Here is a 57,671-nt window from a genome sequence, read left to right as displayed (position 1 = left end):
GAAGAGGAAGTGTTGAGCGAAACCGTGACCGTTTCACCGGTTGCGGCGCATGTGCTGGTAGGCGATCCGGATGCACCGGTTTCTCAGCTGATTCCAAGTGAGGAAATCGTGCTTGATGCAAACGGCAACCCGGTTTCCTACAAATACAAAGTGACCGGTAAAGCAACGGCGTATTCCGCACTCGGACGGCCGACCAAATTAAAACCGGGCAACGTGGCAATGAATTTAAGCCAGTTCCCGCGCGGCACAAAGCTTTATATCAAAACACCGGACGGTTCGTTCGTATACGGATATTCGGTGGTTGCAGACACAGGTCCCGCCGTGACAAACGGTGTGTGTCTGGTTGACTTGTTCTTCTCGACGTATACCGAAAGCTGTTTGTTCGGTGCAAAAACCGTTGAGATCTACGTCTTATCATAACCAAAGGAAAATGAAAAAATACCGACTGAAGTGTGTTGATTCAGTCGGTATTTTTTGCATATGAATTGATGACGGGCAAAAAACATGGTACAATCAAGATATACCATAGTCAGATCAAACGTAAGGAGGCAAAGCGATGGAGCAGATCACATTGACAAAGCGTGTGCTTGTTTGGTGGGAATGTGCGGCGTTTTTGGAGATGCTTCTTTTAGCCGGCATCATTGTGCTTGTGTTTGTAGAGGGCACATGGCTTTGGTATCTGCTTTTTTGGCTGCTCGGCGCTTCATATGTGCTTGTTTCGTTTTTATATCTGCCGCTTTTATGGCTGTCGATGGTGTATGAATTGGATGAAGCACGTTTGATCTGCCACGGTGGTGTGCTGTTTCCGAAAACACGTGTGATGCGGCGTGAACGAATTGCGTTTGTCACGCGGGTGCAAGGCCCTGTCAGCACACTTTTGCACACGGTGACCATTGTTGTTCATGCGGCAGGCGGCACATCGGTCATTCACATGGTGGATGAGCGGCATGCACAGCGGCTGTATGATGCACTGTCCGGAGGTGCTTCATGAGATCGTATCATCATGCACATCCGGTGGATATTGTATTGTCTGTGTCACGTTTCTTAGGCCTTTTGATTTTTCCTGCACTGCGCGCGCTCTATTCGCTGTTGTTTACGATGGATCATTTGATTGATTGGCTGCGCGGTGCATGGTTTGACCTCATTGTCATTTTTCTCATTGTGGGACTTGGTTTTATTCGCTGGTATGGGCGCGGATATCACTTGGAGAAAACGGGAATCCGGTATCGTCAGGGAGTCTTTTTTGTCAAAACCCAGCTTGTACCGTTTGAAAAGCTGAGCGTGGTGACAAAGGAGTCGCTTTTTTATTTGATGCCGCTGCGTGCAGTCTATGTGTGCGCCGATACGGACGGCGGCAGTCCGCGCGCTTATGATTTTTCGATGCTTTTGAAAAAAGACGAGGCGCAGACGCTTGTGGAACGATGCCGTGTCCGGCAGAAACGAAGCATGGAACGCGTCTATCTTCCCAAAAACAGAAACATTGCGATTCTTTCGCTGATTGCGTCCAATTCATTGGGCGGCGTGCTGTTTTTGTCGACGCTGTTTTCCGGTGCCGGCAAGGTGTTTGGACGCAGCATTGAACGTGAAGTGTTCGATCAGATCACCACTGTAACCCAAGTGCTTGTGCAGGGGATTCCGCCGGTTGCCGCAATCATCGGACTCACGATTTTAGGCGGATGGAGCGTATCGTTTTTAAAAAATCTTGTACGCAATCTCCGATTTTCGGCGGCGCGCCGCGGTGCATATCTGCGGATTGAAAGCGGGCTGTTTTCCAGGCGGCTGTATGATCTGACGGTGGCGCGGATCAATCTGATTGAGATTCAGCAAAATCTTTTTACGAAGGCGCTCGGGCTCTATACGGTCTTTCTGCATGCCAACGGCTACGGAAAGAAAAAAGATGAACTGTCGGTGCTGATGCCGTCGTGTGACCGTGCATCGTTTCGGGATAACCTTAGGCTTTTGCTGCCGGAGTTTTCCGGGTGCAAACCGACTGTGCGGCCGCGTGTGCGCTATTTGACACGCTTTTTATTTCCGCCTGTTGCTTGGATTGTCGCAGTGACATGTGCTTGGGTGGTCGTTTGGCGATGGATTCCCGATCTGCGCAGTACGGTGCTGTTTTTGTGGATTATGTCATCCATACCATGTGTGTGGTATCTGATTGTCAAGCTTGTGTCGTTTTTTCACAACGGAATCGGTGTACAACAGGGTGTTTATACGCTGCAGTACACGTTTTTGTATCGGTTTAAGACGGTGATTGTTCCGGCACAGCGCATTGTGAGCGTTCAGATCAAACGCAGCTTTACACAGTTTTTCTCCGGCTGCTGTGATGTGGTGATCGACACCTTTTCCGAAGGGAAAAAACGGCATGTGATTCCGAATCTTCCGCTTTGTAAGGCGCAGGAAATTTTGCACTGCACGAATCTGCCCGAACCGATTTTACTGAGAAAAGAAAAAACACCATCCGTTTAAAACGGATGGTGTTTTTTGATGGTGAACTCAGAATACCGGCGAAAAATCGATTTTTCCGGTGCTGACATCGGCTTTGTCGCAGCGAATGCGAATCGGATCGCCAATGCGGTAAATATCGCCTGTCGTGAGGTTTTTAAGCGAGATCAATTCGTTTTGATCATATTCACCCTCCGGCAGTGCGTCCATGCGGATAAGACCTTCAACGGTGTTTGCAAGCTCGACATAGATGCCGTGCGGTGCGAGCGAGGAGATATAGCCGTCAAATTCTTCACCGACGCGTGGTTTCATATATTCGGCTTTGTAGCAGTCGTCGCACTGACGTTCAAGCGTCATCGCCTGGATTTCCGTTTCGGTCGACTGTTTTGCCGAGCGTTTGACGAAGTCGCCGTATTTTTCCCACAGCAGATTTGCCGGAATGCCTGCGAGGAAATCGCTTAAAACGCGGTGAATCGAAAGATCCGGATAGCGGCGGATCGGCGAGGTGAACTGCGCGTAGTTTTGAAGCACCAGTCCGTAGTGGCCGAGCGGCTCTTCATAATATTTCGCTTTGGACATCGAGCGAAGCACCAGCACGTTTACAAGCGGCTCGCAGGAGAGGCCTTTCGCCTGGCGGAGTGCTTCTGCAAGTGCGGCGGCAGGAAGTCCCGGCTTGATATCAGCGCAGGGCTGGCCGAGTGCTTTTAGTGTGGTATACAGATTGGAGAGCTTTTCCTCGGCAGGCGGCTCGTGCACACGGAAGATAAACGGCAGTTTGTTTTCTTTTGCAAACGATGCCGCCGCCTCGTTTGCCATGAGCATGAATTCCTCGATCATCACTTCCGAAGCGCCGCGGCTGCGTTCGGTGATGTCGATTGCCACGTGGTTTTCGTCTAAGATGATATAGCTTTCGCGGGTTTCGATGTCAGGTGCACCGCGGCGGCGTTTGTTTTCCGTGAGAATATCGGCGAGCTCTTTCATCAATGCGATGTCATCGGTCAGTCCGTCGTATTTTGCTAAGAGTTCTTCGGAAGCAGAGCCGTCCAAGATGGCGTTTAATTCTTTGTAAACGCCTTTGACACGCGAGCGGATGATCGATTTTTTAAATTCCCAGCCGCAAAGCTGTCCGTCAGCAGAAATATCCATGAAGCACGAAAATGCCAGACGATCCTCGTTCGGATTTAACGAGCAGATGCCGTTAGAAAGCGACGGCGGCAGCATCGGAATGACGCGGTCTGCAAAATAGATACTCGTGCCGCGGCGGAATGCCTCTGTGTCAAGCGGCGTGTTCGGCTGCACGTAATGCGAAACGTCTGCGATGTGCACGCCTAAGCGGTATCCGGATTCGGTGCGTTCGATGGAAACGGCGTCGTCCAAGTCTTTCGATTCGGCGGAGTCGATCGTAAAGATCGGCAGATGTCTAAGATCAGTTCGGCCCTCTTCGTCGAGCGGTGTGATACCGCGTGCGCACAGCTTGTCTGCGGCTTCTGTGACGAGATGCGGGAACGAAAGCTTGATTTCATTTGCATCGAGGATTGCGTCGGCACAGTGCGAAGCCTTCTGGCTGTCGCCGTATGTCTGCAAAACGCGTGCGATGTGTTCAGAATGGGATTTTCCACGTTTGATGACGATACACAGGATTTTGTCGCCCTCTTTGGCGCCGTTTGTGTCGTGCGGCGCGATTTTTAACGGGAATTTGATCATTGTGTCCGGCTGTACCATTGGCATGCCGTCCTCGATCAGAAATGTTCCGGTAAACGAGGCGTGTGCTGTTTCCAAAATGCGGACGACCTCACCTTCGGGCGATGTGCCGCGGGAAGGCAGCGGTGCGACCATGACACGGTCGCCGAGCATTGCACCCATGAAAAACTTGCCCGGGACAAACATTTCCTCTTCGGTGTCGCACAGGCGGACAAATCCGAATGTACGGTTTAAGCGGGTGACGACTGCTTCACGAATGCCGGCAGCCTCGTTGTGGTAAAGCATATAGCGGGTGTCGGTGATTTTCTTTTCCTGTTCAAGCACGCGCAGACAGGCGCGAAACTGTGTTTCAAGCTGTCTTGAAATAAAACACCGGCGGGAAAGCTCCGAAAAACGCATGCCGCGTCGTCCGGCGCCTTGCAAAGCGGAGAGAATCCGCTTTTTTAATTGATCATTCATACAATTCTCCTATCAAAAATAGACGTTATCAGCCAAAATCAGGACATAAAAAACGCCCTGTCGTAAAACCACAGGGCGTTTTTTGCAATCATTATTTCAAATGTGCAACAAACAGGTTCAGCGCAATCGTTAAAACAAAGAAGACAATGACGAAAATTCTTGTGAGCGAAACGATTTTTGCACTGAGCGTTCTGCTTTTGTTTTTGCTGAAGTAGGAATCAGCGGAAGCGTTTAAAGCAGAAAGACCAGACTGTTTGCTGTTCTGCATCAGAACCAGCACAATGATCATGATGCTTGCGATGAGCAAGAGCACGCTTGCAACGATTTTCAATGCGTCCAAAGTGGCAACCTCCGTTTTATAATTAAAGTATTGCGCGAACACATGAAAACATGCAAAGTCCGCGATTTTCCTTATTATCATAGCATACCTTTTTACAATAATCAACCTCTTTTTTCGGTCGGAAAGCAGTTTCAGGCGTTTTTTTCGCTTTTTTATTGAAAGAAACACTTGCAATACGGCTTTGTTTGTGCTATCATAGTTAGGCATTAATCTGCTCATGGCATAAATGCGCCCGTTTACGGGTGGTATCCTTCGAGCAATGGACAGCTGTCTGTGCATTTGTTTTGACCGGGCTGTCGGCCGTTTTTTTAAAAAAGCGGCTTCCGCGAGTATTCGTGGGGATTAATGAGAAAAGTTTTTCAATATTTAAGCGGGCGGTCCTCTGCACATTGGGGCACGAACGTCTGAATCGTTATTTTTTAGGAGGAACACACATGGACGCATTGAAATTGATTGCCGGCACCAGCATGAAAGAGAACAAACCGGCTATGGAAATCGGCGACACTGTTAAAGTGCACTGCAGAATCAAAGAGGGCGACAAAGAAAGAATCCAGATCTTCGAAGGCACCGTTATCGCAATGAAACACGGCGGCATCCAGGAGACTTTCACTGTTCGTCGTCTGGCTCACGGCTGCGGCATCGAGAGAGTTTTCCCGGTTCATTCTCCGAACGTTGAGAAAGTCGAAATTGTCAGAAACGGTCATGTTCGCCGTGCAAAACTTTACTATCTGCGTGACCGCGTTGGTAAAGCTGCAAAAGTCAAAAACAAAATCAAAAACTAAACACAGCATCCGGTACCGTTCGGTACTCGAGTTTTGTGAGAAAGGGGCGGTTTTTTCCGTCCCTTTTTGTTATTTTCTCTATTGTAAGGAGGCGCGTCCATGAAAATGGCGACGAAACAAAAAATTGATCGAAGCAGTCAATCGAGTCAAAAGCAATCGACAAACGTCAAAAAGGAAGTCATCAGCTGGATTTTGACACTTGCGATTTCGATTGGAATTGTAGTGCTTTTGAATACATTCGTGGTGCGTGTGATGGTGGTAGACGGAGATTCGATGGTGGATACACTGCATCATAACGATCGGATTCTTACAACACCGCTTTATACGGAGCTTTCACGCGGTGACATTGTTGTGATTCATCGCGAGAATGATCAGCCGCTTGTCAAGCGCGTGATTGCAGTGGCGGGCGATACAATAGATGTTGATTACGATACCGGAAAAGTGCTGTTAAACGGTGAGGCGATTGACGAGCCGTATTTGGACGTGAAAATGCAGGAGCCGAATTATATAGGCGGAAACACCCCGCTGCCGCTGACCGTTTCGGAAGGATATGTCTTTGTGATGGGTGACAACCGAAACAACTCGCTTGACTCCCGTGCACAGGAAGTCGGAGAAGTTCCGGTGGAAAATGTGTTCGGAAAGGTGTTTTTCCGCATTTGGCCGCTTGATGCACTGGGTACAATCGGATAACGGAAAACGGAGGAAACAGACATGGAAGAAATGATGGAATCCCGCGGAATCGAGATCCCTTCGATTCAATGGTTCCCCGGCCATATGGCAAAAACAAGACGCTTGATCGGCGCAAACTTAAAGCTTGTCGATCTGGTGCTTGAAATCACGGATGCGCGCATTCCGCAGAGCAGCCGCAACCCGGAGCTTGACCGCTGGATTGAGACAAAACCGCGCATGATCGTTTTAAATAAATGTGATAACGCCGACCCTGCGGCAACAAAACGCTGGCTTTCGTATTATAAGAAAATCGGTGTGCCGGCGCTTGCGTGCGACTGCAAAACGGGCGCAGGTATTTCGGCATTTCTGCCGCTCGTCAAACAGACATTAGCACCGCTTATTCAAAAACGTGAAGCGCAGGGCATGGCAGGCCGTATGATCCGGATTATGGTCGTGGGCGTGCCGAATGTCGGCAAATCGTCGTTTATCAACCGCGTGGCAGGTGCAAAGCGTGCAAAAGCGGAGGATCGTCCCGGCGTCACCCGCGGAAAACAGTGGGTAAGCCTTGACAAAGACGTGGAACTTCTCGATATGCCGGGCGTACTCTGGCCGAAATTCGAAGACCCGCTGGTCGGCGAAAAACTGGCGTTCACCGGTGCGGTCAAAGACGGTGTTGTTGACATTGAACTGCTTGCGATGCGGCTGTTATCTTACCTTGCTGACCACTATCCGCAGCGCCTTGCCGAGCGGTTTAAAATGACGGAAATTGACGGTCTTGACGGCTATGAGCTCTTGGAGCTGGCAGGCAGAAAGCGCGGCATGCTCATTTCGGGCGGTGAAGTGAATACCGAGCGCGCAGCAATTACCGTCATGGATGAATACCGCGGCGGCAAGCTCGGCAAGCTTACATTCGAAGAGCCGCCGGAGGAATAATCATGGATTTATTTTCATATGACAAAACGTTTGACACACCGTTTTTATGCGGTGTCGATGAGGCGGGACGCGGTCCGCTGGCAGGCGATGTGTATGCGGCGGCGGTCATTTTAAAGCCGGACGCCGTGATCGAGGGATTAAACGACTCGAAAAAGCTCACGGAGAAAAAACGGGAAGCGTTGTTTGATGTGATCTGTGAACAGTCGGTTGCCTATTGTATCGCGACCGCTTCTGTCGAAGAAATTGACACATATAATATTTTAAACGCGACATTTTTAGCGATGAAACGTGCTGTCGAGGGATTATCTGTTTCACCGTCGTATGTGCTGGTGGATGGGAACCGAATGCCGCCATTGCTTGTTCCGGCGGAATGTGTCGTCAAGGGCGATGCGACTTCTGCATCGATTGCGGCGGCTTCGATTCTTGCGAAAGTGGCGCGTGACCGTTATATGAAGCAGCTGGCGGCGGATTATCCGCAGTATCAGTTTGAAAAGCACAAGGGCTACGGAACAGCGCTTCATTATGAGTGCCTCGATACATTCGGTGTTTCGCCGGTGCATCGGAAGTCGTTTTTGAAAAAATATACGCCGGGCGAAAAAAGTCCCGCCGCACAGCGCGGTGAAGCAGGCGAGCAGGCGGTCTGCGAATTTCTTAAGAAAAAAGGCTATACGATTTTAGAAACCAATTTTCATGCTGCACCGTACGGTGAGATCGACATTGTCGCACAAAACGGCAATGTCACCGCATTTGTCGAGGTGAAATCGCGCAAATGGAGCACGAAGATCACACCGGAGGCATCCATCACGCCGTCGAAGCAGAAAAAACTCATCAAGGCGGCGGCAGTTTATGTGCAGTCGCATCCGGATTGTACATTTCTGCGGTTTGATGCGGCATCTGTCTATTTTTCGGCGGGTGAATTAAAAACACCATCAAAGATTGTCTATTTGGAGCAGGCGTTTGACGGGAGTGGTTCCGATACGTATTTTTGATTTGCATTGCGACACATTGGCGCGCTGCATTGACTGCGGCGAGCCGGTCATAAAAAACAGCGGCCATTTTGACCTTGCACGGGTGAATGCGCTCCAGATTCCGTGGGTGCAGACGTTTGCCTGCTTTATCGAAAGCGATGTGGTGGGCGAGGCGGCATGGGAGTGGTTTTGTAAAATGGAAGCGCTTTTTCGCGCGACACTGCATCAGTTTCCCGAAAAAATCACGCTGTATGACCCAAACGGTGCGGAGACACCCGGCGTATGTCAGGCGATGCTTTCTGTTGAGGGCGGAACGGTGCTCGGCGGCGATGTGTCGCGGGTGGCGGAACTTGCAAGACGCGGTGTGCGGATGCTCACACTTGTCTGGAACGGTGAAAACGACCTGGCAGGCGGTGTCGGCTCACAAAAACGGCTTACCGCATTCGGAAAAGCGTGCCTTTTAAAGATGCGGGAAGAAAACATCCTCCCCGATCTTTCCCATATGAATGACCAGAGTGTCGAGGATGTATTTTCGTTTGACGACGGTCCGCTTTTGTGCACGCATTCGAATCTGCGTGCGGTATGCGGTCATCCGCGCAATCTCACGGATGCACAGTTTTTGGAGATTGTGCGGCGGAAAGGGATTTGCGGGATTAACTTATATCCGCTGTTTTTAAACGGTGAAACGGACTGCACCGAGGAAGATGTGCACCGTCATCTTGACCGAATGCTCTCATTGGGCGGGGTTAAAACGGTGGCTATCGGCACCGATTTTGACGGTGCAGTGATGCCTTCGTTTGCAAACTCTGCGCAAATGCTTGCCACCTTGTATGAAAGTGTGGTAAAATGGTACGACCAAACGGTTGCTGACCGATTGTTTTATGAAAACGCAGCGTCATTTTTTAAACGGACGCTTGGCCGGAGGGGGATTTTGTATGATGTTTAAAAGTACACGCGACAGCGCGGTGCGTGTGAGCGCATCCGAAGCGATTTTGAAAGGTCTTTCCGCAGACGGCGGACTGTTTGTGCCGGAGTCGTTTCCGACACTCACACTCGATGATATCGAGGGACTTTCCGAAAAATCGTACAAAGAGCGTGCCATCGAGGTGTTGTCGCTGTTTTTGAGCGATTTTTCCGATGAACAGCTCGTTTCGTGCGTGGAGCGTGCATATTCGGCGAAAAAATTTGGTTCCGATTCGATTATTCGGATTGAGGAGTTAAACGATACTGCACAGATGCTCGAACTCTGGCATGGTCCGACGTGTGCGTTTAAAGATATGGCGCTTCAGATTCTGCCGCATCTGCTCACCACCTCCGCACAGATTCAGCACTGCGAAAACGAAATTGTCATTCTGGTGGCAACGTCCGGCGATACCGGAAAAGCGGCGCTCGAAGGCTTCTGCGATGTGCCGGGCACCCGCATGATCGTGTTCTATCCGGAAGACGGCGTAAGCCCGATGCAGAAACGCCAGATGACCACGCAGGAGGGCGAAAATGTCGCTGTCTGCGCCATCAAAGGCAACTTTGACGACGCACAGACCGCCGTCAAAACGATTTTTGTGGACGAAGAACTGCGTGCATCCATGACGGAAAACGGCAAGCAGTTTTCCTCGGCAAACTCCATCAACTGGGGACGTCTCGTGCCGCAGGTGGTCTACTATGTCGCTGCATATGCACAGCTTGTCCAGGATGAAACGATCAAACTGGGCGATACTGTGAATGTCTGCGTGCCGACCGGCAACTTCGGCAATATCCTGGCGGCATATTATGCAAAGAAAATGGGCGTGCCGTTTGGCAAACTTATCTGCGCATCGAACGAAAACAACGTGCTGACCGATTTCATCCGTACCGGCACCTATGATAAAAACCGTGCGTTCCATGCAACGATCTCCCCGTCGATGGATATTCTGATTTCGTCGAACCTGGAGCGTTTGCTGTACGATCTGTGCGGCGAGGACGACGCGCAGGTGCGTGCATGGTATGAGTCGCTCGCAAAAACGGGCACATTCACAATCAGCGACGAAGTCAAAGAGAAGCTGTCTGAACACTTCTATGGCGGATGCTGTGACGACACTCGCACAAAAGAGACGATCCGTGAAGCATTTGAAGAAGAATCGTATCTGTGCGATACGCATACAGCGGTGGCAGTTTCGGTTTACGAGGATTACAAAACCCAGACAGACGACGATACGCTCACGCTGATTGCGTCGACTGCAAACCCGTATAAATTCGCACAGAGTGTGCTGAGCGCTGTGTATGACGAACTGCCGGCAGACGAATATGACCAGATCGACACACTTTGCAGACTGTCGGGTCTTTCGGTGCCGAAAGCGCTCAGCGAATTAAAAGAAAAACCGGTGCGCTTCACCGGTTCGATTCCGCGCGAAACAATCAAAGAAACGGTTGCAGAGATGTTAGGTCTGTAATCTATTCGATATCAATAGTCAGAAAGGGGGAAAACCGGTGCGGCTTTATACCATCAGCGATCCGCATTTGTCATTCGGGTGCGATAAACCGATGGATATTTTCAAAGGCTGGCATGACCATGTTGCACGGCTTGAGGAAAACTGGAACCGTGTTGTGTCCGACGAGGATGTGGTGGTCGTCGGCGGCGATATTTCGTGGGGAATGTCGCTGGCAGAGGCAAAGGCTGACTTCGCGTTTTTAAACGGATTAAACGGCAAAAAGATCATTCTCCGCGGCAATCACGATTACTGGTTTTCCACCTATGCAAAAACGACCGCGTTTTTTGAACAAAACGGCTTTGACACACTGTCGTTTCTCTTTAACAATGCGTTCAAGGCGGGGGAAAACCACGTCATCTGCGGCACACGCGGCTGGGTGAGCGAACACGGCGAGCAGGTGGACAAGAAGGTCTTAAACCGCGAGGCCGGCAGACTGCGGCTTTCGCTGGAGGCTGGAAAAAAACTGGGCGGCGAGCCGATTGTGTTCATGCACTATCCGCCGGCGTACTATATCTATGAATGCACGGAGATCCTCGATGTGCTCAAGGAGTACGGCGTCAAGCGCTGTTATTACGGACACATCCACGGCAATGGTCATCGCTATGCGATTGACGGCGAGTATCAGGGGATCGATCTGCGCCTCGTGTCGTGTGATTATATTGATTTTACACCGGTTGAGGTGGAGTTTTGAGAGGTTTTTACGCTCGCTTTTTGAAAAAGTCGCGCAAAGCCGCAGAATTTCGCGGATTCCGCTTGCTTTTCTGAAAACGGGTATGGTATAATAAAACGTAAACTGCGGCAGTATAGAAAAGATCAAAAACTGCCGTATGACAACGTTTCATATGGAGGACGAATATGAGTTTAACAGCAACGAAAGAGCTCGAAAAAAACAAACATGAGCTGACGATTCACATCGACGCAGAAGCGTTTGAAAAAGCAATCGAAAAAGCATACAAAAAGAACATCAAAAAAATCAATGTTCCGGGCTTCCGTCAGGGCAAAGCACCGCGCAAAATGGTTGAGAAACTGTATGGCGAGGGCGTTTTCTTTGAGGATGCAATCAACGATCTGTACCCGGCTGCACTGGCAGAAGCAATCGAAGAGTCTAAACTTGAGGTTGTTGCTCGTCCGGAAGTCGAGATGAAAGAAGCAGACACCAAAAACGGCGTGACCTTTACTGCTGTATGCGTTGTAAAACCGGAAGTTACCGTGAAAGATTACAAAGGCATCGAAGTAGAGAAAACTGTCAAAGAAGTCACCGACGAAGACGTTGACAACCGTTTAAAAGCAATGCAGGACAGAAACGCTCGTCAGATCGACGTGGATGACCGTGCTTCTCAGAACGGCGACACTGTTGTGTTCGACTTTGAAGGCTTTGTAGACGGCGTTCCGTTTGAGGGCGGCAAAGCAGAAAAATACAGCCTGACTTTGGGTTCCGGCCAGTTCATCCCGGGATTTGAGCCGCAGCTTGAAAACCACAACATCGGCGATGAGTTCGACGTAAACGTCACCTTCCCGGAGGAGTATCACGCAGAAGAGTTAAAAGGTAAAGAAGCAGTGTTCAAATGCAAACTGCATGAGATCAAAGCAAAAGAAGTACCGGCACTCGACGATGAGTTTGCAAAAGACGTCAGCGAGTTTGATACCCTCGACGAGCTGAAAGCGGATATCCGAAAAAAAATGGAAGAGCAGAACGAAAAAGCTGCTGACACCGACGTCGAAAACAAGCTGATCGACAAAGTGATCGAGAACATGGAAGCAGACATCCCGAACGAGATGTACGAAGCAGCAATCGACGACATGGTCCGCGACTTTGACTATCGTTTGCAGGGTCAGGGCATGAACCTCGAGACCTATTTAAAATACACCGGCATGGAGATCGCTTCGTTCCGTCAGACCTTTGAAGAGCAGGCGAAAAAACGTGTGCAGATCCGTCTGGCACTTGAGAAAATCGTAGAGGTTGAAAACATCACCGTTTCCGACGAGGACTTAGAAGCTGAGTACAACAAACTGGCTGAGATGTATCAGATGGAAGCAGACCAGGTGAAAAAATACATTGCAGCGGCTGAGCTTACAAAAGACGTTGCAGTCAACAAAGCAGTTGATCTTGTCAAAGAGACCGCTGTTGTAAAATAATCAATAACGTTCAGGAAGGGGAATGTTTAACATACGGGCGGCGTTCGCGGTTCATGTGTTAAACATTTCTTCGTTGAATGGAAAAATCGACATACTTTGCGCTTTTTTGAAAGGAGAGTTTCAGAGAATGAGTTTAGTCCCAATGGTTGTGGAACGTTCCGGCAACAGCGAGCGTTCGTATGACATTTTTTCGCGGTTGTTAAACGACCGTATCATCATGCTGTGTGAGGAAGTCAACGATGCATCCGCATCGCTCGTTGTGGCGCAGCTTTTGTATCTTGAGGGTCAGGATCCGGACAAAGACATCAGCCTTTATATCAACAGCCCGGGCGGCTCGATCACAGCCGGTATGGCAATCTATGACACAATGCAGTACATCAAATGCGATGTGTCCACAATCTGCATCGGCATGGCGGCTTCGATGGGTGCATTCCTGCTCTCGAGCGGTGCAAAAGGCAAACGTTTCGCACTTCCAAACAGCGAAGTGATGATTCACCAGCCGTCCGGCGGCAGCCAGGGTCAGGCAACCGATATCGAGATCCAGGCAAACTGGATCATCAAAATGAAAAAGCATTTGAATGAAATCCTTGCAGAGAACACCGGTAAATCGGTGGAGGAGATCACCCGCGACTGCGAGCGCGATTACTTCATGTCTGCGGACGAAGCATGCGCATACGGACTCATCGACAAGGTTATTTCCAAACGATAAGCAAAAAGGGGTGTGGCTATGCCCAACAATCACGATGAAAGAAAAATGCCCTGCTGCAGCTTCTGCGGCAAGAGCGAAAAAGAAGTAGACCGCCTGCTTTACTCGAACGGCGCGTTTATCTGTGACGAGTGCGTCTATCTGTGCTATCAGATGTTAAACGACGAAAATCCGTTTCCGTCTGCCAGCCACAAAAAAGGACACGGCGACGATATGATCGTGTTAAAACCGGCAGAGATCAAAGCGGTGTTTGATGAATATGTCATCGGCCAGGACGAGGCAAAACGGCGTTTGGCGGTTGCGGTGTATAACCACTATAAACGAATTGCAGGCGGCGCGGATGACGATGTCGAGATTCAAAAAAGCAATATTTTGCTGTTAGGTCCGACCGGTGTCGGTAAAACGATGCTTGCACAGACACTCGCGAAGCTGTTGGATGTGCCGTTTGCGATTGCGGACGCTACAACACTGACCGAGGCAGGCTATGTCGGCGACGACGTCGAAAACGTGCTCGTACGGCTTCTGCAGGCGGCGGATTTTGACGTCCAGGCAGCAGAACGCGGCATCATCTATATCGATGAGATCGACAAAATTGCCCGCAAGTCGGAGAATACGTCGATTACACGCGACGTGTCCGGCGAAGGTGTGCAGCAGGCACTGCTTAAAATCATCGAAGGTACGGTTTCCAATGTGCCGCCGCAGGGTGGACGGAAGCATCCGCATCAGGAATATATCCAAGTGAACACGAAAAACATTCTGTTCATCTGCGGCGGTGCGTTTGACGGCATCGAAAAGATCATCGCAAACCGTTCGAAAAAAGGTTCGCTCGGTTTCGGCGGCGAGGTTTTTTCCAAGGACGAAAAAACCGGCGACAATATCATGAAGCAGGTCATTCCGCACGATCTGGTCAAATACGGCTTGATTCCGGAATTGGTCGGCCGTATTCCGGTGATTGCAGTGCTTGAAGAGCTCGACGAAGAGATGCTCAAACGCATTCTCACCGAGCCGAAAAATGCGTTTGTCAAACAGTATCAATCCTTGTTTGCGATGGACGGTGTGGAGCTCTCCTTTACCGACGATGCGTTTGCGGAAATTGCAAAGCTTGCAATCGAGCGTAAAACAGGCGCGCGCGGACTGCGCGGCATTCTTGAAGGGATTCTGGGCGATTTGATGTTCACGATTCCGTCGAGTCCGGACGTCAAAAAAGTGACGATTACCGGAGAAGTGGTACGCGGTGAAGCAAAACCGAAGCTGTTAAAACGGCGCAGCAGCAAAGAACTGCCGGAATCGGTGTCATAAACAGGTATGAAAACATGCGTTTTGGTTCTTCCAAAACGCATGTTTTGTGATATCACCCTTTCTTGACAAAGCGGGAACCATAATTATATAATAAAGACAACCAAACAGTGGAAGGGGTTTTGTTTTATGGCAGTGACCATCCGCATGATTGCCGAAAAAGCGGGCGTATCCCGCGGAACGGTGGACCGTGCGCTCAATAACCGCCCAGGCGTGAATGCAGAGGTGGCGGCACATGTCCGCCGCATCGCAAAAGAATTAAACTATGAGCCGAACGCGGTTGCGAAAGCGCTTGCGATCTCCAAACGAAAACTGCGGATTGATATTTTGTTAAACTCCGGACAAAACCCGTTTTTTGAAAAAGTGCGGCGCGGAATCCAAAACGGAATGCGTGAGATCCGCTCTTACGGCATTACAGTCGAAACGTTTGAGCTGACCGGCTTTTCGGTGGAAGAACAGCTCCAAAAAATCGATGAACTGATGCAGAATCCGCCGAATGCACTCGTCATTACCCCGATCAACGATCATCGCGTCATTGACCGGCTCAATCAGATTGCCGCAGAGGATATTGCGGTTGTCACGCTCAATATGGACGTGACCGGTCTCGCAAAGCTGTGCTTTATCGGCTGTGACTATGTTCGAAGCGGTCAGACCGCAGCGGAACTTCTCGGACAAATCACGCTCGGTGATATTTCCGTCGGTATTCTGACCGGTTCTGCACATATTCTCGGCCACCAGCAGCGTGTGAACGGATTTTCGCAGGTCTGCGAACAGGATTATCCGCGCATTCATGTGCGCGCTGTTGCCGAAACAGAGGACGACAACGAGATCGGCTATCGTGTGACAAAGGAAATGCTTGAAAACCATTCGCTGGATGCACTTTATTTTTGTGCAGGCGGTATTGACGGCGGTATCCGTGCGGTCAAGGAATGCGGACTCGAGAAAAAACTCAAAATCATTACCGTGGATGATACCGACAATATCAAAGCGTATATTGAATCGGGAATTGTGAATGCGACGGTGTGTCAGCAGCCAATGAAGCAAGGACACGACGCTGTGACCATCACAACCGATTGGCTTTTGCATGAAAAGCGCCCCTCAAGAAAACATCTGTATACACAAAATGAAGTCAAGCTTCGTTATAATTTGGACTGAAAAAACGATCCGGAAATTTTCCGGATCGTTTTTTTGTTTTCCTATTGACAAGGCATACTCTTGGTGATATAGTTAGTTACATAAGTAATGAACCATGGAGGTGAATCGATTGCAGCTTTCCGATGAAAAATCCATTTATCTGCAGATTGAGGAAATGATCGAAGATCAGATCCTGCGCGGGATACTTTTGGAGGAAGAGCGCGTTCCGTCGACAAACGAGCTCTCGCGGATGTATGCAATCAATCCCGCGACTGCGGCAAAGGGATTAAATTTGCTTGTAGAGCGCGGCATTTTGTATAAAAAGCGAGGGATTGGCATGTTTGTTTCGGCAGGCGCCGTGAAACAAATTGTGGCACAGAGAAAATCGAATTTTTACAAGCAGTATGTGGTGGGACTTGCCGCAGAGGCAAACGTTTTAAACATCACAAAAGACGAACTTTTAAAAATGGTATCCTCCGCAATGGAGGGGAAATCCACACTGTAACAGGCAGGGAGGCGTATGACAATGAGCGAGAATTGTCTTGTATGCACACAAGTGACCAAATCATATGGGAAAAAAGAGGTATTAAAAGGCGTTGATTTAACGATCGAGCCGGGACACATTTATGGGCTGATTGGCCGAAACGGTGTCGGCAAAACGACGCTTTTGAGCATTCTGACCGGTCAAAACCGTGCGGGTGCGGGCGAGATTACTTATAACGGTCAGCCGGTATGGGAAAATGAAACGGCGCTTTCTGCACTTTGCTTTTCACGGGAATTAAGTCCGACAATTCTGTTCGGTCAGAATACACTGAAGGCAAAGGAGTACTTAAAATCGGCGGCATGCTTTTATCCGAATTGGGACGCGGCCTATGCGGATTTTCTCATTAAGGAATTCGGCATCGACAAAAACAAAAAAATCTGCAAAATGAACAAGGGCATGATGAGTCTTGTGACAATCACAATCGCACTTGCATCGGGCGCGCCGATCACGATCCTTGACGAGCCGGTCGCAGGTCTTGACGTGTATATGCGCGATCGGTTCTATGCGCTCCTTTTGGAGGAATATGCCCGCAGCAACCGGACATTTATCCTCTCGACGCATATCATCGAGGAAGCGGCGAATGTGCTTGAAGAAATCATCATTTTGAATGACGGTGTTGTGCGATTAAAAGAAAACACACAGGATCTGATTGATTCGTGTCTGTATGTGAATGGTCTTGACGAAGTGGTCGACCGTGCAGTCAGCGGATATGAGCGGCTGAATACCGAGCAGATGGGCCGCCATAAAATGGTGTGCATCCGGTTAAAACCGGGTCAGTCGTTCCCGACGGAGCAATACCGCGGCGAACTCACGGTGAGCGCTGTTCCGCTTCAGAAAATCTTTGTATATCTGACACGGCAGGCAGGAGAGGAGAATGGCTATGCTTCTTTCAATGATCGGACGTAATATAAAAAATGATCTGCGGATTGCGGTGAAAACGGTTGGCGCAACCGCGCTTGTGATGGTGTTTTTTATCGTGTACGGACAGCTTTCCGGCAATCCCGGCTTCTTCTCCATTGCGTGGACACTGTTTTCATATCTGGTGCCGTTTGTGATTTTGTTTCAGTTTCCGGGCATTTATTTTGGCATTGCACTGTCCATGGGAACGACGCGGCGTGCAGCATTTATCGGATTGCAGATATTAAAGGTTATTATTGCGTTTTCATGCAGTCTGATGGTGGCGCTCGGGATTGTGTGCAACAATCTGCTTTCCGGCATTCCGGCAGCATTTTCGGCAGAAGGGCTGTTTACGATGTTCGGATATGGATTGCTTGCAGCATCCGTTGGTGATTTTATGGGATTTTTCAGCCACCATGTCGGCGGAAAACTCGGTATGGTGTTTTTGGTGGCCGTGTGTGCAATCTGCGGCGGTGTGTTCGGCGGAACAATCGGCATGCTGGGAACAGACGGCATGCTTCCGATTTTCCAAATGTTCACTATGCCGCTGTGGGTATTTCTGCTGGCAGTCGTTGTATCGTGCGTGCTGAGCGGGTTGGCTTACTGGCTGTTTGTACGGCGGTATGCGGTACGATAAAGGAGGGAGTTTTATGTGGAAACGGGCATTTTCGGCTTCGTTTGGCGTGTATACGTCCTCTTATCAATGGATGTCACTGTTTGCTGTCGGTGCGTTTTTGATCGGAGTGATCGGAGGAATTGTTTTTTCATCGCTTGCCGATGAAATCATTCCGCTCGGCAGTATTCTGGGTGTTGTGGTACTGTTTATCTGTGCGGTTATGTCTACGCTTTCGCTGTTCGGATTCGGTACATCGTTTTTGGTGCAGCTTGGTACATCGCGGCGGGTGGCAATCAGTGTGCTCTATGTGCGTGCGCTGATTGAATGGAGCGCTGTTGCGGTCGGTTTTGTGGTGATGAGCGGGCTTGAAGTGCTGGCACTGCGGCTGTTTTTACCGCAGATGGAGAGTGTTTGGCTGGTGCAGTTTATTCCGATTTGGGTATATCCGTTGGTGGTCGGCGCAATGGTGATTTTCTTCGGGTTCTTCGGTGCACTCATGATGCGGTACGGGCGGGGCGCATATGTCATTTTGTATGCGATCTTTGTTTTGCCGGGATTGCTGTCAGGTCCGGTGACAAGTATTATTTCAAATCGTACAGACACGAACTTTTTTACTCATGTTGTACTGACTGCCGCTGATTTTTGTGCGAGAATGCCGGCGGTGGCATGGTCGGTGCTCGGTGTTGTTGTCGTGATTGCATTGTTAGGCTGGTCGATTGCATTATTAAAACGCACCGGTGTGTAAAGAAAACGGTCAAACGCAAGCGCGTTTGACCGTTTCATTATTTTCGGAGGGATTCATTTAATCGTTTGATATTTCGGCGCATCGAGAGATATTGGATGAGCCAGATTGCACAGTAGATGAAGGCAAAAATCGAAAAGTAGCAGATAATGCCCATGAACGAATGCTCCATCCAGTGCAGAAAATAGGCAACCGGGAAAGTCGCGGACGTGCAGATGATAAAGTGCAGCAGTGTCTGTTTTAACAGATTCAGACGCTCGCATTCCCAAATAACAGAAATGGCGCCCCACATCGCACTATACAGGATGACAACAAGCGTTTGCACATATACGGCGTTTAGTTCCGAGCCATATGCGTCAACAAGGTTTGGTACAACGGCATAAAACGTTCCGTCATCAATCAAAGAAGAGGCGTTTAGCCCCAAGAGAAAACAGATGGTAATTCCGATCGGAACCCCTACGAGTGCGCGCAGCAGGATTTTTTTCTTCATAACAGTCACCTCATATGCCTACTATTTGTTTGATTTTTGAAACATATCGTCTGGAAACATACGTTGCCGTGCCATTTGACAGCGATACGCGGATCGTTCCGGTCAAGCTTAAATCAAAGCTTTTTACTTGTTTGAGATTGATGATTTCGGAATGAGAAATCCGTGCAAACATCCGTTTATCCAGACGCTGTTCGAGCTCATAAAGCCGCAGACGAATTTGATATTCTTCTCGTTCGGTTTGAGCGAACACCTTGCCGTTTGCGGTGTAAATCCGGAACAGATCAGGCTGTGCAAGGAGTGTCACATTCTGGCCGCTGAATCCTGCAATCACTTCCGGCGTTTCTTCCGACAGTTTCTTTAAGAGCAGTGTGATTTCATCGGTCAGCTTGTCGGTGCAGAGAATGAGCTTTGGTTCACGGCACGACGGATCAATCTTGACTTCAATTTGCATCGGATCACCTCTTGTTGTGACTACAGTATACAAAGAACCGCAGGAAAAATCCATAGCATTTCGCTAAGCGGTCGTTTTTGCGTGTTACATGGCTTGAAAAACACAAAAAAGGAGCGTGCATGACGCTCCTTTTTTGTGTTTTAGGGGTTTTATATTTTGTTATGAAAAAAGAAAGGAGATAAGAGAAGGCTTTAATTGATCGCCGCATTTGGTAAGCTCGCTCATGACAAGATTGACGCCTTCAGGCGTTTCACACCAGTTATCACGGCTTATATTGCGGGTGACGGCAGGACACACGAAAAATTCGGTATCCGGGAATAACATCTGATAGTACGAGAGGCATCGTCTGGCATGAAATGCCTGACAGCAGAGAATTGCTTTTTTTACCTGAATCCCGGCACGATCGGTTGCTTCGCGGGAAAAAATCGCGTTTTGATACGTGTACGTTGCTTGATCTTCTTTCAAAATCGCCGTTTGATCGACACCGTTTTGCTTTAATACATCGGATAAAAATTCCCATTCCGTGCGGTAAGGACCCGGATATTTTGAAGCGAGCGGACCGCGTGCACCGAGAAAACTGCCGTTTGTGATGCTGTGTTTCCCGGATGGAAGAAGTACCGGTGCAAACGATTGATGAAACAGCTCAGCGGCATGCTCAGCGATTTCGGCATATGCACCACCCGGAATAAAAATGATATCTGCTTTTTGCGGTTCATCCTCACGGAAAATAAACGATGTGATTTCACGAATAACAGCCGGTGGCTTCATGGTTTGTTCCTCCCTTGTGCTTTATTATACACGAAACAAGTCGAAAAAAGATGACTGTTTCATGTCGGGACTCTAAAAAAGATGCGAAGAATTCGGAGGTTTTCTTTTAAGGCTCCGGCGGAAGATTCTTTTGGGATGCGCAGTAGCGCGTATATGCTTCTTTTGCGGGAAGTGTTGGAGCAAACTGCGGCTGACAGCGGTGAATGGAACGATGACTGTTTTCCATTTTGCCGCGTTTTCTGAGGAAGGAAACCAACCACAAATAGCCGGCAAAGAGAAAGAGTCCGACAATGGTGATGAGAACGCCTGCAAGCAATCCCGGCGTTTGATAGGTGAACACGATTTCACTTTCCCCTGCCGGTACACGGACAGCCATGAATCCGACATCTGCTTTTAAAATCTGAGCTTCTTCTCCGTTTACCGTTGCATGCCAGCCTTCGTCATACGGGACGCTGAAAAAGACGACGCGGTCTGTTTCGTAAGATGTTTGCGCAGTAAATCCCTTTGAGGAGTACGAGAATGTGTCGACTGCGGATGCGGCGCGGTTTTCACAGTCTTCGTAATAGGCATCAGAGGAAAAGTCGCCGTTTAAGACTTCGTCATCCGAAAGCAGCGGCAGAATATCGGACACGGACTGATAATCTTCTTCTGACAATAAAAGTGCACGCACGAGCAACCGATCTTTATTCGGACAAGACGTCTTTTCTACCTGTTCTTCTGTGACGGCAGTATCATAGGAGAATCCCATGGGGATAAAGTAGTCGTTTTCGTATACTGTATAGCCGTTTTGAATGCCGATTTGCGAAAAACCGTCCATCGGGGTGTAATCCGTGGCATCCGAGAAAGCGTAGCGCACACTTGTGATGGCACGAACACCTAACAGTGACGGCTCCGGCCGTGAAGCGACACCGCGCTCGCCGCCGATCCATTCGTAGTATTCCATAATCGACGACGGAACGACCGAATGGAATGCGTTGATCGTCGGAATCCGCCAGAACATGCCTAAGTTATCGAGTTCGCCGTATGTGTCAATGCGGAAAAATCCCTGTGATTCATCGAGTGAAAGCTTGTCTGCGCCGAACAGTGCACGATTCGCAACGTCGTTATACCGGTCACTGATTCCGCGGCCGAACGAGAGTGTCATGACACCGCACAGCACGATCATCACTGAAAGCGAAACACATCCGGCACGGAAGAGATGTTTTCGGCTGAGTTTTAGCGAATAAAGCAGGATACAGACAAGCAATCCGATTGCGGCAAAGATCACATACACCCAAAAGCGTGCAGGATCTTCAGGAAGGGAGAAAAAGACGTACTCACCATCCACCTTTTTCGGCAGGATTCCGATGAGTGTAACAAGCGCCATACATGCGCCAGTCAGCGCAAACGCCTTTTTGAAATGCGGGCGGCATTCTTCGAGCGCAATGCAGGTAGCGAGTGCCATCATCAAAAGCGGCATGAAGAACCAGCGTGCATAGTAGCTGTAGTTAAACATGGAAAACGCGGCGTTTAATCCCGGAATAAAGCAGATGACCGCGCACACGATCAGGATTTTTGAAAGCCAGTGTTTTTTCTTTCCAAGCAGAAATGCAAAGACGCCGCAGGTGGAAATCATCGGCAGATACAGCGAAACGGACGACCATTTTGCATTTGCATCGGGGAAAAAGTTCGGGCGCGCAGGGACATCCGGCGGGAAAAACAGGCTCGAGAAAATGAGTCCGTAGCGCTGGGAGTCGCCGTAGACAAACAGATTATATCCGGACAAAAACGAGGAAACCCGCTCATTTGAGAGTACGGCAAGCGCACTCGGCACAAGCAGTGCGGCGCTCAAGAGAAGGCCGATGACGGCTTCGAGCAGGACGCGCAGAAATGTGAAAAACGTAACGCGGAAGCCGTCCGCTTTATTTTGCCGCAGAAAGAAATACAGAATGCAAAACAGCACTTCGCCGAAGAAAAAGTAGTAGTTGACAAATGCGCACACACCGACCGTCAGTGCGAATACACCGCGGCGGTTGTTGATGACAAGCTCGTCCATGGCGAGCAGAAGAAGCGGGAAAAACATCACGACTTCATTGAAGTGGTTAAAGAAGATGTTGTAGAGATTAAATCCTGAGAATGCATAGAGCAGTGCGCAGAATGTGGCGGTTTCGCTAAAACGGCAGAATCGGCGCAGAAATGCATAGCCGGTCACAGCGGTAAATGCAAACTTAAGCATCAAAAGCGGCGCCATCAGATACGGCACTGCCGCCGACGGAAACAGAAGCGTCAGCCAGAAAAACGGACTGCCGAGCAGGTAAAACGAATAACTGCCGATGAAATTTACGCCTAAGTCCGTGTTCCAGTTCCAGAAAATTTCGCCGGACTGTACCGCATCGTGCGAAAGGGAATAAAACGGAATCTGCTGAACATTGAAGTCTCCGTAATATAAAAATAGTCCCCGGTCAATCAGCAGAAATGGCAGGAAAATCAGCAGGCTTAATAAAAGCGAAAGAAAAAAGACAAACCGATAGCTGCCGACAGGCAGAGAAAACCGCCGGCGCGAAGAATGCAGCGTCATAAAAGACTCCTTTCAAACAAAAAGATCACTGTCTGCATTATAACAAGAAGGAATGGCGATTGCAAGAAAGCAGGAATTTTGATACAATAAGCAAAAAGAAAACGAGGTGGATTCAATGGATTCCGCATTTTTTTCGATGATCTTCCGCATGAAATATATCACGCGCTGGGGACTGATGCGCTCCTCTTATCCGGAAACGCTTTCGGAGCACTCGATGGACACGGCTGTTTTGGCGCATGCACTGGCATGCATCGGTGCATCGCGGCTTGATAAGCCGGTTGATCCGATGAAAGCGGCGGTGTTTGCACTGTTTCACGATGCAGGTGAAATCATCACCGGCGATATGCCGACGCCGATCAAGTATCATGACCCGCAGATTACCGAGGCGTATAAACGGATTGAAGCCGAGGCAAACCGCACGCTGTTTTCGATGCTGCCTGACGATTTAAAACCGTATTATGAACCGGTGTTTCATCCCGCCAAAGAGGACGAGGCGTATTGGCAGTATGTGAAAGCGGCGGATAAGCTGTCGGCGCTCATTAAATGTATTGAGGAAGAAAAATCAGGAAACAGCGAGTTTAAAGATGCAAAGGCACAGCTTCTTTCCATGCTTTCATCGTTTGATCTTCCCGAAGTTCAGGTGTTTATGCAGGAATTTCTGCCGGCATTTTCAAAAACGCTGGACGAACAGTCGAGAGAGTAGTATAATAAAAGGAATCTACTATCGTGAAAAAACAAAAAAAGAGGGGTTTTTGATATGAATGCTTCGTTTGCAAGCCGTATGAACGGATTACAGGCTTCTGCAATTCGTGAAATCTTAAAATTCACCGCCGATCCGGAGGTGATTTCATTCGCAGCCGGTAATCCGGCGCCGGAGGCATTTCCGGTTGATGCAGTCAGCGAACTGACCGCAAAAATTCTTAAGGATCAGCCGATTACTGCGCTTCAGTACGGTGTGACCGAGGGATATGCGCCGCTGCGCGAGCTGTTAAAAAGCGATTTGAAAACGCGTCACGGACTGGGCGAATCGTTTGACGATCTGATCATCACATCCGGTGCACAGCAGGCAATTGAGCTTTCGTGCAAGGTGTTCTGTAACCCGGGTGACACATTGCTTTGCGAAAATCCGAGCTTTATCGGAAGTCTTAACTCGTTTCGGTCATATGAAGTGAATCTGTGCGGCGTTCCGGTGGAATCGGACGGCATCAATATCGATGCGCTCGAAGAAGCAATGAGGCAGAATCCGAACGCAAAGCTTTTGTATGTGATTCCGAATTTCCAGAATCCGTCTGGTGTTACCATGAGTCTTGAAAAACGGAAAGCCGTTTATGCACTGTGTGTCAAATACGGCGTGATGATTCTCGAGGATAACCCGTACGGTGAACTGCGGTTTGCAGGTGAAGAGGTGCCGTCGATTAAATCGCTCGATACCGAGGGCATCGTGCTGTATGTCGGTAGCTTTTCGAAAGTGCTGTCGCCGGGACTGCGCGTGGGCTATCTGCTCGCACCGTCCGAGGTGATTCAGAAAGTTGTCGTCTGCAAGCAGGGCAGTGACGTGCACTCCGCAATGCTCAGCCAGATGATCTGTCATTCGTTTATGAACGATACCGACTTTATCGGACATCTTGCATCCCTGCGGGCAATTTACCGTCATAAGAGCAGCCTGATGATCGACGGACTGCGCCAGTACTTAAATCCGGCCATCACATTTGACGAGCCGGAGGGCGGATTGTTTTTGTGGTGCAAGCTTCCGGACGGCGTCGATATGTCGGCGTTTTGCTTGAATGCCGTCAAAAACAAGGTGGCGGTTGTGCCGGGAAGTGCGTTTATGCCGCGGGATACCGACAAGACACAGTGCTTCCGCTTAAACTATTCGACGCCGACAGACGAACAGTTAAAAAAAGGTGTTAAAATCCTGGGCGAACTGAGTCATTCACTCCTTTAAAAATAGATAGTGGGAAAGGCAGGAACATTTCCATGGAACAGCAAACAGAACGCAAACAGATGATTTTCAGCGGCATTCAGCCGACCGGTGTGCCGACACTCGGCAACTATATCGGTGCACTGCGCAACTGGACGACGCTGCAGGATGAGTACGACTGCATTTACTGCATCGTCGACGAACATTCGCTGACGGTGCGTCAGGACCCGGCTGCACTGCGCAAACAGATATTGAGCAGCTATGCGCTCATTCTGGCATGCGGCATCGATCCGAAAAAATCGATCGCCTATATCCAGAGCCATGTCCCGGCACATGCACAGCTTTCATGGATTCTTTCGTGCTATACCCAGTTCGGTGAGCTTTCGCGCATGACGCAGTTTAAAGACAAAAGTGCAAAACATCCGGACAATATCAATGCGGGACTGTTTACTTACCCGGTGCTGATGGCGGCGGATATTTTGCTGTATCAGACGGATCTCGTTCCGGTCGGAAGCGATCAGAAACAGCATCTTGAGATTGCGCGCGATATCGCGGTGCGGTTTAACAATTTGTACGGCAATGTGTTCGTTGTACCGGAGCCGTATATTCCGAAAACGGGCGCGCGCATCATGTCGCTTGCCGATCCGACGAAGAAGATGTCCAAATCGGACGAAAACGTAAACGGCTTTATCTCGATTCTCGATAAACCGGAAGTCATCGTCAAAAAATTCAAACGCGCTGTCACCGACAGCGATACCGTCGTGCGGTATGCGGAGGGCAAAGAGGGCATCAACAACCTGATGACGATCTATTCCGCAGTGACCGGTACGTCGATGGACGCAATCGAGCGCGAATTTGAGGGCAAGGGCTACGGCTATTTCAAAGAGCAGGTGGGCAACGCCGTTGCGGAAACACTTGCACCGATTCAGAAGGAATATGACCGTCTGCTTGCAGATAAAGCATATCTGGAAGCGTGCTATCAGGAGGGTGCTGCACAGGCAAACCGCCTTGCAATGCGCACACTCCGCAAGGTGTATAAAAAAGTGGGCTTCTTGCCGCTTGAGGGAAAATAAGTGTAAAAAAACCGTTCCGGTCTTTCCGGAACGGTTTTTTGTCATTCATGCGGGGTGTGCTGTTTTAATTCGCGTACCAATTCCCGCAGTTCTTCATAGGTCGAAAGCGAGCCGCAGCGGAATCGGAAATGTGCCGCGCCCGGCAGTCCTTTCATGTAAAAAGCGGCCTGACGGCGGGCTTCCATCATGGCAACGTGTTCGCCTTTGTCCTCGATCATCAGCGAAATATGCTCAAGCATGATATCAAGCCGCTCGCTTACCGGCGGATCGGCAAGCAGTGTGCCGTCGGTCAGATACGCTTCGATCTGTTTAAAGATCCACGGCTTTCCGTAAGAACCCTGCGCCACAAATACAAGATCACAGCCCGTTTCGTCGTACATCTGCTTTGCTGAAACGGCGTCTAGGATACCACCGTTGCCGATCACCGGAACCGACACCGATTCTTTGACCCGGCGGATGATTTCGCGGTCGACCGGCGGACGGTACATCTGCATTTTGGTGCGGCCGTGTACCGCGACAGCATCTGCACCGGCTTCTTCCATCAGTTTTGCAAATTCCGGCGCGTTTACGGAGTTATCGTCCCAGCCTTTGCGGAATTTGACCGTCACGGGCAGATCGGTTTCGGCTTTCATTGTCCGCACAATTGCCGCGGCTGTTTCTGGCGTTTTCATCAGTGCACTGCCGCATCCGTTTCCTGCCACTTTCGGTACGGGACAGCCCATGTTCACGTCGATCATGCACGGGTGGTATTCGTTGACGATCTGTACCGCGCGTGCCATGGTTTCCGGCTCGCTGCCAAACAGTTGAATTGCCATCGGCTCTTCTGCGGCTGTCACGGTGAGCAGCTGCTTTGACTTTTTGTCGCCGTAGCAAAGCGCCTTTGCGCTCACCATTTCGCTCACGACATAAGCCGCACCGTACCGCCGGCACATGATGCGGTATGCCCGGTCAGCGACGGATGCCATCGGTGCAAGCGCCGCCGTTTTTGGAAACGAAACGTTTCCGATTTTTATCTGTTTCACCAAGAGAATCCTGCCTTTTTTCGTTGATATTATGTAGGGTTCGTGCTACAATAAAAGAATATAGACTGCCGGCAATTCCGGCAGAATACTTCTATTTTACAGGAAAGAACCGGATTATTCAACCGGAAAAGAGGGATTTGCGTTTTGAAACTGTTGGCGATTGACGGAAACAGTATGTTAAACCGTGCGTTTTACGGCGTAAAGCTGTTGAGTAACCGCGAGGGAATCTACACAAACGCCATTTTTGGCTTTTTTAATATCTTTTTTAAACTCATAAAAGAACAGAATCCGGACGGCGTTGCAGTCGCGTTTGACGTATCGCGCAAGACGTTTCGAAACGACCGGTACGATGGCTACAAGGCAAACCGCCATGGCATGCCGGACGAATTGCGCATGCAGCTTCCGTATGTCAAACAGATTTTAAGAGATGCAGGTTATGCGATCGTCGAGTGCGAGGGCTTTGAGGGCGACGATGTGCTCGGCACATTGGCGTCGTACTGCGAGCAGTCGGACAACACCTGCGTGGTTGTTTCGGGTGACCGCGACTGCTTGCAGCTTTTGTCCGAGCAGGTATCGGTCTGCCTTGTCCGCACAAAGGAAAATGTGCTCTATACGCCGGCGCTGTTTTTAGAGGAATACGGCTTTTCCGCCGATAAAGTGCCGGATTTAAAAGGACTGATGGGCGACTCGTCCGATAATATTCCGGGCGTGCGCGGCATCGGCGAAAAGACGGCGAAAACGCTCGTATCGTCGTATGGTACGATTGAATCGCTGTATGAACAGTTGGACGAAATCAAGCTGACACCGTCCGTGCGCAAAAAACTGACGGAGGGCAGGGAACAGGCATTTTTATCAAAGGAACTTGCGACAATTGTGAAAAACGCGCCGGTTTCGTGTGCGTTTGAACAGTTTGTGCCGTCATCGGCGGATGAGGCGGCGCTTTCCGATGTATTCAAAACGCTCGAGTTAAACAGCTTTTTCGAAAAATTCGGTATCGGTGCGGCTAAAACCGCACAGCCTGCGGCAGAGGCACCGGCAATCAATCCGCTTGAAGCCGGCGAATTGTCCGCGGTATTGTCAGGCGAAAAATGGGTGGTGCTTGAAACAGCGGACGGAACGTTTGCGGCAAATGAAGCCGTTTATGTACCGGTTTCGTCGAATGAAGCGTTTGCATCACTGTTTACGGCATTTTGCGAGAACAATCCGACGGTCTATACGTTCGGCGCAAAATCGCTTTATAAAAAAGCACGTGACTGCGGTTTTTTGAAAACACCTGTTTTTGTGGATTTAGAGCTCGCGGCGTATCTCATTGACCCCGATGCAAAAGGGTACGCACTTTCTGGCTTGATGAAAACGTATGTGCCGGGTGTTTCGGCGGAACCGACAGTCGGCGAGACGCTTGCGGCATGCTTTTTGCTTGCCGATGCCATGTTAAACGAGATTGCATCGCGCGATATGACATCGCTTTTGTTTGAAATCGAGATGCCGTTCTGCGAAGTGCTCGCCGACATGGAGCGCGAGGGCTTTGCGGTCGATAAAGCGGGCGTCGAACAGTTCGGCGAACAGCTTGCGGTCGATATTGAACGCATTACGAATGAAATCTATGAACTGGCGGGTGCGCCGTTTAATATCAATTCCACACGGGAGCTCGGCACGGTGCTGTTTGAAACACTGGGGCTTCCTGCCGGGAAAAAGACAAAAACCGGCTATTCAACGAGCGCTGAGGTGCTTGAGGAATTAAGCGGCTATCATGAGATCGTGCCGCTTGTGCTCGAATACCGGAAGCTTACAAAGCTTTATTCGACGTATGTCACGGGACTTTTAAAAGTCATCGGCGAAGACGGACGCGTGCATTCGACGTTCAACCAGACGGAAACACGCACCGGGCGCATCAGCTCCTCTGAGCCGAATGTGCAGAACATCCCGGTTCGCACACCGCTTGGCAGTGAAATGCGGCGCTTTTTTGTGGCGCGTCCGGGATTTTCACTGGTGGATGCCGACTATTCGCAGATCGAACTGCGGATTTTGGCGCATATCGCAAACGATCCCGCGATGATCCGCGCATTCAACGAAAATGCCGACATCCACACGGAAACTGCATCGCAGGTGTTCGGCATTCCGAAAGAGATGCTGCCGCCGGAGCTTCGCAGCCGTGCAAAGGCAATCAACTTCGGTATCGTCTATGGCATCGGCGCGTTTTCGCTGTCCAAGCAGATCGGCGTCACCGTTCGGGAAGCGAAAGCATATATTGATGCGTATTTAAAAACGTACCACGGCGTTGCCGATTATCAAAAACGTGTCGTCGAGCAGGCGAAAACCGACGGCTATGTGCAGACAATTTACAAACGGCGGCGTGAACTGCCGGAAATCCATTCGACCAACCATAATCTCCGCGCGTTTGCGGAACGGGTGGCGATGAATATGCCGGTGCAGGGAACGGCGGCGGATCTCATTAAAATTGCGATGATCCGGGTGCATCATCGGATTCGTGAGGAACTGCCGGATGCACGCGTCATTCTGCAGGTACACGACGAACTGATTGTGGAAGCGCCCACCATGATGGCGGATCGTGCCGCACAGATCGTCAAAGAGGAAATGGAACACGCAGCGTCGCTTCGTGTGACGCTTTTGGCGGATGCACATACCGGCCAAAGCTGGTATGAGGCAAAATAACAGCTTCAGGGAAATGAGGGACAGCATCATGAATCACATTTTGGTCATCTGTTCGGGAAATATCTGCCGCAGTCCGATGGCGGAGGGGATCATTAAAAAAATTATTTCCGATTTTTCGATTCCTGACACCATGGTGTCGAGTGCGGGTCTTTCTGCCTATGACGGCGAGCCTGCCAGCGAATATGCGATTGAAGCGCTCGAAGAAATCGGAATTGATATCAAATCGCATCGTTCCCGCCGCGTGATGAAACAGGATCTTGACGAGGCGGACTGCATTTATGTGATGACCGAACAGCATAAAAACGTGATTATTGACGCCGTTCCCGAAACAGAGAATAAAATCGTTGTAATGGAAATTGCCGATCCGTTCGGACAGTCTCTTGCAAAATACCGGCTGTGCTGTGCGCAGATGGTCGATTATTTCAAAAAAGAATTGGCGGTGGACAGTCTTTGATTCGAATTTTTCCAATGACAGCGGCGCATGTGGCGGCGGTCGCTGAACTGAGTGCGGCGTGCTTTTCAGAGCCTTGGTCTGCCGCACTCATTGAAGCGGAGATCGAAAACCCGCGCGGTGAAATTCTTGTCGCAGAAAAAGACGGTGTGTTTTCAGGATTTGTGAGCCTTTCGTTCGTGCTCGATGAGGGAACGATCAACAATATCGCCGTCAAAAAAGAAATGCGGCGGACAGGCATTGCGAAAGCGCTTCTTTTGGAAGCAGACCGGTTTGCCGCCGCACACGGGCTTTCGTTTTTGACGCTCGAGGTGCGGATGTCGAACGAAGCGGCACAGGCGCTGTACACGTCCTGCGGCTATGAATCAGTGGGTGTGCGCCGTGCATTTTATCAAAAACCAACGGAAGACGCGTTGCTGATGACGCGGTTTTATACAGAGGAAAGGGAAACAGTATGAAAATTCTGGCGATTGAATCGTCGTGTGATGAAACGGCGGCAGCCGTTGTCGAGGACGGACGGCGTGTCTGTTCGAATATTGTTGCGTCGCAAGTGGAGGAACACCAGCTGTATGGCGGTGTCGTGCCGGAAATTGCTTCGCGCCGTCATTGTGAAGCAGTTGTCGGCGTGACGAACGAAGCACTCAAAGAGGCGGGCGTTTCGATGGAGGAAATCGACGCAATCGGTGTGACCTATGCGCCGGGACTCATCGGTGCACTGCTCGTCGGCGTGAATTTTGCGAAAGGACTTGCCATGGCAACGAATAAGCCGCTTGTACCGGTGCATCATCTGCGCGGACACATCGCCGCCAACTATCTGGCGCATGCGGATTTAAAGCCGCCGTTTTTGTGTCTGGTGGTGTCGGGCGGTCATACGCATATCATCGAAGTGACCGATTATACTTCGTTTCGCGTCATCGGACGCACGCGTGACGATGCGGCGGGTGAAGCGTATGACAAAGCGGGCCGTGCGATGGGATTTTCGTATCCGGCAGGCGTTGAGATCGACCGGGCAGCACAGCGCGGAACACCGACCTATACACTGCCGCGTCCGCACGTGGAAGGCAGCCGGTATGACATGAGCTTTTCGGGACTCAAAACCGCGGTGCTCAATCTTTTAAACCGTGCGTCGCAGAAAGGCGAGGAGATAAACCGCGACGATCTGTGCGCGAGCTTCCAGCTTGCCGTGTGCGATATTTTAAGCGACCGGTTAATGGCGGCGGCAGAGGAAACGGGTGCCAAAACGATCGTGGTGGCAGGCGGCGTTTCCGCAAACAGCGGGATTCGTGCAAGATTGTCGGCCGAATGCGAGGCACGCGGAATGAAGCTTTACATGCCGCCGCTTTGCTACTGCGGCGACAATGCGGCAATGATCGGCGCGCAGGCGTATTATGAATATCAGTCCGGCGTGCGTGCATCGATGGAGCTCAATGCGGTGGCATCGCTTCCGATTGAGGAAAGCGCATTTTGACCGTTTGGCGCGAAGAAATCGTTTGCTTGTCAAAAAATTAACGGTTTGGTCACAAGTTCTCGCTGCAACGACTTGACGGCGGGCAATCGTGCGTTTATAATGGTATACGAGGAAAGTTGTTTTTTACACTTTCGATCGCTGCTTGCAGCGAAACTTTCAGGATTTTTACGATTTGGAAGGAGAAAAAATCATGCTGACAAACAACAAGAATGTCCTTTCTTGGGTTGACGAGATGGTTGCACTCTGCAAACCGGACAACGTTGTCTGGATTGACGGCTCGGAAGAGCAGCTCAATGCACTCAGAGCAGAAGCAGTCTCGACCGGCGAAATGGAAACCTTGAACGAGGAAAAACTCCCGGGATGCCTTCTGCACAGAACCGTCCCGAACGACGTTGCACGTGTTGAAGCACGTACCTTCATCTGTTCGAGAAAAGAGGAAGATGCAGGCCCGACCAACAACTGGTGTGATCCGAAAGAGATGTACGCAAAACTGACTCCGATGTATGACGGCGTTATGAAAGGCCGCACCATGTATGTCATTCCGTACTCCATGGGTCCGATCGGTTCCCCGCTTGCAAAAGTCGGCGTTGAGCTGACAGACTCCATCTATGTCGTTTTGAACATGGATATCATGACCCGTATGGGCAAACAGGCTTTCGAGAACCTGGGCGAAACATCCAACGACTTCGTTCGCGGCCTGCACTCCAAAGCAGACATCGATCCGGAGAACCGTTACATCGTTCACTTCCCGGAGGACAACACCATCTGGTCCATCAACTCCGGTTACGGCGGAAACGTTCTGCTCGGCAAAAAATGCTTCGCACTCCGTATTGCTTCCTACCAGGGCAAAAACGAAGGCTGGATGGCTGAGCACATGCTGATTTTGGGCATCGAGAACCCGCAGGGTGAAGTGAAATACATCACTGCTGCATTCCCGTCCGCTTGCGGCAAAACAAACCTCGCAATGCTCATCCCGCCGGCTGTCTACAAAGACAAAGGCTACAAAGTTTGGACTGTCGGCGACGACATCGCTTGGATCAAACCGGGCGCAGACGGCAGACTGTATGCAATCAACCCGGAGAACGGCTTCTTTGGCGTTGCACCGGGCACAAACGCAAAATCCAACTTCAACGCACTCGAGTCCACAAAGAAAAACACCATCTTCACAAACGTTGTGCATAACCTCGACGATGACACCGTTTGGTGGGAAGGCCTCGACAAAAATCCGCCGGAGCACGCTGTTGACTGGCTCGGAAATCCGTGGAACGGCAAAGAGTCCACAGAAAAAGGCGCTCATCCGAACAGCCGTTTCACTGCACCGGCAGTAAACTGCCCGTGCATTTCTCCGGAATTCAACAATCCGGCAGGCGTTCCGATCTCCGCAATGGTATTCGGCGGCCGTCGTGCAAAAACTGCTCCGCTGGTATATCAGTCCTTCGACTGGAACCACGGCGTATTCGTTGGCTCGACCATGGCTTCCGAGACAACTGCAGCAGCAACCGGTGCAGTCGGCGTTGTTCGCCGTGACCCGATGGCTATGCTGCCGTTCTGCGGCTACCACATGGGCGACTACTTCGCACACTGGCTCGAAATGGGCGAGAAACTCGGCGACAAAGCACCGAAAATCTTCAACGTCAACTGGTTCAGAACTGACGACGAAGGTCACTTCATTTGGCCGGGCTTCGGCGACAACATGCGTGTCCTGATGTGGATCCTCGACCGCTGCGAAGGCAAAGCTGACGCTGTTGAGACTCCGATCGGTTACGAGCCGAAACCGGAAGACATCAACATCGAAGGTCTCGACATCGATCTCGAAACAGTCAAAGGTCTCCTTAATGTTGACGTTGAGCTGTGGAAAGAAGAAGCAAAAGGCATCGAAGAGTTCTACGCGAAATTCGGCGACAAACTGCCGCAGGAACTCAGAAATCAGCTGAACGCTCTCAAAGAGAGACTGGGCTAATTATAAACAGCCGGCTTCTTTATAAAGCTGAATCAAAAAAAGCAGTACAGAATTTCTGTACTGCTTTTTTATTTGAAAAGTCGAACCAAAATAAAAACCGCACATTCTCAAAACGAGAATGTGCGGTTTTGTTTAATTTATCCTTGCGTTATGATGGTCGGCATCTTGCCTTCTTCCACCCATGTGCTCACACGAAATACTTCGCCGCTTAAGCATTCTTTTTTGGTGACATAAAGACTGTCGAGCGTTTGCGTCGTGCCATCGGTTGTGGTATAAATGAAAATCAGAAAAAAGGCGTTTCCCGAACAGGCCGAAATCGCAGAGCCCGGAATCGTGCTCCGGTAGGACTGGCGTTTTTGCAGGGGAATCGGTGTGTCCTCATCAACGAAAGCACCGGTGGTGAATTTCGCTTCGGCAATTGATGTGGAAAGGTTTTCGGTGTCATAGACACCGACGATGATTTCCACGGTGTTTTCAAGATCGTTATACATTTCAATCGTCAGATCGGGCATCGTTTCGGTTTCGAGCTGTGTGGTTGATGATTCCGGCGCCGTTTCCGCGGAGGATTCACGCGGCTTTATTACCGGCGATTCGGGAAATAAGTCGATATAGGATTGGTCGCATCCTGCAAGAAGAAGGGCGAGAATCAGCACACCGCACATTGATTTGAACATTTTCATGTGATCACACCTTTCATTTGGTTTTCTAACTTCAGAATAATACTTTGTAAGAAAAATGTCAATGAAAGAATAAAAAACAAGTCTGAGCGGCGCGTGCGTTTTTGCATAAAAAAGCCTGTCAAGTTTCTTTTGAAAAAATCGAAAGAAACAGTTGACAAGCTGTTTTGTTTTAAGTATAATTATATACTGTATCACAATGGGTAGGTGTGCGTTTGAATACGAAAGTAGTATACCACATCTGAAATAAAAAAGCAAGGCTGATGTGTAGAAAAAAGAGAAATTTTTATCTGAAATTTCTCTGTTTTTCACATATTTTTAAATCAGCCTTTTGAATACACGAATGGAGTGATTAGCCTATGGTAAATGTCAAGCCCGTTCAACTGGGTACAAACACCCGCATGAGCTTTGCCAAGATCAATGAAGTGCTCGATATGCCGAACTTGATCGAGGTACAGAAAAATTCCTATGACTGGTTTTTAAAACAGGGTCTTAAAGAGGTTTTCAGTGATGTGGCTGCAATCAGCGACTACACAGGAAATCTGGTTTTGGACTTTGTTGACTATCGTTTGGACGATCAGCCGAAATATACGGTCGGTGAATGCAAAGAGCGTGACGTTACCTATGCAGCACCTCTGCGTGTGACAGCACGGCTTTTGAATAAAGAAACCGGCGAAGTGAAACAGCAGGAAATCTTCATGGGCGATTTTCCGCTGATGACCGAAAGCGGCACCTTCGTTATCAACGGCGCAGAGCGCGTTATCGTTTCGCAGCTCGTCCGTTCCCCGGGTGTCTATTTCAATGATTCCTACGATAAAACCGGTAAAAAGCTGTATGCGTCCACGATCAACCCGAACCGCGGTGCATGGCTTGAATATGAAACCGATTCGAACGATTTCTTCTATGTTCGTATCGATAAAAACCGCAAAATTCCGATTACCACATTCATCCGTGCAATGCTGCGTGTCCGCGATGACGTGAGCGCAGACGTGCTGTCGGAGGATTACAAGCTGGGCCTTTCGTCTTATGCAGGAAGCGACGCTGAGATTTATGAAATCTTCGGCGAGGACGAGCGCATTGTTGAAACAATCGGTAATAAGGACGCGACGAAAAACGGTGACGAGGCATTGCTCGAAGTGTACCGCAAACTGCGTCCGGGCGAGCCGCCGACACTCGAATCGGCAGTCAAACACATCGTTCCGCTGCTGTTTGATGAGCACCGCTACGATCTGTCGAAAGTCGGCCGCTACAAATACAATAAAAAACTGCAGATGAGCGTGCGTATTGCCGGCCACACACTGGCAGAGCCTGTTGTCAATCCGGCAACCGGCGAGCTGATCGCAGAAGCAAACACCAAAGTGAGCCGTGAGCTTGCAATGGATATTCAGCGTGCAGGTGTTGATACCGTTTACCTGCTGGTTGAAGAAGGCCAGAAAGTCGTAAAAGTCATCTCCAACGGCATGGTCGATCTCGACGATTACATCCCGGGTGTTGATAAAGAGACTTGCGGCATCTATGAGATGGTTCGTTATAAAATTGTCATGGACATTCTCGAGAAAGCATCCTCCGACGAGGAAGCACGCGAGATGGTCAAAGCACGCGTAAACGAGCTGATCCCGAAACACATCACAAAAGACGACATCTTTGCGTCGATCAACTATATGAACAACCTCGATTACGGCGTTGGCACAACCGACGATATCGACCACTTGGGCAACCGTCGTATCCGTGCAGTTGGCGAGCTTTTGCAGAACCAGTTCCGCATCGGCTTTTCGCGTATGGAGCGTGTCATCCGTGAACGTATGACACTGCAGGCGCAGGATCTTGATACCATCACACCGCAGGCGCTCATCAACATCCGTCCGGTTGTGGCAGCAATCAAAGAGTTCTTTGGCTCTTCGCCGCTGTCGCAGTTCATGGATCAGACAAACCCGCTTGCAGAGCTTACCCATAAACGCCGTCTTTCCGCACTCGGCCCGGGCGGTCTGTCCCGTGACCGTGCAGGCTTCGAAGTCCGCGACGTACACTACAGCCACTACGGCCGTATGTGCCCGATCGAGACGCCGGAGGGACCGAACATCGGTTTGATCTCTTACCTGGCATCGTTTGCACGTTTAAATGAGTATGGCTTCATCGAAGCGCCGTTCCGCCGCGTGGACAAAGAGACCGGCAAAGTGCTTGACGAAGTGGTCTATATGACTGCTGATATGGAGGACGAGTTCGTTGTCGCACAGGCGAACGAACCGCTCACCGAGGAAGGCACCTTTGCAAGAAAACGTGTTAACGCACGTTTCCGCAACGAGATCCTGGAAACTGACCGTGAAAACATCGACTACATGGACGTTTCGCCGAAAATGGTTGTGTCTGTTGCTACTTCGATGATTCCGTTCCTTGAAAACGACGACGCAAACCGCGCACTCATGGGTGCAAACATGCAGCGTCAGGCTGTGCCGCTTTTAAAAACTGAGTCGCCGATCGTCGGCACCGGTATGGAGTACAAAGCAGCTGTTGACTCGGGCGTTGTCGTTGTCAGCAAACACGAAGGTGTTGTTGATTCGGTCGATGCAGACCACGTCACCATCCGTGACAACGAAGGCGTACTTCACAAATACGAAGTGCTCAAGTTCAAACGTTCGAACCAGGGTACCTGTACAAATCAGCGCCCGATCGTGTCCAAAGGCCAGCAGATCAAAGTCGGCGACGTGCTTGCAGACGGTCCGGCAACCTGTAACGGTGAGATCAGCTTGGGCAAAAACGCACTCATCGGCTTCATGACCTGGGAAGGTTACAACTACGAGGACGCCGTTTTGATCAACGAGAAGATTGTTCGCGACGACGTGTACACCTCGATCCATATTGAAGAATACGAAACAGAAGCACGCGATACCAAACTCGGTCCGGAGGAAATCACAAGAGATATTCCGAACGTCGGCGAGGATGCACTCAAAGACCTCGACGAAAACGGTATCATCCGCATTGGTGCGGAAGTCCGTGCCGGCGATATCCTGGTTGGTAAAGTTACACCGAAAGGTGAGACGGAGCTGACCGCTGAGGAGCGCCTGCTGCGTGCGATCTTCGGTGAAAAAGCACGCGAAGTCCGCGATACATCGCTTAAGGTTCCGCACGGTGAATGCGGCATCATCGTCGATGTCAAAGTCTTCACCCGCGACAACTGCGACGAGCTTTCGCCGGGCGTCAACAAAGTGGTTCGCTGCTATATCGCACAGAAACGTAAGATTTCTGTCGGCGATAAAATGGCAGGCCGCCACGGTAACAAAGGTGTCGTTTCCCGCATTCTCCCGCAGGAGGATATGCCCTTCCTGCCGGATGGCACACCGCTTGACATCGTGTTAAACCCGCTGGGCGTGCCGTCTCGTATGAACATCGGACAGGTGCTCGAAGTGCACTTGGGCTATGCGGCAAAAGCACTCGGCTGGAAGATCATGACGCCGGTATTCGACGGCGCACACGAGTCCGACATCCGCGACTGTCTGCGTGAAGCAGGTCTGTCCGAGGACGGCAAAACATGGCTGATTGACGGCCGTACCGGTGAGTATTTCGATAACCCGGTTACCGTTGGTTACATGTACTACCTCAAACTGCACCACCTGGTCGACGATAAAATCCATGCTCGTTCCACCGGTCCGTACTCGCTCGTTACACAGCAGCCGCTCGGCGGTAAAGCACAGTTCGGCGGTCAGCGTTTCGGTGAGATGGAGGTTTGGGCACTCGAGGCATACGGCGCTGCATACACCCTGCAGGAGATCCTCACCGTCAAATCTGACGACGTGGAAGGCCGCGTGAAGACCTACGAGTCGATCGTCAAAGGTCAGAATGTTCCGAAACCGGGTATTCCGGAGTCGTTTAAAGTCCTTATCAAAGAGCTGCAGTCGCTGTGTCTTGATGTCAAAGTACTTGACAAAGATAATCAGGAGATTGATCTGAAACAGACCTTCGATGATGACGATATTGGTGCACCGTCGTTTGAGGACCACAGCGAATATGTGGAAGACGGTGAATTTGACGGTTACAGCGTGACCGAAGCAGAAGACACCGATGATTTTGAATTTGATCCGTCTGATTTCTCGAACGAGGATGACGACTTGTTTTGATCACCGCAGTGAAAGGAGTCTGAGTAATGGAATTTAACACTTTTGAGTCGATTAAAATCGGACTTTCTTCTCCCGAACAGATCCGCGAGTGGTCTTACGGCGAGGTGAAAAAGCCGGAGACCATCAACTACCGCACCTTGAAACCGGAGCGGGACGGATTGTTCTGTGAACGGATTTTCGGGCCGCAGAAGGACTGGGAGTGTCACTGCGGTAAATATAAACGCCTTCGTTTTAAAGGCAAAATCTGCGATAAGTGCGGCGTTGAAGTCACCCGTGCAAAAGTTCGCCGTGAACGTATGGGTCACATCGAACTGGCAGCACCGGTTTCGCACATCTGGTATTTCAAAGGCATCCCGTCCCGTATGGGATTGCTTCTGGATATCTCGCCGAGACGTTTGGAAGAGGTTATCTACTTCTCGAAATATATCGTGACCGATCCGGGCAGCACTGCGCTCGAAAAAGGTCAGCTGCTCACTGAGATGGAATATCTCGACATGCGTGAGCGCTATGAGGACGATTTCAAAGCAGGCATGGGCGCAGAAGCAGTCAAAACCCTGCTTGCTGAGCTCGACCTCGATGCACTGGCAGCAGAATTGAAACACGCGCTTGAAACCGCAAGCGGTCAGAAACGCGTTCGTTATTTAAAACGTCTGGAGGTTGTGGAGGCATTCCGTGCTTCCGGAAACCGTCCGGAATGGATGATTCTCGACGTGGTTCCGGTCATTCCGCCGGATATCCGTCCGATGGTACAGCTTGACGGCGGCCGTTTTGCAACGTCTGACTTGAATGACCTGTACCGCCGTGTCATCAATCGTAATAACCGTTTGGCTCGCCTGCTCGAGTTAAACGCACCGGACATCATCGTCCGCAACGAAAAACGTATGCTTCAGGAAGCTGTCGATGCCCTCATTGACAACGGACGCCGCGGCAGACCGGTCACCGGTCCGAACAACCGCCCGCTCAAATCGCTTTCTGACATGCTCAAAGGTAAACAGGGCCGTTTCCGTCAGAACCTGCTCGGTAAACGTGTTGACTACTCGGGACGTTCGGTTATCGTCGTCGGACCGGAGCTCAAAATGTATCAGTGTGGTCTGCCGAAAGAGATGGCACTCGAGCTGTTTAAACCGTTTGTTATGAAACGTCTGGTTGAAACCGGCCAGTCGAACAATATTAAGAGCGCACGTAAAATGGTTGAGCGTGCAAAAGAGGAAGTCTGGGATGCACTCGAGATCGTCATCAAAGACCATCCGGTGCTCTTAAACCGTGCGCCGACGCTGCACCGCTTGGGCATCCAGGCGTTTGAGCCGGTGCTCGTTGAGGGTCGTGCATTGAAACTCCATCCGCTCGTTTGTACCGCATACAACGCGGACTTCGACGGCGACCAGATGGCTGTGCACGTGCCGCTGTCCGCAGAGGCACAGGCGGAAGCACGTTTCCTCATGCTTGCTGCAAACAACATTTTAAAACCGTCTGACGGACGTCCGGTTACCGTTCCGACCCAGGATATGGTCCTCGGTTCTTACTACCTGACAATTACAAAAGACGGCGACAAGGGCGAAGGCAAGATCTTCCGTGATATGAACGAGGCAATGATGGCGTACAACGAAGGCGTCATCTCGCTCCACGCAAAGATCAAAGTCCGCATGACCAAACAGGTCGGCGACAAATCCGTTTCCCGGATTATCGACACCACCATGGGCCGTTTGATCTTCAACCAGAACATTCCGCAGGACCTTGGCTATGTTGACCGCACCAACTCCGAAAACGAGTTTGCGCTCGAGGTTGACTTCATCGTTAAGAAGAAACAGCTCGGCCAGATCATCGACCGCTGCATCCGTGTCCACGGCACAGCGATCACTGCTGAAATGCTCGATAAAGTCAAAGCGTTGGGCTTTAAATATTCCACAAAGAGTGCAATTACCGTTGCAGTCTGCGACGCTGCAATTCCGCCGCAGAAAAAAGAATATCTGGCAGAAGCAGAGGCTGCTGTCGAGGAGATCACCGACCAGTTCAACATGGGTCTTATCTCCAACGAAGAGCGCTACAAACTCGTTCTGGAAACCTGGGCAGATACCACCGACAAAGTCACCGATGCACTCCAGAAAAACATGGATGCATACAACCCGATCTTCATGATGGCGGACTCCGGTGCGCGTGGTAGTATCAACCAGATCCGTCAGCTCGCAGGTATGCGCGGACTGATCGCAAACACCTCCGGTGCGACCATCGAGGTGCCGATCCGTTCAAACTACCGTGAAGGCTTAAACATCCTCGAATACTTCATTTCTTCCCGTGGTGCACGTAAAGGCTTGGCTGATACCGCGCTTCGTACAGCAGACTCGGGTTACCTGACCCGTCGTCTTGTTGACGTTTCGCAGGACGTCATCATCCGTCAGGATGACTGCGGTACCCACGAAGGCATTGAAGTCTATGAGGTTGCAGAAGGCAAAGAGATCATCGAGCCATTCTCTGACCGTCTGATCGGCCGTTATCTGGTCGAGGACTTCTGCGATCCGCAGACAGGCGAAGTGCTCGTTTCCAAAGATAAACTCATGGACGAGTTCGATGCAAACAAAATCATCGCAACCGGAACCAAATCGGTTAAGATCCGTTCAATCCTCACCTGTCAGTCGAAACAGGGCGTTTGTACGAAATGTTACGGTGCAAACCTGGCAACCGGCGCGCCGGTCGCAATCGGCGAGGCTGTCGGCGTTATCGCGGCACAGTCCATCGGCGAGCCGGGTACACAGCTGACCATGCGTACGTTCCATACCGGCGGTATCGCGTCGGCAGAGGATATCACACAGGGTCTTCCGCGTGTCGAGGAGCTGTTCGAGGGCAGAAGACCGAAGAACGCTGCAATCATCGCGGAGATTTCCGGCCGTATCCATATCGAAGATGTGAAACGTACCCGTCAGATCACCGTCAAAGCACTCGATGGCGAAGAGCGCGTATACCCGATTCCGTACGGCTACCGCATCAAAGTCAAAGAGGGTCAGGAGATCGAAAAAGGTCAGCCGATGACCGAGGGTTCGATCAACCCGCATGACGTGCTGGCTGTCTGCGGCGAGCAGGAAGTACAGAACTATCTGAACATGGAAGTTCAGAAAGTATACCGTATGCAGGGCGTAGATATCAACGATAAACACATCGAGGTTATCGTTCGTCAGATGATGCGTAAGGTTCGTGTCACCGATGCAGGCGACACCGCAATGCTGCCGGGTTCGCTGACTGACCGTTCCGAGGTGGAAGCAGCAAACCGCGAGATCGATGCACGCATTGCAGCAGGCGAAACAACGCTGAAAAAATGCGAGTATCAGGCAGTGCTTCTGGGTATCACCAAAGCATCGCTCGCAACCGACAGCTTCCTGTCGGCAGCATCGTTCCAGGAGACCACCCGCGTGCTCACCGAAGCTGCAATCAAAGGCAAGGTTGACCCGCTGACCGGTCTGAAAGAGAACGTTATCATCGGTAAACTGATTCCGGCTGGTACCGGCATGAACTGCTACCGCGATGTTTCGGTGGAACCTGCACATGCACAGGCTGTGCCGGCAGCAGAAGACAGCTTGGCTGCTGATGCTGCAGAACATGAAGAACCGGAACTCGATGAATCGATCGAAATGCCGGAGGAATTCTAAGGAATTTTCGGATATTCAAAAAATATTTGCGAAACCTATTGACAAACACGCAAAAACAGTGTTTAATTAGATAGGTTGAGCATGTATACCGTGAAATACGGGCGGCTCGGCCAATACAGGCTTAGCCGCCTGTGTTATTTTTATTCTTTATTTAAGGAGGTGCGATATGCCTACTTTTAACCAGTTAGTCAGAAAAGGCAGACTTGTCAACGAGAAGAAATCGACCGCTCCTGCTCTTCAGAAAGGTTACAACTCCATGAAGAAACAGGCAACAGATCAGAGCGCTCCGCAGAAACGTGGCGTTTGCACGGTTGTCAGAACAATGACTCCGAAAAAACCGAACTCGGCTCTTCGTAAAGTTGCCAGAGTCCGTCTGTCCAACGGCTTTGAGGTTACAGCGTACATTCCGGGTGTCGGCCATAACCTGCAGGAACACAGCGTCGTGCTGATCCGCGGTGGTCGTATCAAAGACCTTCCGGGTGTTCGTTACCACATCATCCGCGGTACACTCGATACCCAGGGTGTAAACGGCCGTGGCCAATCCCGCTCCAAATACGGCACAAAACGTCCGAAAGCTGGCGCGGCAAAGAAATAAGATCGTAATTCTTGCCCAATGATAGCGGCATTTCTTATATAATATATAAAGAAAGCCTCTGCATTGGTGCCAACGGAAGCGAATCTTTCGAGTACCTATGATATCATTTTATGAAGGAGGGAAGTAAAGTGCCAAGAAGAGGTAAAATTGCAAAACGTGATGTTTTGCCAGACCCACTTTACAAATCAAAGAAAGTGACCCGCCTGATCAACAGCGTAATGCTGGACGGTAAAAAAGGTGTGGCGCAGAAGATTGTATACGGTGCATTTGAAATCGTTGCTGAGAAATCCGGCAAAGACGCTTTGGAGGTTTTTGAGCAGGCGATGGAGAACATCATGCCGTTGCTGGAGGTTAAAGCTCGCCGTGTCGGCGGTTCGACCTACCAGGTTCCGATGGAAGTCCGTCCGGAAAGACGTCAGACACTGGGTCTTCGCTGGCTGACCGCTTATGCGCGTAACCGCGGCGAAAGAACCATGAAAGAGCGTCTGGCTGGCGAGCTCCTCGATGCGATGAACGGCACCGGCGGCGCGTGCAAAAAACGCGAAGATACACACAAAATGGCAGAAGCAAACAAAGCATTTGCTCATTACAGATTCTAATCTGGTTTTCCGTAAATCCGCATGTGGGACAATGTCCCGATTAACGAGGAGGTTTTTATGCCAAGACAGGTTTCCCTTGAACAGACTCGAAACATTGGTATTATGGCGCACATCGACGCCGGCAAAACCACCACGACCGAACGTATCCTGTTTTACACAGGTAAAAACCGCAAAATGGGTGAAACTCATGACGGTGCGTCCACCATGGACTGGATGGAGCAGGAGAAAGAGCGCGGTATCACCATTACCTCCGCTGCTACCACCTGTTTCTGGAAAGGTCACCGCATCAACATCATCGACACCCCGGGCCACGTTGACTTCACTGTTGAGGTTGAACGTTCCCTGCGTGTCCTTGACGGTTCTGTCACCGTATTTTGTGCAAAAGGCGGCGTAGAGCCGCAGTCTGAGACCGTTTGGCGTCAGGCTGACAAATACCACGTTCCGAGAATGGCTTATATCAACAAAATGGACATCATGGGCGCAGATTTCTACAACGTGCTCAGCATGATGAAAAGCCGTTTAAAATGTAACGCTGTTCCGATTCAGCTGCCGATCGGTGCCGAGGACACATTCCGCGGCGTGATCGACCTGATCGAAATGAACGCAGACATCTATTATGATGAAATGGGCACCGATATGCGTGTCGAAGAAATTCCGGAAGATATGCGCGAGCAGGCTGAGGAATACCGTGCAGCTATGATCGAGGCAGTCGCGGAGCAGGACGAAGAACTGATGGAGAAATACCTCGAGGGTGAAGAACTCACCACAGAGGAGATCAAACGCGGTCTTCGTACCGGTACTTTGGCAAACACACTGGTTCCGGTTGTCTGCGGTACTTCTTACCGTAACAAAGGCGTGCAGAAACTGCTCGACGCAATCGTTGAGTACATGCCGGCTCCGACCGACATTCCGCCGATCAAAGGTGTGAATCCGGAAACCGGCGACGAGACCGATCGTCCGTCCAGCGACGAAGAGCCGTTCTCCGCACTCGCATTCAAAATTGCTACCGACCCGTTCGTTGGTAAACTGTGCTTCTTCCGTGTATATTCCGGTACCCTCAATGCAGGCAGCCCGGTCTTAAACTCCACGAAAGACAAACAGGAGCGCGTTGGCCGTATCCTGATGATGCACGCAAACTCGAGAACCGATATCGAAACCGTTTATGCGGGCGATATCGCAGCAGCAGTCGGCTTGAAAGTCACCACAACCGGTGATACCCTCTGTGATGCGAAACATCCGGTTATCCTCGAGTCCATGGTCTTCCCGGAGCCGGTTATTAACCTGGCAATCGAGCCGAAGACAAAAGCAGGCCAGGAGAAAATGGCAATTGGCCTTGCAAAACTGGCGGAAGAAGATCCGACCTTCAAAACCTACACCGACGAAGAGACCGGCCAGACCATCATCGGTGGTATGGGCGAGCTCCACTTAGAGATCATCGTTGACCGTTTGCTCCGCGAATTCAAAGTAGAGGCAAACGTCGGCGCTCCGCAGGTTTCCTATAAAGAGACCATCCGTAAAGAAGCAACCGTTGACCACAAATACGCTCGTCAGTCGGGTGGTAAAGGTCAGTACGGCCATGTTAAAATCATTGTTGAGCCGAACGAATCCGGCAAAGGCTATGAGTTTATCAACAAAGTCGTCGGCGGCGCGATCCCGAAAGAGTATATCCCGGCAGTTGATGCTGGTATCCAGGGCGCAATGCAGGCAGGCGTTTTGGCCGGCTATCAGGTTGTTGACGTAAAAGTCACCCTGTTCGACGGTTCTTACCATGAGGTCGACTCCTCTGAGATGGCATTTAAGATCGCTGGTTCCATGGCTTTCAAAGAGGCTATGCGCAAAGCAGATCCGGTCATCCTCGAGCCGATCATGAAAGTTGTCGTTACCGTTCCGGAAGAATACATGGGCGATATCATCGGCGATATCAACTCTCGCCGTGGTCAGATCCAGGGTATGGAATCCCGTCCGGGCGCACAGCAGATCAATGCATTTGTTCCGCTGTCCGAGATGTTTGGTTATTCCAACGCACTCCGTTCCAAATCCCAGGGACGCGGCCAGTATTCCATGGAGCCGAGCCACTATATTGAGCTTCCGAAGAGCATTTCGGACAAACTCATCAGTGAGCGCGCAAAAAAAGATTAAATTCAAGAAAACCGCTTGAATTTTAACAGAAACGTGGTAAAATAGATAGCGTATCGTGTTGTGTATTTTACCCACACATAAAAGGAGGAAAATTCAAATGGCAAAGGCAAAATTTGAACGCAACAAGCCGCACGTCAACATTGGCACCATCGGCCACGTTGACCACGGCAAAACCACTCTGACCGCTGCAATCACCAAAGTTCTCGGTCTCGCAGGCGACGCTGAGTTCGTTGATTACGCAAACATCGATAAAGCTCCGGAGGAGCGCGAGCGCGGTATCACAATCAACACCGCACACGTTGAGTATCAGACTGCAAACCGTCACTATGCACACGTTGACTGCCCCGGCCATGCTGACTACGTTAAAAACATGATCACCGGTGCTGCTCAGATGGACGGCGCTATCCTCGTTGTTTCCGCAGCTGACGGCCCGATGCCGCAGACTCGTGAGCACATCCTTCTGTCCCGTCAGGTCGGCGTTCCGTACATCGTTGTATTCATGAACAAAGCTGACCAGGTTGACGACGAAGAGCTTCTGGACCTCGTCGAGATGGAAATCCGCGAGCTCCTCAACGAGTACGAGTTCCCGGGCGACGACACTCCGATCATCCGTGGTTCTGCTCTGAAAGTGCTCGAGTCTGATTCCACAGATCCGAACGCTCCGGAATATGCTTGCATCCACGAGCTCATGGACGCAGTTGACAGCTTCATCCCGACTCCGGACCGTAAAGCTGACCTGCCGTTCCTGATGCCGGTCGAGGACGTTATGACCATCTCTGGCCGTGGTACTGTTGCTACAGGCCGTGTTGAGAGAGGTAAGCTGAACACTGGCGACGAGGTTGAACTGGTTGGTTTGACCGAAGAGAGAAGAAAAGTTGTCGTTACATCCATGGAGATGTTCCGTAAAACTCTTGACTACGCTGAGGCTGGCGACAACGTTGGCGCACTGCTCCGCGGCGTTCAGAGAAACGAGATCGAGCGCGGTCAGGTTCTTGCTAAACCGGGCTCTATCCACCCGATGACTGAGTTTGTTGGCCAGGTTTACGTCCTGAAAAAAGAAGAGGGCGGCCGTCACACTCCGTTCTTCAACAACTACAGACCGCAGTTCTACTTCAGAACAACCGACGTTACTGGCACCATCGAGCTCCAGGGCGGCGCTGAAATGGCTATGCCGGGCGATAACATCGAGATCAAAGTTAAATTGATCACTCCGATCGCTATCGAAGAAGGCCTGCGTTTCGCTATTCGTGAGGGTGGCCGTACAGTTGGTTCGGGCGTCGTTGTTAAAGCAATCGGCTAATTGAACTGATTTACTACACGCATAAAAAACGGACAGGATTTCCTGTCCGTTTTTTTGTTTGATTAAAAAGAGCAGACACCCTTAACGGTGTCTGCTCTTTTTAATGTGAAACAAATGCAAAAGAAGCATTTACTAAACCGGCAAGTGCCGTCGGAGAAACGGAGAGATTCATTCCGACTTTACCCGCGCTCACGAAAAACAGCGGAAGCGATTCGGCGGAAGCATCAATAAAGGTCGGAAACAGCTTTTTCATGCCCACCGGCGAACATCCGCCGTGAACGTACCCGGTCAGCGGCAAAAGCTTTGCCTGCGGAATCATTTCCACCCATTTGACACCTGCTGTGCGGGCAGCCGCCTTTAAATCAAGCGTGGAAGCCGCAGGAATCACAAACACAAAGTGCTCATGTGTGTCCGCGACGGTCACAAGTGTCTTATATACAATGTCCGGCGAAACACCCAGCTTGTTTGCGACACTCACTGCATCGGTTTTTCCGTCTGATACGCTGTATTCATAAGCGGTATAGTCGATTTGTGCTTGTTCAAGTAACCGCAGTGCATTTGTTTTCTTGATATTTTTCGCCATCAGTATCCGAGCACCTCATCAATTAAAATCACATGCATCCGATTTTTGTCACGCTGCATCCCAAAAAAGGTATAGGAACAGCAAATTCTTTCTGGATGCAGGCAGTCACAGCAATGTCCGGTTTTTGTGCACGGTGTATCGCGGTGGAGCCGTTTCGCGTTTTGGGGAGCGGCAATCTGACGAACCCGTTCGATTGCGCCTTCACGATCAGGCACCAGTTTGTTCGTACCTGCAATGACAAGTACTTTTTTCGGTCCGAAAATCATTGCGGCGACACGGTTGCCGTTTCCGTCTACGTTGTAAAGAAATCCGTCCTCTGTCAATGCGTTGACGGAAGTTAGATATACGTCTGCAAAAAAAGAACGGCGCAGAACCTCGTCAACTTCTGTCGGTGAAAGTCCCGGTTTGCCGCGGTCAAGCAGTGTGATACGGCCGGTTTTGTCCCATTCACGCAAAAGTTCGAGCGTGCCAGTTTCGGCTAAAGTCATAGAGCCGCCAAAGGCAACAACACTGCCTTCCGGTATTTCCGATTCTAAAATACCGCGCAGTTCTTTCGAAGAAGAAAGCGGTGTGCAGCCGATCTGATGACGGCGCAGCGCGGTTGATAACCGATTCAAACGTTCTTGTTCCATAAAAAAGCCTCCTTTTTTGTATTGTAGCACGCTTTTTTCAAAAAGAAAAGACAGCATGAACGATTTATGCGGTGCATATAGATGAAACAGCCGTATGTTCGGCAGGGAGGGAACGAACCATGAAGTGGATGAATGTTTTGAATCAGGAATTTTTGCCGCAGGAATCATCCGCGCTGCCTGAGAAGAAACCGCAGGGAGAAGAACCGATTCGCGAAGAAAAACCGCGCGGACTGAGCAGACAGGAAGTACTCCGCCGCAAAAAGGAGTACGGGGAGAATGTTCTGGTCGGAAAACGAAAAAAGCATGCAGTTATACTGTTTTTTGAACAGTATAAAGACATTATGACGATGATTCTGCTCGTTTGTACCGCCGCAAGCGTCTTTATGGGGGAATATGTTGAGGCGATCACGATTGCGGTGATTGTGCTGATGAACGGCTTTCTTGGATTTTTGCAGGAGCGAAAGACAGAACGAACGCTTGAATCACTGCAGGCAATGGCAGCACCGCATGCCAATGTATTTCGTGGCGGTGTGCTGTGCAGTCAGCCGGCATCCGAACTGGTACCGGGCGACCTTGTGCTGATTGAAGCCGGCGACCGCATTCCGGCGGATGGTACGCTTGTTTCATCTGTGGCGCTCTCGTGTGATGAATCGATGCTGACCGGCGAGTCGGTTGCCGTCAAAAAAGGCGAAGACGAACAATCGGTATATATGGGATGTACCGTGGTGGGCGGACGCGGTGAATTTTTGGTGGAGCACACGGGCATGCGCACCAAAATGGGACAAATCGCCGGAATGCTCAACCAGATTTCTGAAGAACCGACACCCTTACAAAAGCATTTGGCGGGACTTTCGAAATATATTGCCGCCGGATGTCTGCTTATTTGCGCGATTGTCAGCATCACCGGCGTTCTGCGCGGAGAAGACCTGTTTTCGATGTTGATTACCGGCGTGAGTTTGGCGGTAGCAGCTGTGCCGGAGGGCCTTTGCGCCGTTGTAACGATTTCGCTTGCACTTGCGGTGAGTCGGATGGTCAAGCAAAACGCACTGGTGCGAAAGCTTCACGCGGTGGAAACGCTCGGATGTGCCACGGTGATCTGCTCCGATAAAACGGGAACGATTACGAAAAATCAGATGAGCGTGCACGCGTTTTCCACAATGAAGACGAAAGAATGTGAAAAACCTGACCGCAGTGATGAAGCAATCGAGCAGATGCTTCTCTGTTTCCGGGTGTGTACCGCCGTGCAGGATGATGCGCCGACACACGGTTCTGCGACCGAACAGGCGCTTTATCGGTGTGCTTCTGCGGAGATTCCGCAAAAACCGCCAATGACAAAAGTTGCGGAGATTCCGTTTGACAGCACGCGAAAACGTATGTCTGTTCTGATGAAAACGCCGGGCGGCGGCTATACGCTGTATGCGAAAGGTGCGCCGGATGTACTGCTTTCGCGATGCAGCAGCGTGCAGGTCGGCAGTCGCATTGTACCCCTTGGCGCAGTGGAACGTGCGCAGCTTGTAAAACAGAATGGTGTCCTTGCTGACCGGGCGATGCGTGTGATTGGCGCGGCATACCGCCAGGCATTCGATGAAACGGATACCGCCGAGGAAGGGCTTGTATTCTTGGGATTTGCAGGACTGACCGATCCGCCGCGGGATGGTGTCAAACAGGCGGTGTTCCGCGGACGGCAGGCGGGGATTAAAACCGTGATGATTACAGGCGATCATAAAAATACGGCCGCCGCGATTGCAAAGCAAACCGGCATTTTAACCGAGGGCGAACGTGTCGTAACCGGTGCGGAGCTTGACCGCATGGATGACAGTACGCTTCGCAATACTGTGATGCAGACGTCCGTATTTGCACGGGTGTCGCCGGAACATAAACTGCGGATTGTACGTGCATTTAAACAGCGCGGACAGATCACAGCGATGACCGGCGATGGTGTCAATGACGCTCCGGCAGTCAAAGAAGCAGATATCGGCGTTTCCATGGGAAAAACGGGAACCGATGTGACGAAGGAAGCCGCCGACATGATTCTGCTTGACGATGATTTTTCGACGATGATGACGGCGGTAGCGGAGGGACGCAGTATTTATGCGAATATCCGCAAGTTCATCCGCTACTTGCTTTCGTGCAACATCGGCGAGGTACTCACGATGTTTTTAGGCATGCTTTTCTCTATGCCAGTGATTTTACTGCCGATTCAGATTCTGCTTGTAAACCTTGTGACGGACGGACTTCCTGCGATTGCGCTTGGACTTGAGCCGTATGACCAAAACGTCATGAAAAAGCCGCCGCGCAAACCGGAGGAATCCATCTTTTCAAACGGACTCGGCTTCCGGATTATCATGTGCGGCATCTTAATCGGGCTGACGACACTCGGATCGTTTGTGTGCGTGTACCGCATGACTGGCGATGTGACGCATGCGCGGACTGCCGCACTGTTTTCGCTCATTTTTGCACAGCTTCTGCATGTGTTTGAGTGCAAAACAGAGGAAGGGTCGATCTTTTCGATTTCGTTTTTCAACAACAAAAAGCTGATTGCCGCGGCAGCCGTTTCGGTGACGGTGCTGTTTTGTGTGATGTATGTTCCATGGCTGCAAATGATTTTTTCGACCGTATCGCTCTCGTTCGAAGAACTTCTCTGGCCGATGCTGTTCTGTTTGGCTGCACCTGTCCTGCGTGCAGTGATTCATCGATAAAGAACGCCGCTCGTTTTTTTAAAACGGGCGGCGTTTTCTGGCTTTTACTATGAATGCGCATGAAAATCCCCGCTCAGAATATTCTGAGCGGGGGATACAGTTTATGTATGCTGTCCGATGCCGGCACTGCATGCGACTGCCGGTATGGTTTCACTTGATTCGAATACGGTTTCGATTGTACGGCTGCTCATGGCAGGAGAGTAGATAAACCGGTCAAGGTGCCCTTCTTTGATGTAATACGAAAGCGGTGCGGGCGGCTCGTCGCTGTCGAACGAATCCACAAGAATCAGTTTAACCTTCATTCGTTCGGGAATCAAGCTTTTGATAAACACGCTGGCGTGCTGTCCGACTTTCACACCCTCCTTGCATTCGGCAAGACCGGCGAGATTCGGTGTCAGTTCAATGAATACGCCGTAGCTTTCCACAGAACGGACAATGCCGCCGACCGTTTCGCCCGGTGCAAACAGCGCGGCGTTTTCTTCCCAGGTGCCAAGCAGTTCTTTGTGGGAAAGTGAGATGCGGCCGTTTGGTTCCACAGAACGAACAATGCAGTAAATGTTTTGTCCGGTGAAAAAGCGGTCGCGCGGATGACTGATGCGCGAAACAGAGATGGCGTCGATTGGCAGCAGTGCAATTACGCCGCAGCCGATATCGACAAAACAGCCGAATGACTCCATGTGTGTGATTTTCCCGCGGATGATATCGCCTGCTTTGAGTGTCGACAGATAGTGGCTGCGGCATTCCTCCTGCACTTCTCTGCGGGAGAGCAGTGCATACGGACGGAATTTTTCGTCTGAGCGCACATCCGTGATGCGGAAGCAGACGGGTTTATTGACCTTTGACAAAATTGCGATGTCGCGTGTCGTTCCCTCGCGAATGCCGATGGCACATTCTTCGCGCGGAATCATTCCTTTCATGCATCCGAGATCCACAATCAGATTGTGGCCGGCATCGCATACCAGTGCACGCGATTCTAAAATCTGGCGGGAAAGCATTGCATCGCGCACGGATGCGATCGTATGAAAATTCGCAGCAGATGCGCATTGGGTTCGATATCCCTCAGGCAGATAGGTTGCCATATTTTAAAAGCCTCCTCTTTTTTTGTTCGATACAAAATTGTATGAGAAGCGCTTACGGAATATTCGTTTTGGAGAGAGATTGTCCGCCGCATGAAAGCAGGATCGATTCGACTGCCGAAGCGTGTGGTGCGGCCGTTTTGACCGACACGACGGCGTGGGTATTTGCGTGATGACGCGCGGCAGCGTGGTCGTGTTTTGCCACAGCATCAAAATTGAACGTTTCGGGAATCAGCGAAAACGAACTGTACGATTCGGAGGAAAACGGAATAAACAGATCGGAAAACGGTGCGTCTTTTTCGGTGACGGTGTCGTTTTGTTCGCGGATGGAAATCATTTCGCAGGGTGCAGACTGTTTAAGCTTTGAAGCGGCGAGAAGCGCTTCGTCTTCGGTGTTAAAAAATGCACAGATATATTGGTTCATAGGAAAAGCTCCTTTTTGATTGATTTGTTTTTATAGCATTGCCGAAAGAAACGCTTGCATACAAGGCAAATCATGGCGCAGACAGGACAGGAATGTTCATATAATTCGTTTGCTTTTTTCATTAAAAACATGATATAATAAAATGATCAGAAAAAAGGAGTGAAACAGCATGGATGTACAAGTAAACGATGTTCTTGTGATGAAAAAGAATCATCCGTGCGGGGAAAACCGGTTTTTGGTTTTGCGTACCGGTATGGATTTTAAACTCCGGTGCTTAAAATGCGGACGGGAACTGATGACGCCCCGCAGCAAGATTGAACGTCACATCAAAAAAATCGAACGCGGTTAGCATTGTGTGTTTTTATCTGAAAAACAGAATAAAACATATCATGGAGGACGTTTGATGTTTGAAAAACTCAGTTTGATTGAAAAACGATTTGAAGAAATCAGCCATAAAATGATGGACCCGGCAGTATTTGAGGATCCTGCCGTGTACCGTGATTTGACGATTGAACATAACGCGCTGTCGGAGATTGTTTCGTGCTTTGCAGAGTATAAAAAAGCGCTTGCACAGTTTGAGGAAGCAAAGGAGATGCTTTCTGAGGGCGGCTTGGACGCGGAGATGAAAGCACTCGCTTCTGAACAGCTGGACGAAAGCCGCACACTGACCGAACAGCTTAGAGAACAGCTGCGGATTTTATTATTGCCAAAAGATCCGAACGATCAAAAAAACGTCATCATCGAGATCCGCGGCGGTGCGGGCGGCGAGGAAGCGGCGCTGTTTGCGCATTCGCTGTTTCGCATGTATTCGATGTATGCCGAATCCGAGCACTTTACGATCGAAGTGTTAAGCTTAAACGAAACGGAATTAGGCGGTATCAAGGAAATCAGTTTCAGCGTGAGCGGTGCGGGTGCATACTCGAAATTCAAGTTTGAAAGCGGCGTGCACCGCGTGCAGCGTGTGCCGGAAACCGAGTCGCAGGGACGTGTGCACACCTCGACCGTGACGGTGGCGGTTCTGCCGGAAGCCGAGGAAGTTGATTTTCAGATTGATCCTGCCGATTTGCAGATTGATACGTTCCGTTCAAGCGGTGCAGGCGGTCAGCATATCAACAAGACCGAGTCCGCGATCCGCATTACCCACCTGCCGACCGGCACAGTGGTGGAATGCCAGGACGAGCGCAGTCAGTTTAAGAATAAGGAAAAGGCAATGAAAGTTCTGCGTTCGCGGCTGTATGAGCAAAAAGTCGCCGAACAAAACGCACAGATTGCGTCTGAACGCAAAAGCCAAGTGGGAACGGGTGACCGCAGTGAGCGCATCCGCACCTATAACTATCCGCAGGGACGCTTGACCGATCACCGCATCGGATTTACATCGTACCGGCTTGCTTCCATGCTTGACGGCGATTTAAATGAGTTATTCAACGCGCTCATCACTGCCGATCAGGCGGAGAAGCTTGCCTCTGCGGAGCAGGAATAACAGAAAACAGATTGGAGGAAGAAGAAATGGAAACGAAAGTATTGCTTCCAACCAACGAACATATTGCATATGCCGCCCGGCTGATTGAATCGGGCGAGGTGGTCGGCATGCCGACCGAAACGGTGTACGGACTCGCGGCGAGTGCGTTTGACGAAGCCGCTGTCGAGAAAATCTTTTTGGCGAAGGGACGTCCGCAGGACAACCCGCTGATCGTCCACATTGATTCGATCGACATGCTGCCGATGCTCACAAACCGTGTCCCGGAGATTGCAAAACAGCTTGCCGAGCGGTTCTGGCCGGGACCGCTTACAATGATTTTTGAAAAGAGTGACCGCGTGCCGCTCGCAGTGACCGCCGGTCTTTCGACTGTTGCGGTGCGCTGCCCGTCGCACAAGGTGGCACAGGCGCTCATTCGTGAATCGGGTCTGCCGCTTGCCGCACCGTCGGCAAACCGCTCCGGTGCACCGAGCCCGACAACGGCAAACCATGTGTATAACGACTTAAACGGAAAAATTCCGGTGATTCTCGACGGCGGTGCGTGCACCTACGGACTCGAATCAACCGTCGTACTGCTCAAAGAAGATGCCGTTGTGCTTCTGCGTCCGGGCGCTGTGACCGTCGAGATGCTTCGCGAAACGGTGCCGCATGTCACAGTCGACGACGGCGTTCTGCACGAGATTAAAGCCGGTACACAGGCACTTTCGCCGGGTATGATGCACAGACACTATTCTCCGAAAACGAATGTCATCATTCTCGATGCACCGCTTTCGTCGTTTGTGTCGTTTGTCAACAGCCATGCCGACGAGCGGGTGGGCGCACTTGTATTCTCCGGCGAAGAATCGATGCTCAAAGTGCCGTGCGTCACATACGGTGCGGCGGACGATGTCATGATGCAGGCAAAACTGCTGTTTGGCAGCCTGCGTGCTGTGGACAAACTCGGCGTGGATACAATCTATGCACGCATGCCGCAGCGTGACGGCATGGGACTTGCAATCTATAACCGTCTGCTGCGTGCGGCAGGGTTTGAGGTGGTGCGCCTGTGAACCATCCGCTCATTATCGGACTGACCGGTCAGACGGGCGCCGGGAAATCGGCGGCGTCTGCCATGCTCTCGGAAGAAGGATTTTTCGTCATTGACTGTGACCGCGTGGCGCGCGAGGTGGTTGAGCCGGGAAGCGACGGACTGCACGCGCTTACAGAGGTGTTTTCGCGTGAGATTCTGTGCGCGGACGGCTCGCTTGATCGAAAAGCGCTCGGAAAACGCGTCTTTACCGACAGTACTGCACGTGCACTTTTAAACGATACGATTTTTCCGTTTATCACAAAGCGTGTGGAAGTGCTTATCCAAACGGCAGCTTTACAGGGGAAAGAAGCAGTCATTCTCGATGCACCGACGCTGTTTGAGAGCGGGATGGACAAGAACTGTGCACTGATTGTCGCTGTCTGTGCCGATGCTGACCGCCGCAAAGCTCGCATTATGGCACGTGACTGCATTGACGAGCAGATGGCGCAGGCACGTATGAATTCCCAGTATCCCGAATCATTTTTCAAAGAACATTGTGCGATTCTCATCGAGAATAACGGCACCGAGCAGCAGTTTGCCGCACAGGTGCATGATGCTGCAATGAAAATCAAGGAGAGGATTCATGGCTGTTCGCATTCGTAAAAGTGTACTCATCATCAGTTTGATTCTGCTCGTGATCGTGGGCGGCATCTGTACGCATTTCGGGATTCGGCGGTTTTACCGTCAGCACTATCCGACGCCTTATGCAGAGATCGTCACAAAATATGCCGCGGAATATGAGATCGATCCGCTGTTTGTGTATGCGGTGATAAAAACAGAGAGCGATTTTGACCCGAATGCTGTATCCGAGGCAGACGCCAGAGGACTGACCCAGGTTGCTGAAACGACGTTTGACTGGATTAAAGGCAAGCTTCAGGAAGAGGATACCGTCTTTTCGGATTTGTTTGATCCGGAGGTGAGCATTCGCTACGGAACATATTTTCTCCACTATCTCTATGAGGAGTTCGGTTCCTATGAAATGGCGGCAGCGGCATATCATGCGGGACGCGGTGCAGTGAACGAATGGGTGGATGATCCATCGCTTTCCTACGACGGCGAATCGCTTCATACGATTCCGTCCGAAAAGACGGCACATTATGTTAATAAAGTGATGCAGGCGTATGAGAAGTATACTTCCTTGTATCCCGATGGGATTTTGCCTGCGGATCAAAAATAAAAAGGAGAGATTTTTTTATGGAAAACAAAAAAACTGAAGCACAGCTTTTAAAAGAAAAGCTGTTCATGGAACGAAAACACGGCGGTCTTGTGCTGAGTGAAGCAGAGCTTTCCGAAGTACAGGCTTACTGCGAGGATTACAAAGCGTTTTTGGATGATGCAAAAACAGAGCGCGAAGCAGTTACCCGTGCCATCAAAATGGCAGAGGAAAAAGGCTTTGTACCGTTTGTACGCGGCACTGCTTACAAACCGGGCGACAAAGTGTATATGAATAACCGCGGCAAAGCAATTATCTTTGCAGTGGTCGGCATGGAGACGATCGAAAACGGCGTCAACCTGATGACCGCACATATCGACTCGCCGCGTCTGGATTTAAAAGTCAATCCGCTTTATGAGGACAATGAAATCGGCTATTTCAAAACACATTACTACGGCGGTATCAAAAAATATCAGTGGACCGCAATTCCGCTCTCTCTGCACGGTGTGATCATCCGCGCAGACGGCACCAGTGTAACCGTTCGCGTTGGCGAAGATGCAGGCGATCCGGTGTTCTGTGTAACCGATCTTCTGCCGCATCTGGCTGCCGATCAGGTTAAACTTTCCCTGCATGAGGGCATCAAAGGCGAACAGCTCAACGTCTTGATCGGTTCGCATCCGTTCCGTGACGACGAGGCAAGCGAGCGCGTGAAACTGAATCTCATGAAAGCACTGTTCGAAAAATACGGCATCGTCGAAAAAGATTTCCGTGCGGCGGAACTTACCGCAGTTCCGGCATTTCCGGCAAAAGATATCGGCTTTGATCGCAGCCTTGTGGGCGCATACGGTCAGGATGACCGCGTGTGTGCATACACTGCATTCACCGCACTGTTAGATGCAGAAACACCGCGCCGCACCGCCGTTGTCGTGATGGCAGATAAAGAGGAAACCGGCAGTGAGGGCACAACCGGCATGAGCGCTGCATACCTGCCGAACTTCTTAAAAGACCTGGCAGAGTGCTTCGGTCAAAACGGCCGTGTTGTGATGTCCAATTCGAAATGCTTGTCGGCAGACGTCAACGCAGCATTTGACCCGAACTTCCCGGAGGTCAACGAGCCGCGCAACACTTGCTATGTAAATTACGGCGCTGTGATCACAAAATATACCGGTGCACGCGGCAAATCCGGTACATCGGATGCGTCGGCTGAGTTTGCAGGCGAAGTGCAGCATATGCTCGACAAAAATAACGTCTTATGGCAGACCGGCGAGCTTGGCAAAGTGGATCAGGGCGGCGGCGGAACGGTTGCATTCTGCACTGCAGCGCTTGATATCGATACCATCGACATCGGCGTGCCGGTGCTCTCGATGCATTCTCCGTTTGAAGTAACCTCGAAAATCGACGTATACTCGACCTACCGTGCATTCTGCGCGTTTATTGCTTCGTAAGAAATAGAAAACAGGGGCACACAGTTTTAAGACTGTGTGCCTCTTTTTCATTATAGAAAGAAAAAGACGAAAAAAGATGAAAAAAGGTGTTGACAAACGGGGGTGTGTGTGGTATTATAATATAGCTGTCACGGAGGACAGGAAAAACAAGGAAATGAGAAGGAATATCGAGAGAGTCGTAGGAGCGAAAACCTCGAAAAAAACTTCGAGAAAGTACTTGACAAACTGAAAACGACATGATATAATAATCAAGTCGCTTCCGAGAGAGTGAAGATGAGCGAAAGCTCATCGGGATCTTGAAAATTAAACAATGTAAGGTAAAACGAAGAAAGAATAAATCGACCCGATTTAATTCTACGAGTAAGTACGACAGTGATAAGACGAGCGAG

Annotated in this window: 51 protein-coding genes (1 of these 51 running past the window's edge); 39 read left to right on the top strand and 12 right to left on the bottom strand. The window is 50.5% G+C overall.

All coding sequences use genetic code 11. From position 1 onward, the window contains the following. The 3 genes from H6A12_RS10085 to H6A12_RS10075 all read left to right on the top strand — a co-directional run. Positions 1–420 carry the end of a G5 domain-containing protein gene (locus H6A12_RS10085; protein ID WP_204447496.1) on the top strand. 615 nt of this gene lie to the left of the window's left edge, so only the last 420 of its 1,035 coding nucleotides appear in the window; its start codon lies beyond the left edge, outside the window; the stop codon is at positions 418–420. A gap of 136 nt (positions 421–556) precedes the next feature. Next, complete coding sequence (locus H6A12_RS10080; protein WP_204447495.1) at positions 557–991, top strand: PH domain-containing protein; 435 nt, start codon at positions 557–559, stop codon at positions 989–991. Beyond that, positions 988–2,469: a PH domain-containing protein gene (locus tag H6A12_RS10075; protein ID WP_204447494.1), complete on the top strand. Its 1,482-nt coding sequence runs from the start codon at positions 988–990 to the stop codon at positions 2,467–2,469. The genes H6A12_RS10080 and H6A12_RS10075 overlap by 4 nt, the downstream gene beginning before the upstream one ends. A gap of 27 nt (positions 2,470–2,496) precedes the next feature. Here H6A12_RS10075 and rnr read toward each other — a convergent pair whose 3' ends face one another. Beyond that, positions 2,497–4,605, bottom strand: a complete 2,109-nt coding sequence (gene rnr / locus H6A12_RS10070) for a ribonuclease R (protein ID WP_204447492.1) — start codon at positions 4,603–4,605, stop codon at positions 2,497–2,499. Between the two features lie 91 nt (positions 4,606–4,696). After that, on the bottom strand, positions 4,697–4,945 hold the full coding sequence (secG, locus tag H6A12_RS10065; RefSeq protein WP_204447490.1) for a preprotein translocase subunit SecG: 249 nt from the start codon (positions 4,943–4,945) through the stop codon (positions 4,697–4,699). A 434-nt stretch (positions 4,946–5,379) separates the two neighbouring features. Between secG and rplS the strand changes: the two genes are divergently transcribed. The 15 genes from rplS to H6A12_RS09990 all read left to right on the top strand — a co-directional run bounded on the left by rplS (position 5,380) and on the right by H6A12_RS09990 (position 18,836). Continuing rightward, a complete protein-coding gene (gene rplS / locus H6A12_RS10060; RefSeq protein WP_204447489.1) occupies positions 5,380–5,727 on the top strand; it encodes a 50S ribosomal protein L19 in 348 nt (115 codons plus the stop codon). Positions 5,728–5,826: 99 nt separating this feature from the next. Then, entirely contained in the window at positions 5,827–6,417 is a 591-nt protein-coding gene (lepB, locus tag H6A12_RS10055; protein ID WP_204447488.1) for a signal peptidase I, read from the top strand. Positions 6,418–6,438: 21 nt separating this feature from the next. Next, positions 6,439–7,329: a ribosome biogenesis GTPase YlqF gene (gene ylqF / locus H6A12_RS10050; RefSeq protein ID WP_204447487.1), complete on the top strand. Its 891-nt coding sequence runs from the start codon at positions 6,439–6,441 to the stop codon at positions 7,327–7,329. A 2-nt stretch (positions 7,330–7,331) separates the two neighbouring features. Further along, positions 7,332–8,318 carry a ribonuclease HII gene (gene rnhB, locus H6A12_RS13690; RefSeq protein WP_204447486.1) on the top strand — a complete coding sequence of 329 codons (987 nt, stop codon included), beginning with the start codon at positions 7,332–7,334 and terminating at the stop codon, positions 8,316–8,318. Further along, positions 8,296–9,243, top strand: coding sequence for a membrane dipeptidase (locus H6A12_RS10040; protein ID WP_204447485.1), 948 nt, complete (start codon positions 8,296–8,298; stop codon positions 9,241–9,243). The genes rnhB and H6A12_RS10040 overlap by 23 nt, the downstream gene beginning before the upstream one ends. Further along, a complete protein-coding gene (thrC, locus tag H6A12_RS10035) occupies positions 9,233–10,723 on the top strand; it encodes a threonine synthase (RefSeq protein WP_204447483.1) in 1,491 nt (496 codons plus the stop codon). Before H6A12_RS10040 ends, thrC begins: the two co-directional genes overlap by 11 nt. 37 nt (positions 10,724–10,760) lie before the next feature. Continuing rightward, positions 10,761–11,453, top strand: coding sequence for a metallophosphoesterase (locus H6A12_RS10030; RefSeq protein WP_204447481.1), 693 nt, complete (start codon positions 10,761–10,763; stop codon positions 11,451–11,453). A 164-nt stretch (positions 11,454–11,617) separates the two neighbouring features. Beyond that, the gene (tig, locus tag H6A12_RS10025; RefSeq protein ID WP_204447478.1) at positions 11,618–12,898 is read left to right on the top strand and encodes a trigger factor; all 1,281 of its coding nucleotides are present in this window, start codon (positions 11,618–11,620) and stop codon (positions 12,896–12,898) included. Positions 12,899–13,025: 127 nt separating this feature from the next. Further along, a complete protein-coding gene (clpP, locus tag H6A12_RS10020; RefSeq protein WP_204447476.1) occupies positions 13,026–13,607 on the top strand; it encodes an ATP-dependent Clp endopeptidase proteolytic subunit ClpP in 582 nt (193 codons plus the stop codon). Positions 13,608–13,625: 18 nt separating this feature from the next. Further along, entirely contained in the window at positions 13,626–14,903 is a 1,278-nt protein-coding gene (gene clpX / locus H6A12_RS10015) for an ATP-dependent Clp protease ATP-binding subunit ClpX (RefSeq protein ID WP_204447473.1), read from the top strand. Between the two features lie 126 nt (positions 14,904–15,029). Next, positions 15,030–16,055 (top strand): LacI family DNA-binding transcriptional regulator, encoded by a 1,026-nt coding sequence (locus H6A12_RS10010; RefSeq protein WP_204447471.1) that lies wholly within the window; start codon positions 15,030–15,032, stop codon positions 16,053–16,055. 100 nt (positions 16,056–16,155) lie between these two features. Further along, positions 16,156–16,539: a GntR family transcriptional regulator gene (locus H6A12_RS10005; RefSeq protein WP_345941243.1), complete on the top strand. Its 384-nt coding sequence runs from the start codon at positions 16,156–16,158 to the stop codon at positions 16,537–16,539. Between the two features lie 21 nt (positions 16,540–16,560). Beyond that, positions 16,561–17,484, top strand: coding sequence for an ABC transporter ATP-binding protein (locus H6A12_RS10000; RefSeq protein ID WP_204447467.1), 924 nt, complete (start codon positions 16,561–16,563; stop codon positions 17,482–17,484). Then, positions 17,459–18,112 carry a hypothetical protein gene (locus H6A12_RS09995; RefSeq protein ID WP_204447464.1) on the top strand — a complete coding sequence of 218 codons (654 nt, stop codon included), beginning with the start codon at positions 17,459–17,461 and terminating at the stop codon, positions 18,110–18,112. The genes H6A12_RS10000 and H6A12_RS09995 overlap by 26 nt, the downstream gene beginning before the upstream one ends. A 13-nt stretch (positions 18,113–18,125) precedes the next feature. Beyond that, positions 18,126–18,836, top strand: coding sequence for a hypothetical protein (locus H6A12_RS09990; RefSeq protein WP_204447462.1), 711 nt, complete (start codon positions 18,126–18,128; stop codon positions 18,834–18,836). A 37-nt stretch (positions 18,837–18,873) separates the two neighbouring features. Here H6A12_RS09990 and H6A12_RS09985 read toward each other — a convergent pair whose 3' ends face one another. From H6A12_RS09985 to H6A12_RS09970, 4 genes are all read right to left on the bottom strand, one after another. Beyond that, entirely contained in the window at positions 18,874–19,323 is a 450-nt protein-coding gene (locus tag H6A12_RS09985) for a DUF3021 domain-containing protein (protein WP_204447459.1), read from the bottom strand. Between the two features lie 10 nt (positions 19,324–19,333). Beyond that, positions 19,334–19,774, bottom strand: coding sequence for a LytTR family DNA-binding domain-containing protein (locus H6A12_RS09980; RefSeq protein WP_204447457.1), 441 nt, complete (start codon positions 19,772–19,774; stop codon positions 19,334–19,336). A 159-nt stretch (positions 19,775–19,933) separates the two neighbouring features. Beyond that, entirely contained in the window at positions 19,934–20,542 is a 609-nt protein-coding gene (locus H6A12_RS09975; RefSeq protein WP_204447455.1) for a YdcF family protein, read from the bottom strand. 106 nt (positions 20,543–20,648) lie between these two features. Beyond that, positions 20,649–23,099 (bottom strand): YfhO family protein, encoded by a 2,451-nt coding sequence (locus H6A12_RS09970; protein ID WP_204447453.1) that lies wholly within the window; start codon positions 23,097–23,099, stop codon positions 20,649–20,651. A gap of 115 nt (positions 23,100–23,214) precedes the next feature. Here H6A12_RS09970 and yfbR point away from each other — a divergent pair, with 115 nt between their 5' ends. Genes yfbR through trpS form a run of 3 tightly spaced genes read left to right on the top strand, consistent with a single transcriptional unit; the run spans position 23,215 to position 26,093 of the window. Then, entirely contained in the window at positions 23,215–23,802 is a 588-nt protein-coding gene (yfbR, locus tag H6A12_RS09965; RefSeq protein WP_204447452.1) for a 5'-deoxynucleotidase, read from the top strand. 54 nt (positions 23,803–23,856) lie between these two features. Then, entirely contained in the window at positions 23,857–25,044 is a 1,188-nt protein-coding gene (locus H6A12_RS09960) for a PLP-dependent aminotransferase family protein (protein ID WP_204447451.1), read from the top strand. Between the two features lie 32 nt (positions 25,045–25,076). Continuing rightward, on the top strand, positions 25,077–26,093 hold the full coding sequence (gene trpS / locus H6A12_RS09955) for a tryptophan--tRNA ligase (protein ID WP_204447450.1): 1,017 nt from the start codon (positions 25,077–25,079) through the stop codon (positions 26,091–26,093). 41 nt (positions 26,094–26,134) lie between these two features. Here the strand turns inward: trpS and dusB are convergent, their stop codons facing one another. Next, positions 26,135–27,115, bottom strand: coding sequence for a tRNA dihydrouridine synthase DusB (gene dusB / locus H6A12_RS09950; protein ID WP_204447449.1), 981 nt, complete (start codon positions 27,113–27,115; stop codon positions 26,135–26,137). A gap of 144 nt (positions 27,116–27,259) precedes the next feature. On the opposite strand from dusB, the gene polA reads away from it, so the two are divergent. The 5 genes from polA to H6A12_RS09925 all read left to right on the top strand — a co-directional run bounded on the left by polA (position 27,260) and on the right by H6A12_RS09925 (position 33,667). Next, positions 27,260–29,788 carry a DNA polymerase I gene (polA, locus tag H6A12_RS09945; protein WP_204447448.1) on the top strand — a complete coding sequence of 843 codons (2,529 nt, stop codon included), beginning with the start codon at positions 27,260–27,262 and terminating at the stop codon, positions 29,786–29,788. 28 nt (positions 29,789–29,816) lie between these two features. After that, on the top strand, positions 29,817–30,242 hold the full coding sequence (locus H6A12_RS09940; RefSeq protein ID WP_204447446.1) for a low molecular weight protein arginine phosphatase: 426 nt from the start codon (positions 29,817–29,819) through the stop codon (positions 30,240–30,242). Beyond that, positions 30,239–30,697: a ribosomal protein S18-alanine N-acetyltransferase gene (gene rimI / locus H6A12_RS09935; protein ID WP_204447445.1), complete on the top strand. Its 459-nt coding sequence runs from the start codon at positions 30,239–30,241 to the stop codon at positions 30,695–30,697. Before H6A12_RS09940 ends, rimI begins: the two co-directional genes overlap by 4 nt. Continuing rightward, entirely contained in the window at positions 30,694–31,707 is a 1,014-nt protein-coding gene (gene tsaD / locus H6A12_RS09930; protein ID WP_204447444.1) for a tRNA (adenosine(37)-N6)-threonylcarbamoyltransferase complex transferase subunit TsaD, read from the top strand. Before rimI ends, tsaD begins: the two co-directional genes overlap by 4 nt. 190 nt (positions 31,708–31,897) lie before the next feature. Further along, complete coding sequence (locus H6A12_RS09925; RefSeq protein WP_243415477.1) at positions 31,898–33,667, top strand: phosphoenolpyruvate carboxykinase (GTP); 1,770 nt, start codon at positions 31,898–31,900, stop codon at positions 33,665–33,667. 137 nt (positions 33,668–33,804) lie between these two features. Here the strand turns inward: H6A12_RS09925 and H6A12_RS09920 are convergent, their stop codons facing one another. After that, positions 33,805–34,347: a hypothetical protein gene (locus H6A12_RS09920; RefSeq protein WP_204447443.1), complete on the bottom strand. Its 543-nt coding sequence runs from the start codon at positions 34,345–34,347 to the stop codon at positions 33,805–33,807. Between the two features lie 356 nt (positions 34,348–34,703). On the opposite strand from H6A12_RS09920, the gene rpoB reads away from it, so the two are divergent. The 6 genes from rpoB (at position 34,704) to tuf (ending at position 46,727) form a co-directional block, all read left to right on the top strand. After that, the gene (gene rpoB / locus H6A12_RS09915) at positions 34,704–38,456 is read left to right on the top strand and encodes a DNA-directed RNA polymerase subunit beta (RefSeq protein WP_204447442.1); all 3,753 of its coding nucleotides are present in this window, start codon (positions 34,704–34,706) and stop codon (positions 38,454–38,456) included. Between the two features lie 26 nt (positions 38,457–38,482). After that, a complete protein-coding gene (rpoC, locus tag H6A12_RS09910; protein ID WP_204447440.1) occupies positions 38,483–42,094 on the top strand; it encodes a DNA-directed RNA polymerase subunit beta' in 3,612 nt (1,203 codons plus the stop codon). 166 nt (positions 42,095–42,260) lie between these two features. Further along, a complete protein-coding gene (gene rpsL / locus H6A12_RS09905; protein WP_204447439.1) occupies positions 42,261–42,689 on the top strand; it encodes a 30S ribosomal protein S12 in 429 nt (142 codons plus the stop codon). 128 nt (positions 42,690–42,817) lie between these two features. Continuing rightward, positions 42,818–43,288: a 30S ribosomal protein S7 gene (gene rpsG, locus H6A12_RS09900; protein ID WP_204447438.1), complete on the top strand. Its 471-nt coding sequence runs from the start codon at positions 42,818–42,820 to the stop codon at positions 43,286–43,288. Between the two features lie 57 nt (positions 43,289–43,345). Next, complete coding sequence (gene fusA, locus H6A12_RS09895; protein ID WP_204447437.1) at positions 43,346–45,427, top strand: elongation factor G; 2,082 nt, start codon at positions 43,346–43,348, stop codon at positions 45,425–45,427. Positions 45,428–45,524: 97 nt separating this feature from the next. Then, on the top strand, positions 45,525–46,727 hold the full coding sequence (gene tuf / locus H6A12_RS09890; protein WP_204447497.1) for an elongation factor Tu: 1,203 nt from the start codon (positions 45,525–45,527) through the stop codon (positions 46,725–46,727). Between the two features lie 100 nt (positions 46,728–46,827). Here tuf and ybaK read toward each other — a convergent pair whose 3' ends face one another. Next, positions 46,828–47,310, bottom strand: coding sequence for a Cys-tRNA(Pro) deacylase (gene ybaK / locus H6A12_RS09885; RefSeq protein ID WP_204447436.1), 483 nt, complete (start codon positions 47,308–47,310; stop codon positions 46,828–46,830). Next, on the bottom strand, positions 47,310–47,942 hold the full coding sequence (locus tag H6A12_RS09880; protein ID WP_204447435.1) for a lactate utilization protein: 633 nt from the start codon (positions 47,940–47,942) through the stop codon (positions 47,310–47,312). Before H6A12_RS09880 ends, ybaK begins: the two co-directional genes overlap by 1 nt. Before the next feature lie 119 nt (positions 47,943–48,061). Here H6A12_RS09880 and H6A12_RS09875 point away from each other — a divergent pair, with 119 nt between their 5' ends. After that, a complete protein-coding gene (locus H6A12_RS09875; RefSeq protein ID WP_204447433.1) occupies positions 48,062–50,641 on the top strand; it encodes a cation-translocating P-type ATPase in 2,580 nt (859 codons plus the stop codon). A gap of 101 nt (positions 50,642–50,742) precedes the next feature. Here H6A12_RS09875 and H6A12_RS09870 read toward each other — a convergent pair whose 3' ends face one another. Both H6A12_RS09870 and H6A12_RS09865 read right to left on the bottom strand, forming a co-directional pair. Then, positions 50,743–51,720, bottom strand: a complete 978-nt coding sequence (locus tag H6A12_RS09870; RefSeq protein ID WP_204447432.1) for a S1 RNA-binding domain-containing protein — start codon at positions 51,718–51,720, stop codon at positions 50,743–50,745. Between the two features lie 52 nt (positions 51,721–51,772). Next, positions 51,773–52,141, bottom strand: a complete 369-nt coding sequence (locus H6A12_RS09865; protein ID WP_204447431.1) for a hypothetical protein — start codon at positions 52,139–52,141, stop codon at positions 51,773–51,775. Positions 52,142–52,310: 169 nt separating this feature from the next. Here H6A12_RS09865 and H6A12_RS09860 point away from each other — a divergent pair, with 169 nt between their 5' ends. From H6A12_RS09860 to H6A12_RS09835, 6 genes are read left to right on the top strand one after another with little or no spacing between them, the layout of a single operon-like run. Continuing rightward, positions 52,311–52,490 carry a DUF951 domain-containing protein gene (locus H6A12_RS09860; RefSeq protein ID WP_204447430.1) on the top strand — a complete coding sequence of 60 codons (180 nt, stop codon included), beginning with the start codon at positions 52,311–52,313 and terminating at the stop codon, positions 52,488–52,490. A 54-nt stretch (positions 52,491–52,544) separates the two neighbouring features. Beyond that, positions 52,545–53,621, top strand: a complete 1,077-nt coding sequence (gene prfA / locus H6A12_RS09855; protein WP_204447429.1) for a peptide chain release factor 1 — start codon at positions 52,545–52,547, stop codon at positions 53,619–53,621. A gap of 26 nt (positions 53,622–53,647) precedes the next feature. After that, entirely contained in the window at positions 53,648–54,664 is a 1,017-nt protein-coding gene (locus H6A12_RS09850) for an L-threonylcarbamoyladenylate synthase (protein ID WP_204447427.1), read from the top strand. Continuing rightward, complete coding sequence (coaE, locus tag H6A12_RS09845; RefSeq protein ID WP_204447425.1) at positions 54,661–55,287, top strand: dephospho-CoA kinase; 627 nt, start codon at positions 54,661–54,663, stop codon at positions 55,285–55,287. The genes H6A12_RS09850 and coaE overlap by 4 nt, the downstream gene beginning before the upstream one ends. After that, positions 55,268–55,861, top strand: coding sequence for a lytic transglycosylase domain-containing protein (locus tag H6A12_RS09840; RefSeq protein WP_204447423.1), 594 nt, complete (start codon positions 55,268–55,270; stop codon positions 55,859–55,861). Before coaE ends, H6A12_RS09840 begins: the two co-directional genes overlap by 20 nt. A 17-nt stretch (positions 55,862–55,878) precedes the next feature. After that, entirely contained in the window at positions 55,879–57,282 is a 1,404-nt protein-coding gene (locus H6A12_RS09835) for an aminopeptidase (protein ID WP_204447421.1), read from the top strand. Positions 57,283–57,671 lie beyond the last annotated feature (389 nt).

Source organism: Merdimmobilis hominis (genome assembly GCF_016901855.1).
Taxonomy (GTDB): domain Bacteria; phylum Bacillota; class Clostridia; order Oscillospirales; family Ruminococcaceae; genus Paludihabitans.
The sequence above is the reverse complement of the archived record's forward strand: the minus strand, read 5'-3'. Positions and strand labels throughout refer to the sequence as shown.

Coding starts and splice junctions, on each gene's coding strand:
- H6A12_RS10080 (WP_204447495.1), top strand. CDS start 557: ATGGAGCAGATCACATTGACAAAGCGTGTGCTTGTTTGGTGGGAATGT.
- H6A12_RS10075 (WP_204447494.1), top strand. CDS start 988: ATGAGATCGTATCATCATGCACATCCGGTGGATATTGTATTGTCTGTG.
- rnr (WP_204447492.1), bottom strand. CDS start 4,605: ATGAATGATCAATTAAAAAAGCGGATTCTCTCCGCTTTGCAAGGCGCC.
- rplS (WP_204447489.1), top strand. CDS start 5,380: ATGGACGCATTGAAATTGATTGCCGGCACCAGCATGAAAGAGAACAAA.
- lepB (WP_204447488.1), top strand. CDS start 5,827: ATGAAAATGGCGACGAAACAAAAAATTGATCGAAGCAGTCAATCGAGT.
- ylqF (WP_204447487.1), top strand. CDS start 6,439: ATGGAAGAAATGATGGAATCCCGCGGAATCGAGATCCCTTCGATTCAA.
- rnhB (WP_204447486.1), top strand. CDS start 7,332: ATGGATTTATTTTCATATGACAAAACGTTTGACACACCGTTTTTATGC.
- thrC (WP_204447483.1), top strand. CDS start 9,233: ATGATGTTTAAAAGTACACGCGACAGCGCGGTGCGTGTGAGCGCATCC.
- tig (WP_204447478.1), top strand. CDS start 11,618: ATGAGTTTAACAGCAACGAAAGAGCTCGAAAAAAACAAACATGAGCTG.
- clpP (WP_204447476.1), top strand. CDS start 13,026: ATGAGTTTAGTCCCAATGGTTGTGGAACGTTCCGGCAACAGCGAGCGT.
- clpX (WP_204447473.1), top strand. CDS start 13,626: ATGCCCAACAATCACGATGAAAGAAAAATGCCCTGCTGCAGCTTCTGC.
- H6A12_RS10010 (WP_204447471.1), top strand. CDS start 15,030: ATGGCAGTGACCATCCGCATGATTGCCGAAAAAGCGGGCGTATCCCGC.
- H6A12_RS10000 (WP_204447467.1), top strand. CDS start 16,561: ATGAGCGAGAATTGTCTTGTATGCACACAAGTGACCAAATCATATGGG.
- H6A12_RS09995 (WP_204447464.1), top strand. CDS start 17,459: ATGCTTCTTTCAATGATCGGACGTAATATAAAAAATGATCTGCGGATT.
- H6A12_RS09990 (WP_204447462.1), top strand. CDS start 18,126: ATGTGGAAACGGGCATTTTCGGCTTCGTTTGGCGTGTATACGTCCTCT.
- H6A12_RS09985 (WP_204447459.1), bottom strand. CDS start 19,323: ATGAAGAAAAAAATCCTGCTGCGCGCACTCGTAGGGGTTCCGATCGGA.
- H6A12_RS09980 (WP_204447457.1), bottom strand. CDS start 19,774: ATGCAAATTGAAGTCAAGATTGATCCGTCGTGCCGTGAACCAAAGCTC.
- H6A12_RS09975 (WP_204447455.1), bottom strand. CDS start 20,542: ATGAAGCCACCGGCTGTTATTCGTGAAATCACATCGTTTATTTTCCGT.
- H6A12_RS09970 (WP_204447453.1), bottom strand. CDS start 23,099: ATGACGCTGCATTCTTCGCGCCGGCGGTTTTCTCTGCCTGTCGGCAGC.
- yfbR (WP_204447452.1), top strand. CDS start 23,215: ATGGATTCCGCATTTTTTTCGATGATCTTCCGCATGAAATATATCACG.
- H6A12_RS09960 (WP_204447451.1), top strand. CDS start 23,857: ATGAATGCTTCGTTTGCAAGCCGTATGAACGGATTACAGGCTTCTGCA.
- trpS (WP_204447450.1), top strand. CDS start 25,077: ATGGAACAGCAAACAGAACGCAAACAGATGATTTTCAGCGGCATTCAG.
- H6A12_RS09940 (WP_204447446.1), top strand. CDS start 29,817: ATGAATCACATTTTGGTCATCTGTTCGGGAAATATCTGCCGCAGTCCG.
- tsaD (WP_204447444.1), top strand. CDS start 30,694: ATGAAAATTCTGGCGATTGAATCGTCGTGTGATGAAACGGCGGCAGCC.
- H6A12_RS09925 (WP_243415477.1), top strand. CDS start 31,898: ATGCTGACAAACAACAAGAATGTCCTTTCTTGGGTTGACGAGATGGTT.
- H6A12_RS09920 (WP_204447443.1), bottom strand. CDS start 34,347: ATGAAAATGTTCAAATCAATGTGCGGTGTGCTGATTCTCGCCCTTCTT.
- rpoB (WP_204447442.1), top strand. CDS start 34,704: ATGGTAAATGTCAAGCCCGTTCAACTGGGTACAAACACCCGCATGAGC.
- rpoC (WP_204447440.1), top strand. CDS start 38,483: ATGGAATTTAACACTTTTGAGTCGATTAAAATCGGACTTTCTTCTCCC.
- rpsL (WP_204447439.1), top strand. CDS start 42,261: ATGCCTACTTTTAACCAGTTAGTCAGAAAAGGCAGACTTGTCAACGAG.
- fusA (WP_204447437.1), top strand. CDS start 43,346: ATGCCAAGACAGGTTTCCCTTGAACAGACTCGAAACATTGGTATTATG.
- tuf (WP_204447497.1), top strand. CDS start 45,525: ATGGCAAAGGCAAAATTTGAACGCAACAAGCCGCACGTCAACATTGGC.
- ybaK (WP_204447436.1), bottom strand. CDS start 47,310: ATGGCGAAAAATATCAAGAAAACAAATGCACTGCGGTTACTTGAACAA.
- H6A12_RS09880 (WP_204447435.1), bottom strand. CDS start 47,942: ATGGAACAAGAACGTTTGAATCGGTTATCAACCGCGCTGCGCCGTCAT.
- H6A12_RS09875 (WP_204447433.1), top strand. CDS start 48,062: ATGAAGTGGATGAATGTTTTGAATCAGGAATTTTTGCCGCAGGAATCA.
- H6A12_RS09870 (WP_204447432.1), bottom strand. CDS start 51,720: ATGGCAACCTATCTGCCTGAGGGATATCGAACCCAATGCGCATCTGCT.
- H6A12_RS09865 (WP_204447431.1), bottom strand. CDS start 52,141: ATGAACCAATATATCTGTGCATTTTTTAACACCGAAGACGAAGCGCTT.
- H6A12_RS09860 (WP_204447430.1), top strand. CDS start 52,311: ATGGATGTACAAGTAAACGATGTTCTTGTGATGAAAAAGAATCATCCG.
- prfA (WP_204447429.1), top strand. CDS start 52,545: ATGTTTGAAAAACTCAGTTTGATTGAAAAACGATTTGAAGAAATCAGC.
- H6A12_RS09850 (WP_204447427.1), top strand. CDS start 53,648: ATGGAAACGAAAGTATTGCTTCCAACCAACGAACATATTGCATATGCC.
- H6A12_RS09840 (WP_204447423.1), top strand. CDS start 55,268: ATGGCTGTTCGCATTCGTAAAAGTGTACTCATCATCAGTTTGATTCTG.
- H6A12_RS09835 (WP_204447421.1), top strand. CDS start 55,879: ATGGAAAACAAAAAAACTGAAGCACAGCTTTTAAAAGAAAAGCTGTTC.